Below are 55,919 nucleotides of genomic sequence, written 5' to 3'. Positions count from 1 at the left end.
TAGGCGATGTTCCACAGGCCGGGTTCGGCACATTCGAGGCTGTTGCCGGCGGGGTCACGGAAATAGATGGAGCGGGCGCCGTTCGGCCAATGAAAATCCGCTTCGATGGTGATGCCGGCTTCTACGAGCTTTTGCACCCAGAAATCAAGCTCTGGGCCGGGAACGCGAAAGCAGACATGGCCGGGGCCCCGCGCGCCGTGCACCGGCACGGGGAAGGCATGGAGCGGCGGCGGCTCGATCGTCTCGTGCGGATTGAAGATCAGGAGAACGCCGGGGCCGCAGCGGAAGAAGACGTGGCGGTTTGCCTGCCGCGTTATCTTCTGCAGTCCGAGCAGCTCGCCGTAGAAGGCTTCCGCCGCGTCGAGGTCGTCCGCATAGAGCGCGGTTTCGAGAATACCTTCGAGCGCGGCGGCCATGGGCAAATCCCTCTCAGGCGATGGCCTGCTTCTGCATCTCGACGAGTTCGGCAATGCCGTTGCGGGCGAGCAGCATCAACGAGGCAAACTCCTCCTCGGTAAACGGCTTGCCCTCGGCGGTGCCCTGGATCTCGACGATGCCGCCCGAACCGGTCATGACGAAGTTCGCGTCGGTTTCGGCTGCGGAATCTTCGAGGTAATCGAGGTCAATCACCGACTGGGCGGCGAAGATGCCGCAGGAGATGGCCGCAACGTGATCCTTCAGCACCTTGTCGGTCTTGATCATGCTGCGGGCTTCCATCCACTTCAGGCAGTCGTGCAGGGCCACCCAGGCGCCGGTGATGGAGGCGGTGCGGGTGCCGCCATCGGCCTGAATGACGTCGCAGTCGATGGTGATCTGGCGTTCGCCGAGCGCTTCGAGGTCGACGATGGCGCGCAGCGACCGGCCGATAAGGCGTTGGATCTCCTGCGTGCGGCCGCCCTGCTTGCCGGCAGCGGCTTCGCGCCGCATGCGGTCGCCGGTCGCGCGGGGCAGCATGCCGTATTCGGCGGTCACCCAGCCCTTGCCGCTGTTGCGCAGCCACGGCGGCGTCTTGTCCTCGAGGCTTGCGGTGACCAGAACATGCGTGTCGCCGAACTTGACGAGACAGGACCCTTCGGCATGCTTGGAAACGTTGCGCTCGAAAGAAACCTTGCGCATCTGATCGGTTTTTCTGCCGGACGGCCGCATTGCGAACTCCTCATTGGTATGGTGGGAGTGCTTTAGACCGTTTCGCCGGGCGAGGGAATGCCGGTGCGGCAACTGGTTGGAAAATCCGTTTTGCGCTGCCCTTGGAAATCACTATATTCCGGTGGAGTAACAGGGTTGCAGACAGACGATGGTTTTGAGATCTCCGGGTCCTGACGTTCAGGCGGCACTGGACGAGCGTTCAGGGGAAGTCTTCCGCCGCATCGTGGAAAGCTATCTGGAAAGCGGCGAGCCGCTGGGGTCGCGAAATCTTTCCCGCATCCTGCCCATGTCCCTCTCGCCGGCCTCCGTGCGCAATGTGATGAGCGATCTGGAAGAGCTCGGTCTCATCTATTCCCCCCATATCAGCGCCGGACGGCTGCCCACGCAGCTTGGTCTTCGCTTTTTCGTCGATGCCTTCATGCAGGTCGGCAACATCTCGGCGGAGGATCGCGCCTCCATCGAGCGGCATGTGCGCCCGCATGGCCAGAAGCACGGCGCGGTCGAGACCATGATGAGCGAGGCGAGCCAGGCGCTGTCAGGCATGTCGCGCGGTGCGGGCCTCGTTATCACCACGAAGAACGACGCCGTCCTCAAGCATGTCGAGTTCATCCGCCTGGAGCCGACCAAGGCGCTGGTCGTGCTTGTCGGCGATCATGACCAGGTGGAAAACCGCATCATCGAACTTCCGGCGGGTGTCACGAGTTCGCAGCTCACCGAGGCCGCCAATTTCCTCAACGCGCATCTGGCCGGCAACACGCTGCTGGAAGCGCGTTCGCAGCTCGAGCGGCTGCGCGGCGAGATCAGCCTCGAGCTCGATCGGTTGTCGCAGGATCTCGTCGAGCGCGGCCTCGCCGTCTGGTCGGGCGACTTCGAGGAAAGCAAGGCGACGCGGCTCATCGTGCGCGGCCGGGCCAATCTTCTGGAAGGGCTGGCCGGGGCTGATGATATCGATCGCCTGCGCCTGCTGTTCGACGACCTCGAGCGCAAGGACAGCCTGATCGAGCTGCTGAACCTCGCCGAGACCGGCCCGGGGGTCCGCATCTTCATCGGCTCGGAGAACAAGCTGTTCTCGCTTTCGGGCTCCTCGCTGATCGTTGCGCCCTATCGCGACGGCGACGACAAGATCGTCGGCGCGGTGGGCGTTATCGGTCCGACACGGCTGAATTATTCCCGTATTGTGCCCATGGTGGACTATACGGCCCAACTGATGTCGCGGCTTTCGCGCTGAGAGCCGGTATTCACCCCTTCAGCCCTTGATTTTTCGGGTCTAAACCTCGATATCGGGCCCAAACCCCAACAGTTGCAATTCGGAGTACGTCATGACCGACGAGAGCAAGAAACACGGACCTGACGAAGCGGTGGACAGCAATCTCGCCGCGGATGCAGCCGCAGAGGACGCGATCATCGAGGAGGAGGCCGTCGCCACGCCCGATCCGCTGGACGTTCTGCGCGCAGAAAATGCCGATCTTCGTGACAAATACCTGCGGCTCGCCGCCGAGATGGACAATCTGCGCCGTCGCACCGAACGCGATGTGAAGGATGCCAAGTCCTATTCCGTCGCCGGTTTCGCCCGCGACATGCTGGCAGTCTCCGACAATCTGCGCCGTGCGCTCGACGCCATACCGGCCGATGCGCTGGAGAACGATGCGAGCCTGAAGGCACTGGCCGAGGGCGTGGAGATGACCGAGCGTTCCATGCTCGGCGCTCTTGAGCGCCACGGCGTGCGCAAGCTCGATCCGATGGGCGAGAAGTTCGACCCGAACTTCCACCAGGCAATGTTCGAAGTTCCCAACCCCGATGTCGCCAACAATACGGTCGTTCAGGTCGTGCAGGCCGGCTTCACGATTGGCGAGCGCGTGTTGCGCCCGGCCATGGTCGGCGTGTCCAAGGGTGGCCCGAAGGCGCCGTCCGGCGAGGCGAATGCCGCGGACGCCTGATCGTCCGATAGGTTCGACAGGACAAACAAAAACCGGCGGCCGCGAGGCCGCCGGTTTTTTCATGCAGAGATGAGCGGCCTCAGGCCGCGGACGCCTGTTCCTCGCTGAGGCAGGCATAAATGGCGCTTTCGTTGTCGGACGCACGCAACTTGGCGACCATCGCGGGATCGCGCAGCACTCGCGCGATGCGTGACAGGGCCTTGAGGTGATCTGCCCCGGCACCTTCCGGCGCCAGAAGCAGGAAGACGAGGTCGACCGGCTGGTCGTCGAGCGCCTCGAAGTCCACGGGGGTCTCGAGCCTCGCAAAGAGACCGATGATCTGGGTAAGCGCCCTCAGCTTGCCGTGCGGGATGGCGATGCCATTGCCCACGCCGGTCGAACCGAGCCGTTCACGCTGAAGGATGACGTCGAAGATCTCGCGTTCCGGAATCCCGGTGATCTTGGCCGCTTTTGCCGCCAGCTCCTGAAGCAGCTGCTTCTTGGAGTTGGCCTTCATCGCCGGAATAATCGCACTCTGCTGCAGTAGACCTGCCAATGCCATGCTTTTGTCCTCGTGCGCTGCGTGAAGGGGTTGAAGAGACGTGGTGCCGGTCACCGGCACCACGTTCCCCTCACTCAGCCTTTGATATTGGCTGCGTCGATCCAGCCAATATTTCCGTCGTTGCGTCGGTAGACGATATTGAGCTGCTCCGAGCCGGCGCTGCGGAAGAGAAGAACCGGATCGTCCGTCATGTCGAGCGCCATGACGGCACTTGCGACAGACATCGTCCTGAGTTTCTTCGTGCTTTCCGCAACGATGGTCGGTGCGTAGTCCTCGGGAAGCTCGTCGTCTTCGTCGGGGACCGAATCCATCACCGTGTAGGCTACTTCTGCAAAGGCATCGTGACCGTTGCCATTATGGTGTGCCTTGAGCTTGCGCTTGTACCGGCGCAGGCGCTTCTCGATCCGTTCCGAGGCCGACTGGAAGGCGGCCAGAGGATCGTTTGCTTCGCCATTTGCCTGCAAGGCCATCCCCGTATCGAGGTGGATCTTGCAGTCCGCGCTGTACCGCGATCCCGCTTTTTCTACGGTGACCTGGCTCGAATATCCTCCGTCGAAATACTTGGTTACGGCGTCTCCCATCTGCTCTTCAATTCGCTGACGGAAGCTGTCGCCGATTTCCATATGTTTACCGGATACACGCACACTCATGGAGGTTTCCTCTCTTTCGTGATTTGCGTGCAACAGTCTATTCCAACCTCATCCACGTTCCAAGCTTTTCACGCATGTGATGTCGTGGGCATCGCCTGATAAAGGAAAACGGGGATATATCTGGAATTCCGGCCTGTCTTCCCATTGGAATTGGGGCGCGCATTAGCCCGTCTGGCCAGTGAAGTCAATCGGCGGATTCAGCGATCGTTAACTTCCGGCCGCCTCAAGGCGGTTTGTGCAGGCCTGTTTTACGAGGCCGCCGCCTTGGCCAAGGCCCGCTTTTCCCGGCGCCGCTGCACGGAAGACGGGATGTTCATCGCCTCGCGGTACTTGGCGACCGTGCGGCGCGCGAGATCCACACCACCCTTGCGCAGGGCATCGACAATATCGTCGTCGGACAGCACCGCGGCGGGGTCCTCCTGTGTGATCATGGCGCGAATGCGGTGGCGTACGCTTTCGGCGGAATGGGAATCGCCGCCCTCGGCCGAGCCGATCGAGACGGTGAAAAAATATTTCAGCTCGAAGAGGCCGCGCGGCGTCAGCATATATTTGTTGGAGGTGACGCGGCTCACCGTCGATTCGTGCATCTTGATCGCATCGGCGACCGTCTTGAGGTTCAGCGGGCGCAGATGATCGACACCATGCATGAGAAAGGCGTCCTGCTGGCGCACGATCTCGGTGGCCACCTTCATGATGGTGCGGGCACGCTGGTCGAGACTGCGGGTCAGCCAGTTGGCCGTCTGGAGGCATTCGTTCAGGAAGCCGTGATCTTCGCTGTCGCGACGCGTGCGGCTGGAGACGTTGGCGTAATAGTCCCGGTTAACGAGCACGCGTGGCAGCGTGTCGGCGTTGAGTTCGATGTGCCAGGAGCCGTCAGGCGCCGCGCGCACGATGATGTCGGGCACCACGGCCTCCGAGGCGCCCGTCTCGTAGCGCGTGCCGGGCTTGGGATCGAGCTTGCGGATTTCAGCCAGCATGTCGAGGAGGTCTTCCTCGCCCACGCCGCATAGCTTCTTGAGCGTGGCGAAGTCGCGCCGCGCGAGCAGCTCCAGATTACCCACGAGTGCGGCCATGGCCGGGTCGAACCGGTCGAGCGCCTTCAGCTGGAGAGCGAGGCATTCGCTGAGCGAGCGGGCAAACACGCCGTGCGGCTCCAGCTGCTGCAGGCTGGAGAGCACGCGCTCCACCTCGGCCACTGGCTTGGCGAGCTTCAGCGCGGTTTCGGCGATATTGCCCTGAAGATAGCCGGCATCGTCCAGCTGGTCGACGAGATGCTGTGCGATCAGCCGATCGATGGGGCTCGACAGCGTGAAGGGGATTTGTTCGTTCAGAACGTCCCGCAGTGTCTTGCGCGCGGCCACGAAGTCATCGAGGTCATAGCCTTCGCCCGCCTCGCTGCCGGGCATCGACTTCCATTGACCGATCAGCTCCGGCGCATCCGCGGTCCGTGGTCCGGCATCGTCCGGAAACACGTTGTCGAGGCCGCCGTCGAAGGTTTCGGACGCATCGCCCGCGCTGCCCATCGTTGCGTTGTCGTAGAGATCCGGCTCACCGACATCCTCATTGCCCATGCTTTCGGCAGGGCCGCGGTCGTCATTGACGAGAATATGGTCACCTGCGCCGCCACCGCCATCGTCGGCCGGTGCGATTTCGAGCAGCGGATTCTTCTCGACTTCCTGCTCGATGAACTGGTTCAGTTCGAAATGCGTCATCTGCAGCAGCTGAATCGACTGCATCAGCTGCGGTGTCATGACCAGCGACTGGCTTTGGCGCAGGAAAAGGCTGGCTGCGAGTGCCATTCGGACGCGTTACTCCCCGGAAAAACAGTTCTCGTCCGCCACGGTGGACGTGGCAAAATCCAACTGGCCCAAAAATTGCTTTTTTAGGGGGTTTGGTCAAGTCGCAGCGGCGAACTTGGTGAAGATCGCCGTTTCGGCCTCAGAGACTGAAGTTATCGCCGAGATAGAGACGGCGGACATCCGGATTGTTGACGATGTCGTTCGCCCGGCCGTGGGTCAGCACTTCGCCCGCATGAATGATATAGGCGCGGTCGATCAGGCCGAGCGTCTCGCGGACATTGTGATCGGTGATGAGAACGCCGATGCCGCGTGACGTGAGATGGCGCACCAGCGCCTGGATGTCGGAAACCGAAATGGGGTCGACACCGGCAAAGGGCTCGTCGAGCAGCATGAAGGTCGGATCGGTGGCAAGCGCGCGGGCGATTTCCAGACGACGGCGCTCGCCGCCCGAAAGCGCCACGGCCGGCGACTTGCGCAGATGGGAAATCGAGAATTCCGCGAGCAGACTGTCGAGCTTGGCCTCGCGCCGCGCCTTGTCCTTGTCGTGCACTTCCAGAACGGCGCGGATGTTTTCTTCCACCGTCAGGCCGCGGAAGATCGACGCTTCCTGCGGCAGGTAGCCGACGCCGAGCCGCGCGCGGCGGTACATCGGCATGGTGGTCACCTCGTGGCCGTTGATCTCGATCGACCCTTCGTCGACCGGCACTAGACCGGTGATCATGTAGAAACAGGTGGTCTTGCCCGCGCCGTTCGGCCCCAAAAGCCCGACCGCCTCGCCCCGTCGCACCACGAGCGACACGCCGTTGACGACGCGCCTGTCGCGGTAGGTCTTGGTCAGCCCGCGCGCGATGAGGGTGCCCTCATAGCGTGCCAGATCCGCTGCGTGCGGAGCGTGATCCTGCGCAGCTTTTTTCGGAGCGCGCGTCAGACGGGAGAGCAGGGAAGAGGCCACTGGGTAAAACGCTATATCAGTTCGTTTGCTTGCGGGACTTGGGATCCAGCTGGATCATGACGCGGCCGCCGCAGGCATCGAGGGTGGCCTCGCCGGTGCGCATGGCCACGTTGAGCTGGCAGCCGACGAAGACGTTTTCGCCTTCGGACAGAACGACCTTCTTGCCCTTCAGCTGCATGGTCTCGTTGACCATGTTGAAGGTGCCGGTGTCGCCGGTCGCTTCCTGCTTGTCAGACTTGAGATAGACCTTGTCGAAGACGTCGATCTTCTCGATGTCGGCATTGCCACTGGCAACCGAGCCTTCGCCCGACTTGTAATAGACCACCATCCGGCCGGCCTGCATCGTGGTGGTGCCCTGTACGACCTTCACATTGCCGGTGAACTCGGCCTTGCGCTCCTGGTCGCGGATCTCGAGCTTATCGCTCTGGATCTGGATAGGCTCGTCGTTGGAGAGCTGCATGCCCGTCATCTTGCTCGTCTGCTGGGCGACCACGGGGGCGGCTGCAAACGCGAAGCCCGCGACAAGAACCAAAAGGCTGGTGGCCCGGACAGGGGCGGAGAGAGTGGCGAACATGGGGCTCTTACTGTTCTTTGTTGCGGATGGCGGCCGGGTCGACATCGACGACGACCTTGCCCTCGAAGACGACGACCTTGCCTTTATCCGTCATTCGCAGCGACTGCGCAACAATGGATGCGCCGCTGGATTTGATCGAGACGGGCTTGTCCGTCGACATCGTGCCGCCGTTGATATCGAGCTGGGCGGACTGGAAGGCTGCATCGAGGCCTGTATTGAGATGGATGGTGAAGGGCGCGACCATGTCGAGCATGTTGCGGCCGCGGTCGTAGATGCCGTTCTGGGCGACGACCTCGGCGACCGTGGATTCGTTCATCGGCATTTTCGCGAGGATGTCGTGAAGCTCGATGACGTCGGGCTGCTTCATGTCCTGCAGCGCGCGTTCGGCCTTCATGGAATAGCTTATGCCGTCCTTGTTGCGGCCGGCGATAGCCGGATTGCGCATCACGATCTTGCCATCTTCGATAGACGCACTCTCCATCTGGAGATCGGAAGGCAGATAGGTGCGCACGATGGAAACGACGGCGAAAACGGCGCCGATGAGGAGAGCGGCGACAGGCAGGGCGATCTTCAGCATGCGCACGCGCGAGGAATGCCGTGTCGCGAGGCGGTAGGCCTCCACTGAATTGCCTGTGCTTTGCGCACCCGTCGGTGTGTCTGCCGCGCTGTTCAGCATCCTGCCTGCTTGAATTTGAGTATCGGCAAATCGGGTCGCCTTGGTAACGGCTCCCATATGGCGATTATTCCTGAACAAACAATGGATGCCAAGAAAGTTCGGCGACGAATTGCCATTTGCACGGCCAATGCCATATCGATAGGGCCTTCGGCAAGTCACCTGCGGGTTGGCTTCCATAGGGAATGAGGACAGGGAATGGATTACTCCGCCATCGCCGATCGCCGGCAGCTGCGTCGCAAACTCACCTTCTGGCGCGTCGTCGCCATCCTGATCGCGCTTGCCGCCATCCTCGCGACGGTCGCCTGGCGCTGGCCGGGCGCCGGAGCAGGCGACCATATCGCGCGCGTCGAGATTTCCGGCATCATCCAGGACGACAAGGACCTGCTGGAGCGCCTCGATCGCATCGCAAGCAACGACCGCGCGAAAGCCCTGGTAGTGACGATTTCCTCGCCGGGTGGCACGACCTATGGCGGCGAAGTCATCTTCAAGGCGTTGCGCAAGGTGGCGGAAAAGAAGCCGGTCGTCTCGGATGTGCGCACGCTTGCCGCCTCCGCCGGCTATATGATCGCGACCGCCGGCGATACGATCATCGCCGGCGAAAGCTCTATCACCGGCTCCATCGGCGTTATCTTCCAGTATCCGCAGTTGAAGGATCTTATGGACAAGATTGGTGTCTCCCTGGAGGAGATCAAGTCGGCGCCGCTGAAGGCCGAGCCGTCACCGTTCCATCCGGCCAGCGAAGAGGCAAAGACCATGATCCGCGCCATGGTGATGGACAGCTATGACTGGTTCGTCGATCTGGTCGCCGAGCGCCGCAAGCTTCCGCGTGCCGAGGTCCTGCGCCTTGCCGATGGCAGCATCTTCACCGGCCGGCAGGCGCTCGCCGCCAAGCTGGTGGATACGCTGGGCGGGCCGGAGGCGATCCGCGCCTATCTCACAGAGCGCAAGGTCTCGGCCGATCTTCCCGTCATCGACTATGCGCCGGCCAGCCGCACGGGCTTCCCGTTCCTCGGGTCGGGCGCGCTCGATTTCGTCCGTTCGCTTCTCGGCATGCCGCTCGACCTGCAGCCGACAATCGAAAAACTGGGTGGCCAGAAGTTGTTTCTTGACGGTCTTGTCTCCGTTTGGCAGGTTGACCATGATTGAAAAACAAGAGTTTTTGAGGGGGATACAGTGATCAAGTCCGAACTGGTTCAGATTGTCGCCGCTCGCAATCCACACCTCTACCATCGCGACGTCGAGAACATCGTCAATGCCGTGCTCGACGAGATCACCGATGCGCTTGCCGCCGGTAACCGGGTCGAGTTGCGCGGCTTCGGGGCCTTTTCGGTCAAGAACCGCCCGTCTCGTTCCGGTCGCAACCCGCGAACCGGCGATGCGGTCTTCGTCGAGGAGAAGTGGGTTCCCTTCTTCAAGACCGGCAAGGAACTGCGCGAACGCCTCAATCCCGGTCAGGCCGACCAGGACGATTGAGGCGATTCGCCAAAGGTTTCGCGGGGTTACGCGATGCCGCAGAATGGAAGCTGGGTGCTAGCCGCGCCTCGCGCCGGAAAGGTGACGTCATGGTCAAGAGAGTTGTCAACGTCCTCGTGCTGATCCCGATCGGCATTTTGCTGATCGTGCTGTCGGTCGCCAATCGCCAGCCCGTGACCCTGGCGCTCAACCCCTTCCGGCCGGAAGACAGCGTGCTATCCGTCACCGCGCCCTTTTTCGTCTACCTGTTTCTCGCAACGATCCTCGGCCTTGTGCTGGGTGCCCTGATCACCTGGTTCACGCAGGGCAAGTACCGCAAGCGTGCCCGCATCGAGGCCAACGAGGCGGTGAAGTGGCACAGCGAGGCCGAAAAGCACCGCACCCGTGCGGAAGCGATCGCCTCGCAGGCCGTTTTGCCGTCGCCCGGAAAGTGATCTAAACCGCCCTGCCGTTCAGCCTCGCCTCGAGATCGGCAAAGAAGCGCATCGCCAGCTTTCTGGCCGAGGAACCGATGAGGCGCGAGCCGAACTGCGCGAGCTTTCCGCCGACCTGGGTGTGGATGTCATAGGCGAGAATCGTTCCGGCGCCATCTTCCATCAACCGCACATCTGCGCTGCCCCTGGCGAGGCCGGCAATGTTGCCTTTGCCTTCGCCCGCAATCGTATAGCTCTCGGGCGGATTGAGGTTCGAGAGGGTGACTTCGCCGCTGAAGGTGGCCGAAACGACGCCGATCTTGAACTTCACGGTCAGGTCGAGCTCCGTCGGCGAGTGCCGGATGATCTCCTGACAGCCAGGAATGCAGGCCTTCAGCGTGTCGGGATCGTTGAGAGCGACCCAGACGGCATCGCGCGGGGCGGCTATGCGTTCCTCACCGGTCAGGTCCATCTGCGATTCTCCCTTGTGTGGTCTCAAGTTATCGTCATCGGAAAGCGCTTTGCCAAGTGGGGGAGGGATGGTATGGGAGCCGCTTGTTTTCCGGCGTTGCCGGCCAGTTTCCAACCGACGACGGACGATCCATCGTGAAGGACAGACACCGCCGGCCGAAAAGCGGCCCTGCCGCATCCGCCAAGCCGCACGGACCTGCGCGGGCGCAGACGCAGAAGGCCCCCGCCGTAAAGACAATCGCTGCGAAGCCCGCCGCGAAGAAGGAGCCGCGCCCGGCGCCGGATGCGCCCGCGCGCCCGCTGATGCGTCGTGACGGGGCAAAGCCTGCCGAGCGCGTACCGGTCATTCTCGAAACGGCCGGTTCGGATCAGTATCGCCTCATCGACAGCGGCGCCGGCGAGAAGCTGGAGCAGTACGGTCCCTATCGCATCGTGCGTCCCGAAGCCCAGGCACTATGGCAGCGAAGCCTGCCTGATGGCCTCTGGGAAAAGGCGGACGCCCTCTTCACCGGTGATACCGACGAGGACGGCATGGGACGCTGGAAGTTCCCCAAGGAGGCTCTCGGCGAAACCTGGCCGATGCAGCTCCTCGGTGTCGATTTCCATGGCCGATTCACCGCCTTCCGTCACGTCGGCGTCTTCCCCGAACAGCTTGCCCACTGGAGCTGGATGAAGGAGAAGGTCGAGACGGCCGGCCGCCCGGTCAAGGTGCTGAACCTTTTCGGCTATACCGGCGTCGCGTCGCTGGTGGCCGCCGCTGCCGGGGCCGAAGTCACCCATGTCGATGCCTCCAAGAAGGCGATCGGCTGGGCACGCGAAAACCAGGCGCTCGGCCGCATGGACAAGCTGCCGATCCGCTGGATCTGCGAAGACGCGATGAAGTTCATCCAGCGCGAGGAACGCCGCGGCAGCAAATACGACATCATTCTCACCGACCCGCCGAAATTCGGTCGCGGCCCCAACGGCGAGGTCTGGCACCTCTTCGATCATCTGCCGCTGATGCTCGATGTCTGCCGCGAAATCCTGTCACCCAAGGCCATCGGCCTGGTGCTGACGGCCTATTCGATCCGCGCCAGCTTCTATTCCATCCACGAGTTGATGCGCGAGACGATGCGCGGCGCCAGCGGTACGGTGGAATCGGGCGAACTCGTCATTCGCGAGAGCGGTACGGACGGCAAGCAAGCCGGCCGCGCGCTCTCCACCTCCCTCTTCAGCCGATGGATCAGCCCATGAGCCACGATCACCAGGGAACGCGCCGCGTCGGGCAGGTCAAGGAGGTCACGAGCCTCGCCAACCCGATCGTCAAGGACATCAAGGCGCTGTCCGACAAGAAGCACCGCGACGAGACGAAAAGCTTCATGGCCGAAGGCCTCAAGCTCGTCATCGACGCGCTGGAGCTCGGCTTCGAGATCCGCACGCTGGTCTATGCCAAGAACGTCAAGGACAAGCCGCAGGTCGTGCAATGCGCGACGAAGACGGTGGCGCGCGGCGGGCTGGTGCTGGAGGTGAGCGAGAAGGTGCTCGCCTCGATCACGCGGCGCGACAATCCGCAGATGGTCGTCGGCATCTTCACTCAGCGCTGGACGAACCTGCGCGACCTCAAGCCCGGGAACGGCGAGACCTATGTCGCGCTCGACCGCGTGCGCGACCCCGGCAATCTCGGCACGATCATCCGCACGGCCGATGCGGCGGGCGCGAGCGGCGTCATCCTCGTGGGTGAAAGCACCGATCCGTTCTCGATGGAAACCGTGCGCGCCACGATGGGCTCGGTCTTTGCCGTGCCGCTGGTCAGGACCAGCGTTGCGGACTTTCTCGCCTGGAAGAAGGGCGCGGGCGTGAGCGTCGTCGCGACCCATCTTGCCGGCGCCGTCGATTATCGCACCATCGACTACAAGACGAAGCCCGTCGTGCTCCTGATGGGCAACGAGCAGTCCGGTCTGCCGGATACGCTGGCGAGCGAGGCGGATGCGCTTGCCCGCATTCCGCAGGCGGGTCTTGCGGATTCGCTCAACCTTGCCATCGCCACCGGCGTCATGCTCTTCGAGGCGCGCCGCCATCTGCTGACGCTGGACGACCGCGCATGACCAATCGCATTCCCTTCATGTCCCGGCCGGTACCGGTCATCATCGTCATCCTGCTGGCGCTGCTGCTCGATCAGGCGGTGAAATTCGCCGTCGAGATGTGGCTTCCCTTCCAGGAGGCGGTGCATGTCATGCCGATGCTGGCGCTCTACCGCACCTACAATTACGGCGTCGCCTTCTCGATGCTGTCGGGTCTGGAGGGCTGGCTGATCGTGACGCTGCGCCTCTTTGTCGTGGCCTTCGTCGCCTGGCTGTGGCGGCAGACTCCGAAGGAGCGCGGGTTTGCCCATGCCGGTTACGCCTTCATCATCGCAGGCGCGTTCGGCAATCTCATCGACCGGGCGCTTTTCGGCTACGTGATCGACTATATCCTCTTCTACACGGAGACGTGGTCCTTTGCGGTGTTCAATCTCGCCGACAGTTTCATCACCATCGGCGCGGGCCTGGTGATCCTAGACGAGCTGCTCCTGCTGCGCCGCAAGGATCGCTAAACTTTTAGCGACTTGCTGAAGCCGATTTGAACGGTCCGCGTGATAAGCGGATCCCATGAGCGAACCCGTAAAGCTACAGAGCCGGCTTCAGGCCGAATTTGCCGAGGCACCGTCCCGGTCGGCTCGTGGCCGACTGGATGGAGAGGCGACGCTCGACGACGTAGCATCCGCCACCCCGGCACCCGCGTCGGGTAACCATGCGACGATCCGCAACGTCATTGCCGCCGTCGGCCTGCTTTGCGCCGCGCTGGTTCTGATAACCGGGATCGCATCGGGCTTCTATGTCGCAGCCGCCGGGCTCGGCCTTGCGGGCATCGCCGGTGCTGTCTTCCTGTTCCTATCCCGCCGACCGGCCGCCGGCATCGAGACGGTGCACGATCGCGGCTGGGAGCGCAGCGAGACCTCCGAAATCCTCTCGGCGATCCATGATGTGCTGGGCGATATCATCGTCACCCGCACACTTGATGGCCGTATCCTGCGGGCCAATGCCATTCTGGGCGAACTGACGGGCGTCGCCGATGTCGAAGGCTGTAAACTGGAAGCGCTCGGCCTTTCCTTCCGCTCGCAGGCAAGCGCGCATCGCTACGATGTCGACATGCAGGGCCCGGCGGGCATGCGCATCTATTCCTGGCATGATGTCACGGTGCGCGATCCCGCGTCCGGCGAGCTGGTGGTGCAGTCCATCGCTCGCGATGTGACGGAGGAGCGCCGCGCCGAAGTCGAGCGCGAGAAGGCCCGTCAGCGCGCGGAGGCGGCAAGTGACGCCAAGTCACGCCTGCTCGCCACCGTCAGCCACGAAATCCGCACGCCGCTTTCAGGCATCCTCGGCATGTCGCATCTGCTGGGACAGACCCGGCTCACGGCCGAGCAGAAGAATTACCTCGCCGGTATGCGCCAGTCCGGGCACGCCCTGGTGCAGCTCGTCGACGATCTGCTCGACTTCTCCAGCATCGAGGCCGGGCGCTTCCAGCTGCGGCCCTCCGAAGAGCCGGTGCGTCCGATGCTGGAAAGCGTCGTGGAGATGCTGTCGCCGCGCGCCCATGAAAAGGGCATCGAGATCGGTTCGTTCGTCTCCGCAGATGTGCCGGGCCTGCTTCTCTATGACGCTTCGCGCCTGCGGCAGGTGCTCTACAATGTCGTCGGCAATGCGGTGAAATTCACCCATAGGGGCGGTGTCCTGCTGGAAACGGCGCTCGACGGCGATGCCATCGTTATCCGGGTGACGGATACGGGGCCCGGCATGCGGCCGGACGAGCAGGCCCGCATCTTCGAGGAGTTCGAACAGACGGGCAGCGCTGCCCAACGCAGCGGCGGCACCGGGCTGGGGCTTGCGATTTCCGCACGCATCCTTTCCGAGGCCGGCGGCGCTCTGACACTCGAAAGCACGCCCGGCCGCGGAAGCATCTTCACCATTCGCATGCCGGTCGAGGCGCGGTCGCGCCCCTCCCGCGGCGCGCGCAAGAGCGTGCTGCGTGGCAGCCTCGTCTTTCTGTTGGCGCCGGCAGGCCCGGCATCGGCGGCGCTGGTGCACACCATCGGCGCGCTCGGCGGCGCCTGCTACCTCGCCACGTCCGTCGAGGAGGCCCAGGACGCCGCGGGCCGCCTGGCCGAGCGTGGCGAAAGCCTCACCGATATCATCGTGGACAACCGCCTGGCCGGGGCCTTTCGCCGCGAGCTGGCCGACTTGGCCTATTTCCGCGAGAGCGCCGCGCGCCGGATCTATCTCGTCAATCCCGAAGATCGCGGCAGCCGCGCCATCGGCAAGGCCGAAGGCTATGATTCCTGGCTGATCCGGCCGTTGCGTGAGCGCTCGCTCGTCGAGGTGCTGCGCGGGCGGATGAAGGGCATCGAGGTGCGCGATGCCATCAACGACAACCGCCCGATCCTGAAGGACCCGCCGCCGGTGGCGCCAGATCCGCGTCCGGCGGCATTTTCCGGCATCCGCATCCTTCTGGCAGAGGACGATCCGGTCAACGCCATGCTGGTGCGTTCTGTCCTGGAGCGCGCCGGCCATACGGTGCGCCACGTGCCGGATTATCCGGCTCTTGTCTCCGCGCTCGGCGGGGCGACGGATGCGGGGCCGTTTGCGCCTGACCTGATCGTCACCGATCTCGGCATGCCGGGTGGAGAGGCGCAGGAGATGATCGCGCGGATCGTGCGCTGCGATTACGGCAATGCCCGCCTTCCCGTGATGGTGCTGACGGCGGACAACCGCACGGGCCTCGCTGAGGAACTCCTTGCCATCGGCGCCGATGCGGTACTGGCCAAGCCCGCCGATCCCGCGCGTCTTCTGGGAGAAATCGCCCGGATCGCGCGGCGGGCACGGGCCTGACGGGCGACGCCGGCGGCTTTGCCCTATCCAAGCCAGCTTTACGTCATTATCCTGTTGCAGAATCGTGATTAAAGTCGCGAAGCTTGTTAACGGGTAGACTTCCATGACGCTCGACCTCGCCCAGACCATCGCTCCCGCGGAGATCGCTCAGAAGCCCGCCCCGGCAACGGAACGGCCGGCGTCTGACGTGCTGGGCCGCATCGGCAATCTCGAAACCCGTCTGGCGCGCTCCGTCTCCGAGATCGATGCCGCGCAGGCCGTGCGCTACCGGGTCTTCGTCGAAGAGATGAGCGCCCAGCTTTCGCCCGATGCCGTGCGCCGCAAGCGCGATATCGACGCCTGGGATATGGTGTGCGATCACCTGCTCGTGCTCGATACTTCGATCGAGGGTGACGCCGAGGAACAGATCGTCGGCACCTATCGCCTGCTCCGGCAGGATGTGGCGGCGGTTTCCGGCGGCTTCTACTCGCAGTCAGAATTCGATGTCGATGCGCTGATTGCCCGCCATCCCGACAAGCGCTTCATGGAGCTCGGCCGCTCCTGCGTGCTGCCGGCCTATCGCACCAAGCGCACGGTCGAGCTGCTCTGGCAGGGTGCCTGGGCCTATTCGCTGAAGCATGGCGTGGACGTGATGTTCGGCTGCGCCTCCTTCCACGGCACGGTGCCGGAAGAGCACGCGCTGGCGCTCTCCTTCCTGCACCACAATGTGCAGGCCAAGGACGACTGGAGCGTTTCGGCCCGGCCGGAGCTTTTCCGCGTCATGGATCTGATGCCGGCGGAAGGCATCGATGCGCGCAAGGCGCTGGTGGCCATGCCGCCGCTTGTGAAGGGCTATCTGAGGCTCGGCGCCACGATCGGCAGCGGCGCGGTGGTGGACCACGCCTTCAACACGACGGACGTGCTGATCGTTCTACCGATCGGCCAGATTTCGGGCCGCTATCTCAACTATTATGGCGCAGACGCCGGGCGTTTCGCGAGCTGAGAATGAGACAGTAGGCAACACAGGCCGCAGGGGTGTTTTCTTCCCCTGCTGCCTGCTGCCTGCTGCCTACTGCCTTAACCGCCCGAATTATACGCGGCCAGCGTCGCCATGTTGACGATGTCCGAATCCTTCGCACCCATCGAGACGATCTGCACCGACTTGTCGAGGCCGACCAGAAGCGGGCCGATGACGGTCGAGCCGCCGAGTTCCTGCAGCATCTTGGTCGAGATCGATGCCGAGTGGAACGCCGGCATTACCAGCACGTTGCCGGGGCCTGAGAGACGGCAGAACGGATACTGCTCCATGATGCGCGGATTGAGCGCGACATCGGCCGCCATTTCACCGTCATATTCGAAATCGACGCGCCGGCGGTCGAGGATCTTCACCGCCTCGCGCACCCGCTCGGATCGTTCGCCCGACGGATGGCCGAAGGTGGAGTAGGCGAGCATCGCCACGCGCGGCTCGTAGCCGAGGCGGCGGGCAAGGCCGGCAGCCTCTTCTGCTATATCGGCCAGTTCCTCGGATGAGGGCATGTCGTGCACGGCCGTATCGGCCACCAGCACGGCGCGGCCGCGGCAAAGCGCCAGCGAGGCGCCGATGACGCGGTGGCCGGGCTTGGGGTCGATGCAGCGGCGCACGTCTTCCAGCGCGGTGGAGTAGTTGCGGGTCAGGCCCGTCACCATCGCATCTGCATCGCCGAGTGCCACCATGCAGGCCGCGAAATGGTTGCGGTCGTTGTGGATCATGCGCTGTGCATCGCGGTAGAGGAAACCCTTCCGCTGGATGCGGGCATAGAGATAGTCGATATAGGCATCGTTGCGCGTCGAGATGCGGGCATTGAGCAGCTGGATGCCGGGCCGGTCGAGGTCGATGCCGGCGCGCTCAGCGATCTCCCGCATCCGGTCGTCGCGGCCAACGAGAATGGCGGTACCGAGCTGCTGGTTGGCATAGGACACGGCGGCGCGCATCATCTGCTCTTCCTCGCCCTCGGCGAAGACGACACGTTTCGGCTGGCGGCGCACGCGGGCGTAGATCTGCTGCAGCGTCGAGGCGATCGGGTCGCGCCGCGCCTTCAGGTCACGCGCATAGGCGTCGAGGTCGGGAATGTCCTTGCGCGCCACGCCTGTTTCCATCGCCGCCTTGGCCACAGCGACGGGAATGGCGGAGATAAGGCGCGGATCGAAGGGCACGGGAATGATGTATTGTGCCCCGAAACGCGGACGCACGCCCTGATAGGCGGCGGCCACGTCATCGGGCACGTCTTCCTTCGCGAGGTTGGCAAGCGCCTCGGCGGCGGCAATCTTCATGGCATCGTTGATTGTTGAGGCCCGCACGTCGAGTGCGCCGCGGAAGATGTAGGGGAAGCCCAGCACGTTATTGACCTGGTTCGGATAATCCGAGCGCCCCGTCGCCACGATCGCGTCGTCGCGGATGCGCGCGACTTCCTCGGGCGTGATTTCCGGGTCGGGATTGGCCATGGCGAAGATGATCGGGCGCGGGGCCATGGAGCGGATCATTTCTTCGGAAAACGCCCCCTTGGCCGAGAGGCCGAACACCACGTCGGCGCCGGCCATCGCCTCGGCCAGCGAGCGGCGGTCGGTCTTGACCGCATGGGCGGATTTCCACTGGTTCATGCCCTCTTCGCGGCCCTGGTAGATCACGCCCTTGGTGTCGCAGAGGATAACGTTGTCAGGCGAAAAGCCCATCGCCTTGATGAGTTCGATACAGGCGATGGCGGCCGCACCCGCGCCGTTGCAGACGAGCTTCGTCGTCTTGAAGTCGCGGCCGGTCAGCGCCAGCGCATTGATGAGGCCGGCGGCGGCGATGATGGCGGTGCCGTGCTGGTCGTCGTGGAAGACCGGAATGTCCATCAGTTCGCGTAGGCGGCTTTCGATGATGAAACAGTCCGGGGCCTTGATGTCCTCGAGGTTGATGCCGCCGAAGGAGGGGCCGAGATAGCGCACGCAGTTGATGAACTCGTCGACATTCTCCGTATCGACCTCAAGGTCAATGGAATCGACATCCGCGAAGCGCTTGAAGAGCACCGACTTGCCTTCCATGACCGGCTTGGAGGCGAGGGCACCGAGATTGCCAAGGCCGAGAATGGCCGTGCCGTTCGAGATGACGGCGACCATGTTGCCGCGTGTGGTGTAGTCGTAGGCGGTCGAGGGGTCTTCGGCGATGGCCTTCACGGGTACGGCCACGCCGGGCGAATAGGCGAGCGACAGGTCGCGCTGCGTCGCCATCGGCTTGGTGGGCGTGATCTCCAGCTTGCCGGGGCGGCCGGATGAGTGGAAGTCCAGCGCTTCCTTGTCCGTGACGCTGGCCTTCTGGCGATCGGATTTGTCGGTTCCCGGCATGCTCTCCCCCTTCATACTCCTGTGGGCGATAGGCCCACAACTCCACGCAGGTGTTGTTTTCTATAGCGGCACATGGCTAGGGTGACACCTCTTTTTTGGGAAGAACTGACTCTCCGTGAACGACCAGATCGCACGACCGAACGATATCCTGTCGACGGCCGAACTCGCCTCCGACGAAAGCCGCGCATCGGCCACGCCGATGATGGAGCAGTTTATCGAGATCAAGGCTGCCAACCCCGACAGCATGCTGTTCTACCGCATGGGGGATTTCTACGAGCTGTTCTTTCAGGATGCCGTGGACGCCTCCCGCGCGCTCGGCATCACGCTGACGAAGCGCGGCCAGCATATGGGCCTCGACATCCCCATGTGCGGCGTGCCGGTTCATGCGGCGGACGATTATCTGCAACGGCTTATCGCGCTCGGTTTCCGCGTTGCCGTCTGCGAACAGGTCGAGGACCCGGCGGAAGCCAAGAAGCGCGGCTCGAAATCCGTGGTGCGCCGCGATGTCGTGCGCCTCGTCACGCCGGGCACGCTGACCGAGGAAAAGCTGCTCTCACCCTCGGATGCCAATTACCTGATGGCCGTCGCGCGCATCCGTGGCGGAGCGGAACCCTCCATGGCGCTGGCCTGGATCGATATCTCGACCGGCATCTTCCGCCTGTCGGAGACCGCGCAGGGCCAGCTTCTAGCCGATATCCTGCGCATCGATCCGCGCGAACTGATCGTGCCGGACACGCTGTTCCACGATCCCGAGTTCCGCCCGGTGCTCGACGTTCTCGGTCGCCTGGCCGTGCCGCAGCCGGCCGTGCTGTTCGACAGTGCCACGGCGGAAGGCCGCATGGCGCGCTATTTCGGCGTCTCCACGCTCGACGGTTTCGGGACGTTTTCGCGCGCCGAAATGGCCGCAGCCTCTGCCGCCGTCGCCTATGTGGAAAAGACCCAGATCGCGGAGCGCCCGCCGCTCGGCCGGCCTGAGCGCGAAAGCTCGGCCTCGACGCTCTTCATCGATCCGGCGACCCGCGCCAATCTTGAACTGGTCCGCACGCTGTCGGGCGAGCGCAGCGGCACGCTTCTGAAGGCGATCGACCGCACCGCCACCAGCGGCGGCGCGCGACTTCTGGCCGAACGCCTGATGTCGCCGCTGACCGACCCCGAGACGATCAACGCCCGGCTCGATTCGATTGCGACGCTCGCCGACCGGCCCTCTTTCTGTGAGGACCTGCGCCGTGCCCTCAAGCAGCTGCCGGACATGCCGCGCGCGCTTTCGCGCATTGCGCTCGGCCGTGGCGGTCCGCGCGATCTGGGCGCGATCCTGCAGGGGCTTTCCACCTCCGCCGAGATCGCCCGTCTCATGGCGTCGGAAGCGCTGGAGGGCGAGCTTGCCGCCGCGCGCGACGCGATCGCCACGCTGCCGCTCGATCTGTCGCACCGCCTCGCATTCATGCTGGCCGACGAGCTGCCGCTTTTGAAGCGCGACGGCGGTTTCATCCGCGAGGCGGCGGATGCCGAACTCGACGAGATGCGGGCGCTGCGCGACCAGTCCCGCCGTGTCATTGCCGGCCTCCAGCTAGAATATGCCGAGGAGACCGGCGTCAAGTCGCTGAAGATCAAGCACAACAACGTGCTGGGTTATTTCATCGAGGTGTCGGCCGGAAACGCCTCGGCGCTGACGGATAGCGACGCGGCGAAGGCTCGCTTCATTCACCGCCAGACCATGGCCGGTGCGATGCGCTTCACTACGACGGCGCTGTCGGAACTCGAAACCAAGATCGCCAATGCTGCCGACCGCGCGCTCGCCATCGAGCTTGCCGCCTTCGACGGCCTCGTCGAGGCGGTGGTGGCCGAAGCGGAAGCGATCAAGGCGGCAGCGCGCGCGCTTGCCGTCGTGGACGTGTCCGTCGGACTGGCGGCCCTGGCGGAGGAGCAGGCCTATTGCCGGCCGGTGGTGGATGGCTCGACCATGTTCGCCATCGTCGGCGGGCGGCATCCGGTCGTGGAACAGGCGCTGCGCCGCCAGCACGGCACCGCCTTCGTCGCCAATTCCTGCGACCTCTCGCCTCAGGACGGCAAGGGCCATGGCGCGATCTGGTTGCTGACCGGCCCCAACATGGGCGGTAAGTCGACCTTCCTGCGCCAGAATGCCCTGATTGCCATCCTCGCCCAGATGGGCTCCTACGTGCCGGCCGAAAGCGCCCATATCGGTGTCGTCGACCGGCTGTTCTCGCGTGTCGGCGCGTCCGATGACCTCGCGCGCGGTCGCTCCACCTTCATGGTCGAGATGGTGGAAACGGCGGCGATCCTCAACCAGGCGACGGATCGCTCGCTTGTCATCCTCGATGAAATCGGCCGCGGCACTGCGACCTTCGACGGCCTGTCCATCGCCTGGGCTGCCGTCGAGCACCTGCATGAAGCCAACCGCTGCCGCGGCCTGTTCGCCACGCATTTCCACGAGCTGACGGTGCTGTCGGAGAAGCTCGCACGCCTTTCCAACGCCACAATGCGCGTCAAGGAGTGGGACGGCGACGTGATCTTCCTTCATGAGGTCGGCCCGGGTGCAGCGGATCGCTCCTACGGTATTCAGGTGGCGCGCCTTGCCGGCCTTCCAGCCTCCGTGGTGGCGCGTGCGAAGGACGTGCTCGCAAAGCTCGAGGATGCGGACCGCAAGAATCCGGCAAGCCAGCTGATCGACGATCTGCCGCTGTTCCAGGTCGCGGTGCGCCGCGAGGAGGTGCAACGCAGTTCCGCTCCGTCGAAGGTCGAGGAACTGGTGAAGGAGCTCAACCCGGATGACATGACGCCACGCGCGGCGCTGGAAGCGCTTTATGCGTTGAAGAAAGAACTTGGCAACCGGTAACGGCTAGGGTGATTGTCCTCGCGTGCCGAAAGGGTCTATAGGCATGCGCACCGAACGGGCGATGGACGACAAGCGGGACGCAAGCCGGAATCCGATGGAAAAGAAGCTTCTGGCACCGGCCGAATCCGGCCTTCTCGACGTGCCTGCACTGCGCGCAAGATGCGAATTCATTGCCAGCACCAATGCCGACTATCGCGACCGCATGCGCAGCGCGCTTCTGGCCGAGTTCAAGAAGGCCAATAGCGAGGGCAGGGCACGGGCGCGCGAGCTGCTGTTTGCGGACGGTAGCGGCCTGCAATGCGCCGCACGCATCTCCTGGCTTCAGGATCAGCTGATCGCGGTCCTTCACGATTTCACGCTCAACCATGTCTTCAGCGCCGGCCAGGCGCCGCCTGCCGCGCGCATCACGGTCACGGCTGTCGGCGGTTACGGGCGCGGTACGCTGGCGCCGGGCTCCGATATCGACCTGCTTTTCCTGCTGCCGGCAAAGCCTGCCGCCTGGAGCGAGCCGGCCATCGAGTTCATGCTCTATATCCTGTGGGATCTGGGCTTCAAGGTTGGCCATGCAACCCGCAATCTCGAGGAATGCATCCAGCTTTCCAAGGGTGACATGACGATCCGCACGGCGATCCTCGAGGCTCGCTTCATCTGCGGCTCGGTCGCTCTTTTCGAGGAGCTGGGCGTGCGTTTCGACCGCGAGATCGTGCGCGGAACCGGCCCGGAATTCATCGCCGCCAAGCTTGCCGAGCGCGACGAGCGTCACCGCAAGGCCGGTGACACGCGCTACCTCGTCGAGCCGAACGTCAAGGAAGGCAAGGGCGGGCTGCGCGACCTGCACACGCTGTTCTGGATCGCCAAATATTTCTACCACATCCGCGACCCGGCCGAACTGGTGAAGCTCGGCGTGCTCTCGCGGCAGGAATACAAGCTCTTCCAGAAGGCGGACGACTTCCTCTGGGCCGTGCGGTGCCACATGCACTTCCTGACCGGCAAGGCGGAAGAGCGGCTGTCCTTCGACATCCAGCGCGAGATCGCCGAGTGCCTCGGCTACCAGCCGCATCCGGGCCTTTCGGCCGTCGAGCGCTTCATGAAGCACTACTTCCTCGTCGCAAAGGACGTGGGCGACCTCACGCGCATCTTCTGCGCGACGCTGGAGGATCAGCAGGCCAAGGAAGCGCCGGGCCTGACCGCGGTGATCACCCGCTTCACCCACCGCACGCGCAAGATCGCCGGCACGCTGGATTTCGTCGAGGACCGCGGCCGCATCACCATTGCCAGTACCGATGTCTTCAAGCGCGATCCGGTCAACATCATCAGGCTCTTTCACATCGCCGATATCAACGGGCTGGAATTCCACCCGGATGCGCTGAAGCAGGTCACGCGCTCGCTGAAACTCGTCAATGCCGCACTGCGCGAGGACGAGGAGGCGAACCGCCTCTTCCTATCCATCCTGACCTCGCCGCGCGATCCCGCGCTCAGCCTGCGCCGCATGAACGAGGCGGGCGTGCTTGGCCGGTTCATCCCGGAATTCGGCAAGATCGTCGCGATGATGCAGTTCAACATGTACCATCACTATACGGTCGACGAACACCTGATCCGCGCCGTCGGCGTGCTGGCAAGCATCGACCAGGGCCGCGAGAAGGAGGCCCATCCGCTCAGCTACCAGGTGATGCCGGCCATCGAGGACCGCATCGCGCTCTATGTCGCGGTTCTGCTGCACGACATCGCCAAGGGCCGCCCCGAGGATCATTCGGTGGCCGGGGCGAAGGTCGCCCGCAAACTCTGCCCGCGTTTCGGCCTCTCCCCGAAGCAGACGGAACTGGTCGTCTGGCTCATCGAGGAACATCTGACCATGTCGATGGTCGCGCAGACCCGCGACCTCAACGATCGCAAGACCATCGTCGACTTCGCCGACAAGGTGCAGTCGCTGGAGCGCCTGAAGATGCTGCTCGTGCTGACGGTCTGCGATATCCGCGCGGTCGGCCCCGGCGTGTGGAACGGCTGGAAGGGCCAGCTGCTGCGCACCCTCTACTACGAGACCGAGCTTCTGATTTCCGGCGGCTTTTCCGAACTGTCGCGCAAGGAGCGGGCGCAGGCGGCGCGCGAGGTCCTGCTCAAGGCATTGCCGGCCGACTGGAGCCAGAAGGATCGCAAGACCTATGCGAACCTCAACTATGATCCCTATCTGCTGACGGTCTCGCTGGAGGATCAGGTTCGGCATGCGGCTTTCATCCGCGAGACCGACAAGGCCCGCCAGACGCTGGCGACCACGGTGCGAACCCACTCGTTTCATGCCATCACTGAAATCACGGTGTTATCGCCCGACCATCCGCGGCTTCTGACCGTGATTGCCGGTGCCTGTGCGGCGGCCGGCGCCAACATCGTCGATGCGCAGATCTTCACCACGTCCGATGGGCGCGCCCTCGACACGATCCTCGTCAACCGCGAGTTCCCCAACGATTCCGACGAGATGCGCCGCGCCGGCACGATCGGAAAGATGATCGAGGACGTGCTGTCCGGCCGCAAGCGCCTGCCGGAAGTCATTGCCACGCGCGCCAAGAGCCGAAAGCGCAGCCGCACCTTCACCGTCTCGCCCGCCGTCACCATCTCGAACACGCTCTCAAACAAGTTCACCGTCATCGAGATCGAGTGCCTCGACCGTCCCGGCCTGCTGTCGGAAGTCACGGCTGTGCTGTCAGACCTCTCGCTCGACATCGCCTCGGCGCATATCACGACCTTCGGCGAGAAGGTCATCGATACCTTCTACGTCACCGATCTGGTCGGCCAGAAGATCACAACGGACAACCGGCAGGCCAATATCATCGCGCGGCTGAAGGCCGTCATGGCGGATGAGGCGGATGAGCTGCGCGACCGCATGCCGTCAGGCATGATCGCGCCGGTTCCCGTGACGCCGAAAAAGGTCAGGGCAGAACAATGAGTCTCGTCAAGAAATTCGCGACGGTGGGCGGCGCGACGCTCGGCAGCCGCGTGCTCGGCTTCGCGCGTGAGACGCTGATGGCGGCCGCTCTCGGCACGGGCCCCATGGCGGATGCCTTCTATGCCGCCTTCCGCTTCCCCAATCTCTTCCGTCGCCTCTTTGCCGAGGGCGCCTTCAACGCCGCCTTCGTGCCGCTTTTCGCCAAGGAGATCGAGGAGGGGGGTGTCGATGGTGCGAAGCGCTTCTCCGAAGAGGTCTTCGGCGTCCTTTTTACGGTTCTTCTGCTCCTGACCATCGCGATGGAGCTGCTGATGCCGCTCATCGTCGCCTGGATCATCGCGCCGGGGTTTGTGGGCGACGCGGAGAAGTTCGACGTGACGGTAAAGCTTGCCGTCGTCATGTTCCCCTATCTCATGTGCATGTCGCTGACAGCCATGCTGTCGGGCATGCTGAATTCGCTACATCACTATTTCGCGGCCGCCGTTGCGCCTGTTTTCCTCAATGTCGTGCTGATCGGCGCGCTGGGCTATGCGCTCTGGCAGGGTGCCTCGCCGCTCGATACGGCGTGGTATCTCTCCTGGGGCGTGCTGGTCGCGGGCCTGTTGCAGATGGCGGTGCTTTACGCCGGTGTGCGCCATGCCGGCATCCGGATCGGCTTTCGCCGGCCGCGCATGACGCCGAACGTCAAGCGCCTGCTGTGGCTGGCCTTTCCGGCGGCCGTGACGGGCGGCATCACCCAGATCAACCAGCTCATCGGCCAGATGATCGCCTCCACCAAGGACGGCGCGATCGCCGCTTTGCAATATGCCGATCGCGTCTACCAGCTTCCGCTCGGCGTCGTCGGCATTGCCGTGGGTGTGGTCCTGCTGCCCGAGCTTGCGCGCGCGCTCAAGGGCGGGCACCAGATCGAGGCGGCGAATATCCAGAACCGCTCCATGGAGTTCGTGCTCTTCCTCACCCTGCCGGCGGCGGGCGCGCTCTGGGTCATTTCCGACGAGATCGTTCGGGTTCTCTACGAGCGCGGCGCCTTCAGTCCGGACACGACCTCGATCGTTGCCGGGACACTCGCGATCTATGGCCTCGGCCTGCCGGGCTTCGTGATGATCAAGGCGCTCAATCCCGGTTTCTTCGCCCGCGAGGATACCAAGACACCCATGCGCATCACCATGCTGTCGGTGGTGGTGAACTGCATCCTGGCTGTCTCGCTCTTTCCGCTCTTTCACGAGCGGGGCATTGCCACCGCCGAGGCCGTCTCCGGCTGGCTGACCGCGATGCTTCTCTTCGTGACGTTGGTGCGGCGCGGGCACTGGCCGCTGGAGCGGGCTCTTGCCTGGCGTGTCGCGCGCCTCATCATCGCGACCGTCGTCATGGCCGTGTCGCTGGAATATGCCTCCGGTTTCCTCGCAGATCGGCTCGCGCCCTCCTCGCCGCTCCTTGAGCAGCTGGCAGCACTCGGCCTTCTGATCGGCTTTGCCATGGTCGTGTACTTCTCGGTCGCCTTCCTCATCGGCGGCGCCGATCTCGGCATGATCCGGCGCAACATGAAGCGCAAGGCGAAAACCGTGCCGGGCGACGGGTCGGCCGAATAGCTTGCCTAGCGCGCGGCCAGCCGCGCGCGCTTTGTGAGCCGTGCGAGCCCTCCGCCGCAATGATGCCAGCGCCGCTTTGGCCCCACATCGACATGCACGATGCCGTTGCAGTAGGTGCCGATCCCGCCGATGGCGGGTGCTGAGCGTGCGGCCGCGAGGATGCGATTTATCGAAACGCCGGGAATGCGAATGTCCGCCGCCAGGCATTTGCGATGATAGGAGCCTCGCCGGCCGTTCGAGCGGTGGCCGGAGGTGACGAGCGGCCTGCGGCCCACTGCGCGGGCGATATGCGACAGCACGCCCCTGAGCTTTCCGGGGAAGCATCGGTGCCGCACGCGCGGCGTCTGGATACTGTATGTTTTCGCCACCGCACCATTGTCAGTTCTGGCGGCATGTTTTTGGCTACGGCCTGCCGTTGTCTCCGTCGCGAAAAGCGATGTCATCGCGACGACGCAGGCAAGCAAAATGGAACCGTTCCTTTGCACGGTGCCCTCCCGTTTTGCGCCCCTTCGTCACAAAACGGCCGATCGGGATCGGCCTTCCCTCAAATCCCCGCAGCTAGGAACAACCGCAAAGTGTCTTTTATAAGGACTCCCTGATGAGAGGTGCTGCCGCAAGAAACGTCCCACTTGATCGGCGTCCCTGCGCCGTGCATAAGCGCGGCGTATTTCTTTGCAGGTCCGCCCGCAAAACCGGGCCGGAAACTGCGCGTGCAACAGGACCAGGCCCTCCACCCGCCTGAAGGAAACCGTCATGAGCGCATTCAAGCCCCTCGTCTTCTCCGGCGTGCAGCCGACCGGCAACCTCCATCTCGGCAATTATCTCGGCGCGATCCGCAAGTTCGTGGCGCTTCAGGACGATAACGATTGCATCTATTGCGTCGTAGACCTGCACGCCATCACCGCGCAGCTGGTGCACGAGGACATGCGCGGCCAGATCCGCTCGATTGCCGCTGCCTTCATTGCCGCCGGCATTGATCCGAAGAAGCACATCGTCTTCAACCAGTCCGCCGTGCCGCAGCATGCCGAGCTCGCCTGGATCTTCAACTGTGTGGCGCGCATCGGCTGGATGGAGCGCATGACCCAGTTCAAGGACAAGACCGGTGGCAAGAATGCTGAACAGGTCTCGCTCGGCCTGCTCGCCTATCCGAGCCTGATGGCCGCCGACATTCTCGTCTACCGCGCGACGCATGTTCCCGTCGGCGACGACCAGAAGCAGCACCTGGAGCTGACGCGCGACATCGCGCAGAAGTTCAACATCGACTTCGGCAACCACATCCGCAAGGCCGGCACCGGCGTCGATATCGTGGTCGGCGAGGAGCCGGTGCATGCCTATTTCCCGATGGTCGAGCCGCTGATCGGCGGTCCGGCACCGCGTGTCATGAGCCTGCGCGACGGCACGAAGAAGATGTCGAAGTCGGATGCCTCCGACCTGTCGCGCATCAACCTGACGGACGATGCCGACACGATCTCCAAGAAGATTCGTAAGGCCAAGACCGATCCCGACGCCTTGCCGAGTGAGGTCGAAGGCCTGAAGGGTCGCCCCGAAGCGGACAACCTCGTCGGCATCTACGCCGCGCTTGCCGACAAGACCAAGGCCGAGGTGCTGGCCGAATTCGGCGGCCAGCAGTTCTCGGCCTTCAAGCCGGCGCTGGTCGATCTCGCCGTGACCGTTCTTTCGCCGATCACGGACGAGATGCGCCGCCTGATGGACGATACGAGCCATATCGACGCCATCCTGCGCGATGGCGGCGAAAGGGCGCGGGCACGGGCCGAAAAAACCATGAAGGAAGTTCGCGACATCATCGGTTTTGTGCAGTAAGGTCGACCCCGAAACGTCTTAGAGAGAAGGGGGCCGCATGGTTTCTCGACGACTTTCCCGCCTGGAAGGCCACCGCCGCAAATTTCTGGCCGTCATCGATGACACGCCGGAATGCCAGCGCGCCGTGCATTATGCGGGAATGCGTGCGAAGAATTCCAACGGCGCCGTTGTGCTGCTCTATGTGATCGCCAATGGCGATTTCCAGCAATGGCTGGGTGTCGAGGAGATCATGCGGGCGGAGGCGCGCGAAGAGGCCGAGGCTGTGCTGGCCAAGGCCGGCCAGGCGCTGCGCGAGGCCATCGGCATCGAGCCGGAAACCGTGATTCGCGAGGGCGTGGCGAGCGAGGCGATCAACGGCCTGATCGAGGAAGACCGCGATATCGCCATCCTCGTTCTTGCCGCCGGCTCGTCCAAGGAAGGGCCGGGGCCGCTCGTGACATCGCTCGCCAGCCGCGCGCAGGCGTTTCCGATCCCCGTCACCGTGATCCCCGATCAGCTGAGCGACGAGGAACTGGATGCGCTGAGTTGAGGTCTCGACCTTGAAGATAACGGCCGAAAGGTTTATCTTCTTTTGAACGTTTCTAAAGAATATGGCCGCGAGCCTGTCAGGCCGCACGGAGAGTAAGATGTTCATCCAGACCGAAACGACGCCGAACCCGTCGACCCTGAAGTTCCTGCCGGGCAAGGTGGTGCTGGAGAGCGGCACGGCCGAGTTTCGCGACGAGACCGAAGCGCGCGCTGCGTCTCCGCTTGCCGCCCGCCTCTTCGGCATTCCCGGCGTCACGGGCGTTTTCCTCGGCTATGATTTCATTACCGTCACCAAGGACGGCGCCGACTGGCAGCATATGAAGCCAGCCATCCTCGGCAACATCATGGAACACTTCATGTCCGGTCAGCCGGTGCTGGCCAGTGGCGCTTTCGGCGGCAACGGCGATGATGAGGGCGAGTTCTTCGAGGCGGGCGACGAGACCATCGTCGCCACCATCAAGGAACTGCTTGACACGCGCGTGCGCCCGGCCGTCGCCCAGGACGGCGGTGACATCACCTTCAAGGGTTTCCGCGACGGTGTCGTCTATCTCAACATGAAGGGCGCCTGCTCGGGTTGCCCGTCCTCGACGGCGACGCTCAAGCACGGCGTGCAGAACCTTCTTCGCCATTTCGTACCGGAAGTGCAGGAAGTTGAAGCCGTCGCATAAGGCCCGCCGCGCATATCGCCGGTGCCCGGCATGATCGTTCTCGCGATCGACACGGCGGGAACGGGCTGCTTTGCCGCACTCTATGACTCCGATAAGGATATCGTCCTCGGCGCCGCCGGGGCAGATATCGGCCGCGGCCATGCCGAGCGGCTGATGGAATTCGTCGATGCCGCGTTTGAGGAGGCCGGCATGGACCTCCCGGATATCGACCGGGTTGCCGTCACCATCGGCCCCGGCTCCTTCACGGGCATCCGCGTCGGTGTTGCCGCCGCGCGCGGCCTGGCGTTGGCGCTTGGCGTGCCGGCCGTCGGGGTCTCGACGCTTGCCGCCCTTGCTGCCGACCGGCCCGGGCCGTCGCTCATTGCCATCGATGCCAAGCGCGACGAGGTTTATTGGCAGCGTTTCGCAGCCGATGGCAGCGCGGCAACGCCCCCGGCTATTGCCTCGGTCGAGGCGGCGCGTGCCGTCGTACTGGCGGATGGCGAAGCGCTTGGCGGTTCGGCCGCAGCGTTGCTGCGCGCGGATGCCGGAGCAGAGACGGACAGCGTTTCCATCGCGACCGTTGCACGGCTCGGCGCCGGCCTCGATCCCGCGGTCAACCAGCCGAAGCCACTTTACCTGCGCGGGCCCGACGCCAAGCCACAGGCGGGCTTTGCGATCCGGAGGGCGTGATGTCTCTCAGCGACTATTTCACCCGCAAGCCGGTGTTCGAGGTCTTTCCGCTCGAAAAGGATGATGTAGGCCTGGCCGCGGCCCTGCACAGGCTGCGCTTTGCCCAGCCGTGGAACGATGGCGAGCTTCACTCGCTGTTGTCGCAGGATACCGTCTTCGGCTTTCTCGCCCTGAAGGCCGGCGTGGCGGAGCGCGCCGCCGGCGGTTTCGTGCTTGCGCGCGCCACGGCCGGCGAGGCGGAAATCCTGACCATCGGCGTCGACCAGCGCTTCGGGCGCGGCGGTCTCGGATGGCGCCTGATGCTGGCAGCGCTGCGCGAGGCGAAGATGCGCGGTGCAGAGGATATTTTCCTTGAGGTGGATGCCGCCAATCATGCGGCCTGCGGCCTTTATACAAAGCTCGGCTTCGCCAAGGTCGGCGAGCGCAAGGCCTATTATGCCTCGGCCGATGGCGCCCGCTCCACGGCGCTTGTCATGCGGCGCGATCTTCGCTAGTCCCCTTTCGGGAGGCCGGAAGAACGAGGGCAGGTCGTATGACGTATGTCGAGAAATCGCTGGAAGAGCTGTGTGTCGAGCGCGGCATGCGCATGACAGAGCAGCGCCGCGTTATCGCGCGCGTATTGGAGGGCTCGGCCGACCATCCCGACGTGGAGGAGCTCTATCGCCGCTCCTCGGCCATCGATTCGCGCATTTCCATCTCCACCGTCTATCGCACCGTCAAATTGTTCGAGGATGCCGGCATCATCGAACGCCATGATTTCCGCGACGGACGGTCGCGTTACGAAACCGTGCCGGACGAGCATCACGATCACCTGATCGACCTGAAGCACGGCCACGTCATCGAGTTTCACTCCCCGGAAATCGAGGCCCTGCAGGAGCGCATCGCCCGCGAGCACGGCTTCAAGCTGGTCGATCACCGGCTGGAGCTTTACGGCATCCCGCTCAAGGAGGGTGAGTGAGGCCCGTCGCCGCTCCCGCCCTGACATCGGTCCGGTGAGCGCTTGATTACCCGGCTGCGCATCGCCCTGGGCGTCTTTGTCCTTCTTGCGGTCACGCTCCTGCTGCTGCCGCTCCAACTCCTTGGCCTGCGCTTCAACTGGAAGATCCGCCGCGTTCTGCCGCGTTTCTGGCACCGCGTCGCCTGCCGGGTGCTCGGTATCAGGGTGCGTGTGCATGGTACGCTGGAGACGAAGCGTCCGCTGCTCCTGGCCGCCAATCACGCTTCGTGGAAGGACATTCTGGTGCTCGGTTCGGTAGCCGATGTCGTCTATATCGCCAAGTCCGACGTGCGCGACTGGCCGGTCTTCGGCATTCTCGCCCGCCTCCAGGCGACGATCTTCGTGGAGCGCGAGCAGCGCCAGAAGACCGGCGAACAGGTCAACGAAATCGCCGAGCGCCTGACAGCCGGCGAGATCGTCGTGCTTTTTCCCGAGGGAACGACCTCCGACGGCAATCGCCTGCTGGAGGTAAAATCCTCGCTCTTCGGTGCCGCCGCCTCCGCCGTGCCGCACGCGCCCGACGGTATCGTTCACATCCAGCCCGTTTCCATCGCCTATACCGGTCTGCACGGCATGGCGATGGGCCGCTACCACCGCCCGATCGCCGCCTGGCCGGGCGATATCGAACTCCTGCCGCACCTCATGGGCATCCTGCGCGCCGGGGCCGTGGACGTCGATGTCGATTTCGGCGAGCGCGTGGATTACGAGCGCACGAGCAATCGCAAGGAGGTAAGCCGCACGGTCGAGGCACGCATCCGCGCCATGCTCGGCGCACGCCTGCGCGGGCGGTAGCCTGCGGTTGCAACGGCGAAAACAAAGAAATGCTTCATTCTCCGGGCTTTTTCCACTATGGAAACGGCCATGAGCGAACAGTCCCTTTCCGCCCCCGATGTCCCCGTGGCCACGCCGAACACCCGCAAGGTGTTCGTCAAGACCTATGGCTGCCAGATGAACGTCTATGACAGCGACCGCATGACGGATGCCCTGTCGAAGGACGGCTATCAGGCGACGGACGTGCTGGAAGAGGCCGATCTGGTCCTGCTCAACACCTGTCACATCCGCGAGAAGGCAGCCGAGAAGGTCTATTCTGAGCTCGGCCGCCTGCGCGAGATGAAGAAGGCCCGCGCCAAAGACGGCCGCGAAATGGTCATCGGCGTTACCGGCTGTGTCGCCCAGGCCGAGGGCAAGGAGATCCTGCGACGCGCGCCTGCCGTCGACCTTGTCGTCGGCCCGCAGACCTATCACCGCCTGCCCGACGCGCTGCGCCGCGCCAAGGGCGGTGAGCGCGTCGTCGAGACGGACTACGCCATCGAGGACAAGTTCGAGCACCTGCCCGCGCCGGAAAAGGCCAGGACCCGTGCGCGCGGCGTTACCGCCTTCCTCACCGTGCAGGAAGGCTGCGACAAGTTCTGCACCTTCTGTGTGGTGCCCTACACGCGCGGCTCGGAGGTCTCGCGGCCCGTAGCGCAGATCGTCACGGAGGCCGAGCGTCTCGTTGATGGCGGCGTGCGTGAGATCACGCTGCTCGGCCAGAACGTCAATGCCTGGCACGGTCTCGGCCCCGATGGCAACGAGTGGGGGTTGGGCGACCTGCTTTATCGCCTCTCCGCCATCGAAGGACTGGCGCGCCTGCGTTATACCACCAGCCATCCGCGCGACATGGACGACCGCCTGATCGAGGCGCATCGCGATCTGCCCAAGCTGATGCCCTATCTGCATCTGCCAGTGCAGTCCGGCTCCGACCGCATCCTGAAAGCCATGAACCGGCGCCACACGGCCGCAGAATATGTCGCCCTGATCGAGCGCATCCGTGCCGTCCAGCCGGACCTTGCGATATCAGGCGATTTCATCGTCGGCTTCCCGGGCGAGACGGATGAGGACTTCGAAGACACGATGCGCCTCATCGAAACCGTCGGTTATGCACAGGCATTTTCGTTCAAATATTCCATCCGCCCCGGCACGCCGGGCGCGGAGATGGACGGCCATGTGGCAGAGGACGTGAAGGCCGAACGCCTTGAAAGATTGCAGGCTTTGCTGTTTCGCCAGCAGCGCGAATTCGCCAGGACCTGCATCGGCAAGGAGATCGACCTGCTTCTGGAGAAGCCCGGCCGCATGCCCGGCCAGCTCGTTGGCCGGTCGCCCTGGCTCCAGCCTGTGAATATTGATGCAAAAGGTTCTGAAATCGGTGACATTATCCGGGTACGAATCATCGATGCCGGGCCCAACAGCCTCTTCGCCGAAGCGATCGGTTGACGGGTTTCATACAAGGAGCTTGACCGCTTGAACGGACACGAACTGATGACGTCCTCGCCGCGCCAGTCGAAGACCGAGACCGACGCAAATCAATTCGTGCTCACTTTCGAGAACAATCGATACGCAAGCGAGCTTTTCGGCCAGTTCGATCAGCATCTGAAGCTCATCGAGCAGCGCCTGCATATCGATGCGCGGGCGCGGGGCAATTCCGTCGTCATCTCCGGCGATGTCGTGGCCACCAGCCAGGCCCGCCGGGCACTGGATTATCTCTATGACCGGCTCCAGAAGGGCGGCTCCATCGAGCTTTCCGATGTCGAGGGCGCCATCCGCATGGCGATTGCAGCCGACGACCAGCTGTCGCTGCCGACCATGGAGCGCAAGGCCAAGCTGAGCATGTCGCAGATCTCCACCCGCAAGAAGACCATCGCCGCCCGCACGCCGACGCAGGACACCTATATCCGCGCGCTGGAGCGCTCCGAGCTGGTCTTCGGCGTCGGCCCGGCCGGTACAGGCAAGACCTATCTCGCCGTCGCCTATGCCGCGCAGCTTCTCGAGCGTGGCGCCGTCGACCGCATCATCCTGTCGCGTCCGGCCGTGGAAGCCGGCGAACGCCTCGGCTTCCTGCCTGGCGACATGAAGGAAAAGGTCGATCCCTATCTCCGCCCGCTCTATGACGCGCTCTACGACATGATGCCGGGCGACAAGGTCGAACGCGCCATTGCCGCCAATGTCATCGAAATTGCGCCGCTCGCCTTCATGCGCGGCCGCACGCTGGCCAATGCCGCCGTCATCCTCGACGAGGCACAGAACACGACATCGATGCAGATGAAGATGTTCCTGACGCGTCTGGGCGAAAACGGCCGCATGATCGTCACCGGCGACCCGAGCCAGGTCGACCTGCCGCGCGGTGTCAAGTCGGGCCTCGTGGAGGCCCTGCAGATCCTCAAAGGCGTCGAAGGCGTTTCCGTCGTGCGCTTCAAGGATGTCGACGTGGTGCGCCATCCTATGGTCGCGCGCATCGTGCGGGCCTATGAGGCGACGACCGCCGTGCAGGACGAAAGCGAGCAGACCGACCGCTAAGCGGTCGACAAGTCCAATGAGCGAACTTGATATCCAAATTTCCATAGAGGAGGGCCTATGGCCCTCCGAGGCGCATCTGCTCGACATGAGCAAGCGGGTGCTCGGTGCTGCCGCCGATTTTCTGCGCGACAATGAAAAGCAGCCCTTTCCGAAAACAGGTGCACCGGAAGTCTCCCTCGTTTTCACCAATGACGCGGAGATCCGCGGCATCAATGCGCAATGGCGCAGCCAGGACAAGCCGACCAACGTCCTGTCCTTCCCAGCCTTCCCGCTGACGCCCGGCAAAATGCCGGGGCCGATGCTCGGCGATATCATTTTTGCAGAGGAAACATTGACCCGCGAGGCTGCCGAACTCGGCAAGTCTTTCGACGACCATCTCACGCATCTGATGGTGCATGGATTTCTGCATCTCTTCGGCTATGATCATATGGACGACGAAGAGGCGGAAAAAATGGAAGGGCTTGAGACTCGCATTCTTGCCGGGCTTGGCCTATCTGACCCATACGGGGACGATCCCGATTAACCAGTTTGGACCAATGAGCGACTTCAGAAACCAGTCCGTAGCGACGGAAAAGCACGAGGCGGATGCCTCAAGTCAGGACGAGGCGGGCAGTAGTACCAGCGCGCCGAAGCAGGAAAACGGGAGCCGGACATCTCTCTGGTCCCGTGCAACGCGGCTTTGGCGCATGACAGGGGCCTCCAGCCTCCGCAAGGACCTCGCAGAGGCCTTGATGACGGAAGAGAGCGGCGGCTCGCCGGCCTTCCTGCCCGAAGAACGGGCGATGCTGCACAACATTCTCCGGTTCCGCGAGGTGCGGGTCGAGGACGTCATGGTCCCGCGCGCCGATATCGAGGCCGTCGACCAGGACATCACGATCGCCGAGCTGATGGTAATCTTCGAGGATTCCGGCCGCTCGCGCATGCCGGTCTACCATGAAAGCCTCGATGATCCGCGTGGCATGGTCCATATCCGCGACCTGCTCGCCTATGTTACCAAGCAGGCCCGCAACAAGCGCCGAAGCGGCGCCAAGGCCGTGGCCGCAAACGGCGAAAAGCCTGTTCGCACGCCGAAAGCCGAATTCGACCTCGGCCGTGTCGATCTTTCCAAGACCGTCGCGGAAGCTGGCATCATCAGGCAGGTCCTCTTCGTGCCGCCGTCGATGCTGGCCGCCGACCTGATGGCGCGCATGCAGGCCGACCGTACGCAGATGGCGCTCGTCATCGATGAATATGGCGGCACGGACGGTCTCGCCTCGCTGGAGGACATCGTCGAAATGGTTGTCGGCGATATCGAAGACGAGCACGACGACGAAGAGGCCATGATCCAGCGCGCCGGCGACGACGTGTTCATCGCGGATGCCCGCGTCGAACTCGAGGAGCTGGCCGAAGCGATCGGTCCGGATTTCGATATTCGCGCCCAGCTGGAGGATGCCGATACGCTTGGCGGCCTTATCTTTGCATCGCTTGGACGCATTCCGGTGCGCGGCGAGGTGGTGCAGGCGGTGCCAGGCTTCGAATTCCACGTTCTGGATGCCGACCCGCGTCGCGTAAAGCGCGTGCGTGTCACCCGCAAGCGTGCCAGCGCGGTGCGCCGTCGGGAACGTCGACCCGAGGGCGAGGCGGGGGCGGTGACGCCGGAGCGTGCGACGGTTTCGGAGCCGCATGCCGACAGCACCGGCACAGACTGAGCCGTCCTCAAACAATCTTCAAAATGATCTGCGCCTTGTCCTGCCGTGACGCGGGACAAGGCGCCGGTTTTTTGGAAGACTGGCGCGGCTGATTCGGGGAAAGCGACAAGAAGGGGACGGCATGGAGCGGCTTGCGGGCACGGTCATGCTCCTGTCTGGAAAAAGACGGGCGCTTGTTGCATTTCTTGCCGGCCTGCTCGGCGTCCTGGCACTGCCGCCCTTCGGCTTCCTGGCGGCGCTGTTCGTTTCATTCACCCTGCTGGTCTGGCTTCTCGACGGTGCGACCGCCGCGCCCGAGGCCGGCTTTATTCGGCGACTGGCACCCGCCTTCCGCATCGGCTGGCTGTTCGGCTTCGGCTATTTCGTCGGCGGGCTCTGGTGGCTCGGCAATGCCTTGCTGGTGGAAGCGGATGCCTTCGCCTGGGCCGTGCCGCTCGCAGTGCTCGGGCTTCCGGCCTTCCTTGCCTTCTATTACGGCTTCGCTGCAGCGCTTGCCCGGCTGTTCTGGTCCGATGGCATGGGCCGGATCGCCGCGCTCGCCTTTGCGTTCGGCGTGGGAGAATGGCTGCGTGGCACGCTGTTCACCGGCTTTCCGTGGAATGCCGTCGGCTATGGCATGATGCCGGTCCCGCTGCTGATGCAATCCGCAGGCTTCGTCGGTATCGCCGGCATGAACGTGCTCGCCGTCTTCGTCTTCGCAGCTCCCGCGCTGCTCGGCACGCGGCAGGGAAGGGTGGCCGGCCTCGGCCTCGCCGTGATCCTCTTTGCAGCCCATGTCGGCTGTGGCGTCTATGCGCTGCATGTCGTGCCGTTGCCGGAAAACCAGGCGACGGTCATCCGTCTTGTCCAGCCGGTCATCGACCAGGCCATGAAGCTCGACGATTCCGCCCGCGCGGACATCTTCGAAAAACATCTGGCGCTGAGCGCTGCCAAGCCTGCCGAAGGGGACAAGCGGCCGGATATCGTCGTCTGGCCGGAAACGTCCATACCCTTCATTCTGACGGACAATCCCGATGCGCTGGTGCGGATCGCGCAGGTTCTGGATGACGACCAGGTCTTGATCGCCGGGGCGGTGCGCACCGAAAGCGCGGGGTCCGGCAAGGCGCCGCGCTACTACAACTCGATCTACGCGATCGACGGCAAGGGGCAGATCATCGGCGCGGCCGACAAGGTTCATCTTGTGCCCTTCGGCGAATACATGCCCTTTGCCGATGTCTTCGAAAGCCTCGGCGTCTCCCCTGTGGCCATGCCAGGCGGGTTTTCGGCGGCACGCGAGCATCCGCTGTTGAACGCGCTCGGCAAGGGTCTCTATCCGCTGATCTGCTACGAGGCGATCTTCCCTTCCGAGATCGGTCCCGCATCCGACGCGGCGGCCGCTCTGCTGAACGTCACGAACGATGCCTGGTTCGGCAACACGCCCGGACCCTACCAGCATTTTCAGCAGGCGCGTCTTCGCGCCGTGGAGCGCGGCATGCCGTTGATTCGCGCCGCCAACAACGGTATTTCCGCAATCGTCGACGCCAGGGGCGAGGTGATCTCGGGCCTGTCTTATGACATTGCCGGTTTTGTGGATGCAACCCTTACGGGTAGAATTGCGCAGGGCGAATGGTCGAAGTGGCGGGATTGGCTCTTTCCCGTTCTTCTCGGCCTTTTCTTTCTTGTGGCCAGCATTTCGCGCGTTGGTTTTAGAAACAGATTGAATTGACCAAAAACCCCTAAAATAGCATAGTGCCCGCCACCGGTCGTTCTCCTGTAATGTCGGACTCTCCGGAGGTCGCGCATACAACGTGACGTTAAGTATTCAGTAAGGGTGCCGGTCGGGGTGGGGCCATTTCCGCGTTAGGACCAAAGTGATGATGGAAAACAAGAAGAAGCCGAATCCGATCGACATCCATGTCGGCAGCAGAATTCGGCTTCGCAGGACCATGCTCGGTATGAGCCAGGAGAAGCTGGGCGAAAGCCTCGGCATCACCTTCCAGCAGATTCAGAAATACGAGAAGGGCACGAACCGAGTCGGCGCGAGCCGGTTGCAGAATATTTCGAGCATTCTCAATGTGCCCGTCGCATTCTTTTTCGAGGACGCACCCGGTGACACCGCTGACTCCCAGAGCGGTTTCGCCGACGCTTCCAGCTCCAACTATGTGGTGGATTTCCTGTCGTCCTCCGAGGGCCTGCAGCTGAACCGCGCCTTCGTGAAGATCACCGATCCCAAGGTGCGTCGCAAGCTCGTAGACCTCGTGAAGGCACTGGCAGCCGAAGCCGAAATCGAGTGATCGCTCTCAGCTTCACGGTCTGAAAAGGCGGTCCTTCGGGGCCGTTTTTTTTGTGCGTGCGCCGTTGGCCTATCTGGGCGCGTCGGAGAAGGAAATTTCGATATAAAGATATTCTTATGTCCTTCTGTTCTTGTTTTTGGGCGATGAAATGAATAACAACGTCGAAGTCTGTTTTCTTTGAGGGGACTTCCCGCATGCGCAGCAATTATCTCTTCACCAGCGAGTCCGTCGCCGAGGGGCATCCGGACAAGGTTTGCGACCGCATCTCCGACGAGATCGTCGATCTGGTCTATCGCGAGGCGGTGAAGTCGAAAATCGATCCTTGGTCGGTTCGCATCGCATGCGAGACGCTCGCAACCACCAACCGCGTTATCATCGCCGGTGAAGTGCGCCTGCCGCCAAGCCTTCTGAAGAAGGACAAGAACGGCCACGACGTCATCAACCCGTCGAAGTTCAAGTCCGCTGCGCGCAAGGCGATCCGTGACATCGGCTACGAGCAGGATGGCTTCCACTGGAAGACGGCGAAGATCGACGTTCTGCTGCATTCCCAGTCCGCGGATATCGCCCAGGGCGTCGATAACGCCGCCGACAGGCAGGGCGACGAGGGTGCCGGCGACCAGGGCATCATGTTCGGTTACGCCTGCCGTGAAACGGCGGAGCTGATGCCTGCGCCGCTCTACTATTCGCACCGCATCCTTCAGCTGCTCGCCGAGGCCCGCAAGAAGGGCGTGGGCGATGCCGGCAAGCTTGGACCGGATGCCAAGAGCCAGGTGACCGTGCGTTACGTCGACGGCAAGCCCGCCGACGTCGCCTCGATCGTCCTGTCCACCCAGCATCTCGATGAAAGCTGGGACTCCAAGAAGGTGCGCCAGGTCGTCGAGCCTTATATTCGCGAGGCCCTCCACGACATCAAGATCGCCGACGACTGCGTCTGGTACATCAACCCGACGGGCAAGTTCGTCATCGGTGGCCCGGATGGTGACGCCGGCCTGACCGGCCGCAAGATCATTGTGGACACCTATGGCGGGGCAGCCCCGCATGGCGGCGGCGCCTTCTCCGGCAAGGACACAACCAAGGTCGACCGTTCGGCTGCCTATGCCGCGCGCTACCTCGCCAAGAACGTGGTGGCCGCCGGCTTGGCCGACCGCTGCACGATCCAGATTTCCTATGCCATCGGCGTCGCACAGCCGCTGTCGATCTATGTCGACCTGCATGGCACGGGCAAGGTGAGCGAAGACGAGGTGGAAGCCGCGATCCGCAAGGTCATGGACCTGTCGCCGTCGGGTATCCGCCGCCACCTCGACCTCAACAAGCCGATCTATGCCAAGACGTCCGCCTATGGTCATTTCGGCCGCAAGGCCGGCCGGGACGGCTCTTTCTCCTGGGAGCGCCTCGACCTCGCCAAGGCCCTCAAGGAAGCCCTGAAGAACTGAGATCGCCATGACCGATGCAGAGCGCCGCAGCCGCGCGACCGAGGCCTTCTTCGGTCGTCGAAAGGGAAAACCGCTGAGGGAGCGGCAGGCGCATCATCTTGACACTCTGCTTCCGGCACTGAAGGTCGACCTTTCGGAACCCGCGCCGGTCGATATCGCGTCGCTCTACGATTTCAAGCCGGCGCGCGTGCGGCTCGAAATCGGTTTCGGCGGCGGCGAGCATCTCATTCATCGGGCGCAGGAAACCCCGGAGACGGCGTTCATCGGCGTCGAGCCCTTCGTCAATTCCATGGCGAAGCTCATCGGCAGCATCGAGGATACGGGCGCGAAGAACATCCGGCTCTACGATGACGATGCGACGGAACTTCTGGATTGGTTGCCGGCGGCCTCGATCGATCAGATCGATCTTCTCTATCCCGACCCATGGCCGAAGAAAAAGCACTGGAAGCGGCGCTTCGTGTCCAGGGTCAATCTGGATCGCTTTGCCCGCGTGCTGAAACCGGGCGGGCACTTCTGCTTCGCGTCCGACATCGACACCTATGTCAACTGGACGCTGATGCACTGCGGGGCGCATCCCGCTTTCGTATGGACCGCGGAGAACGCGGCCGACTGGCTGACGCCCTATGCAGGCTGGCCGGGAACGCGCTACGAGGCCAAGGCCAAGCGCGAAGGACGCAAGTCCGCCTACCTCACCTTCCGCCGTCTCTGACGGAAGGCTCCGGCTTCAGGATCAGTGGAGGCTCACGGTGCGCAGGTCGTCCTCGGCAGCCTTGTAGAAGGTGCTGGAACGATTGTCGGTCAGCAGGATCGGCGTGCCGTCGGCGCCGAACAGGGCCCACAGGTCGAGGCTGGGGTCGATTTCGGGCGCTTCGGGAAAGACGCGCGAAACTTCATCCGCCTTCATCTTCCTGATGTAGCCGACTTCGCCCTCGCCCAGATGTGCGAGATCTGCCTTCGAAACGGTGGGGGTAACGGTCTTCAGTCCCATCTTTGCCTCCATGGCAATGCCGGCAAGTGCCGGCCGCTGGGCGCCCGCGTCCATAAGGGAGCTCGGTGCGTCAGCGATCAGGTTACGCTCGAGACGGTCCGGCGGGGTGTTCCCGCAGGAACGGCTCATGATCTAGTCTGATACGGAAATGTTAATTTTCTTTACCATTCGCTGCGGTTCCGGCCGGATGAGATCGACCGAGAGAAGGCCGTTCTTCAACTCGGCACCCTCCACGCGCATGCCGTCGGCAAGGACGAATGTGCGTTGGAACTGGCGAGCGGCAATACCGCGGTAAAGATAATCCCGTTCGTTGCTGTCGGTCTGGCGGCCGCGGATGACAAGCTGGTTTTCCTCTGTCGTGACATCAAGCTCCTCCTCGGAGAAGCCCGCCACGGCCAGCGTGATGCGCAGGCGCTCCGGCGCACCCGTCGTGTCGTTCGGACGCAGCCGTTCGATATTGTAGGGGGGATAGCCATCGTTGCCCTTGGCGATACGCTCGAGGGTCTTTTCCATGGCGTCGAAGCCCAGCAGCAGCGGGCTTGCGAAAGGGGTCATGCGAGACATACATCCAGTCCTTGCTTTCAAGCGACCAAGACGGGACCCGATACCGGCACCCCGACGGAACCAATATGGTGACTGCGCGCCTGCCGCGCAAGACGCTTGCGAAGCGCGATTTCGCAAATATAGTCGCCGCTTCGTCCGCGCGGTGCTGGCGAAAATCATGAAGAGACAAGGACGAAACGGCATGTCTGAGCCAAGGAAAATCATCATCGATACGGATCCTGGCCAGGACGATGCCGCCGCGATCATGCTGGGGCTGGGCAGCCCGGAGCTCGAAATCCTCGGCATCACGACCGTGGCCGGAAATGTGCCGCTGTCGCGGACGTCTACAAATGCCCGAATCATTCTGGAGTTCTGCGGACGTACCGACATCAAGGTCTTCGCCGGCGCCGACAGGCCGATTGCCCGTCCGCTGGTGACCGCCGAGCATGTTCACGGCAAGACCGGCCTCGACGGCCCGGAACTGCACGAGCCGCAGATGCCGCTCCAGCCCCAGCATGCCGTCGACTTCATCATCGAGACGCTGAAGCGCGAGGCGGCGGGCACCGTCACGCTCTGCACCCTCGGCCCGCTCACGAACATCGCCCTGGCGCTGGAAAAGGCGCCCGAGATCGCCGGCCGCGTGCGCGAACTGGTCATGATGGGGGGTGGCTTCTTCGAGGGGGGCAACATCACGCCGGCGGCCGAATTCAACGTCTATGTCGATCCGGAGGCGGCGGCCGCCGTCTTCAAGTCCGGTATTCCGATCGTCATGATGCCGCTCGACGTCACACACAAGGTGCTGACGCTGAAGAGCCGTGTCGAAAAGCTCCGCGCCATCGGCAACCGCCCGGCGAAGGCTCTGGTAGAGATGCTCGAATTCTTCGAACGGTTCGATGTGGAGAAATACGGCTCCGACGGCGGGCCGCTGCACGATCCGACCGTCATCGCCTATCTCCTTAAACCGGACCTGTTCTCCGGTCGCGATTGCAATGTCGAGGTTGAAACCGCCTCGCCGCTCACCGCCGGAATGACGGTGGTCGACTGGTGGCAGGTCACCGGACGCAGGCACAATGCCCGGGTCATGAAGGATATCGATGCCGACGGGTTCTTCGCGCTGCTTGCCGAGCGCATCGGTCGCCTCTGATGCGGGGTCCGCGCGTTGCCAGCCCCGCGGTGGAGGCCCGTTTTCACAAGGAGATGGTGGGCCTCTATGACCGCTTCGCCGATCTCGGCTTTCGCCCCGTCCTGCTGCGCCGGTTCGTGCTGCTTAACGGCGGCGTGGCGGCGGCAAAAGAACTCGTCTTCAAGCCCGGCACGACCGGCCTGGAACGGCTGCTCGACGCGGGCAAGGCAGAGCTTTCCATGGAGGCGCTGATGCTGCGGCCGGAATATCAGCCGCTCTTCTCCGAGCTTGAACGCAAGGAAGCCACGCAACGGCTTGCCAACGCCACGCGGTCGCGTTCACGCGGGCGGCTGCAGGCGCAACCAACCCAGCCGAAGTAGCCCGGGCAGCCTCGTTACGGGCATGCCTTCGACTACAACGAAAAAGGCCGGCGTTTCCGCCGGCCTTTTGCCTGGATCGAAGGGTCGGCTCAGAACTCTTCCCAATCATCGTGGGCCAGCGCCGTGTTGCCCGCAACCTGCGGGACCGTACGGTTCGCCGCGCGGGCCGGCTGGTAGGACGCGCGCTGCGGCTGGACCTGCGGGCGGGAGGCCTGCTGTACCGGCTGCATGCCTGCCGCTGCCATCGAGCCGGAGCGGAAGCGGGCGACAAGCGACTTCAGCGTCTGGGCTTCGTCGTTCAGCGCCATGCTGGCAGCCGTGGTTTCCTCCACCATCGCGGCGTTCTGCTGCGTAACCTGGTCCATCTGGTTGACGGCGGAGTTGATTTCCTTGAGCCCCACGGCCTGTTCGGACGCGGAAGAGGAAATCTGGCGGATGAGGTCGTTGATCTGGTTCACCTGGTGGGCGATGTTTTCCAGCGCGTCGCCCGCACGGCCGACGAGGCTGACGCCGTCGCGCACCTGGGACTCCGACGTGTTGATCAGCGTCTTGATCTCCTTGGCGGCATTGGCCGAGCGTTGGGCGAGTTCGCGCACTTCCTGCGCCACGACCGCAAAGCCCTTGCCGGCTTCACCGGCGCGCGCCGCTTCCACGCCGGCATTGAGCGCCAGCAAATTTGTCTGGAAGGCGATGTCGTCGATGACGCCGATGATGTTGGAGATTTCTCGAGACGAACTCTCGATGCCATGCATCGCGTCGATCGCCTTCTGCACGACTTCGCCTGACCGGCTGGCGTCCTGGTTCGCGGTTTCGACGGACTTGGCCGCGATGCGGGCATTCTCCGCGCTGGAGTTGACCTGTGACGTCAGCTCGTCGAGAGCGGCCGCGGTCTCCTCGAGGCTTGCGGCCTGTTGCTCGGTACGGTGCGACAGGTCGGCCGCACCCTTGGAGATCTCGCTCGTACCGCCACCGATATTGCCGACGGAGGCGTTGACCGTCTGGATTGTCTCTTCAAGGCTGGCAATGGCGGAGTTGAAGTCGGTCTTCAGCTTGCCGTACTCGCCCGGGAAATCGCCGGAGAGACGGAACGCCAGGTTGCCTTCCGAGAGCTGGGCGAGGCCGTCGCCGAGACGCGCGACGATGTCGCGCTGCAAGGCGCTCGATTCCGCGCGCTCGGTTTCCGAACGGTTGCGTTCGGTTTCCGTCAGCTCGCGCTGGCGGCTGGCTTCGGCTTCGAGCGTGCGTGTGTTGGCGAGTTGGTGGCGGAACCCTTCCAGCGCCTTGGCGACGGCGCCGGTTTCATCGGACCGGTCCTGCCCGGCGACCGGCTGCGTATAGGTGCCGCCGCTCAGGGCATCGACGTCGCGGACGAGGCCGGCGAGCGGCTTCTGCACGAACGCGCGCACCGCAAGATAGAGCCCGGTCAGCACGGCAGCCAGAACGATGAGACCACCGATGATCATCATGAAGGTCTGATCCTGCACCGGCGCATTGATCGCTGCGCGCGGAACATCGACGAGCACGATCCAGGAGGTGTTGATGTCCGGCAGCGCGAAGGGGTAGACGACGCGGTCGAAGGCCGCGAGTTCGTCGAAGGTCATGTTCTCGACAAGGCCCGGCTTGCCCGTGGAGAGCGCGGACTTGACGATATCTTCGCCGATGCCTTCATAGGGTTTCATGACGAGGTCGGCGTTCGGCGCGACGAGCCAGTTGCCGGTCTGCGACAGCAGCAGCACACGCCCTTGGCCGAACGGCGTCAGCTTGCTCAGCTTGTCGGACAGGGTCTTCAGGGAGACGTCGACGCCGGTGACGCCGATACGCTTGCCACCGGAGACGACGGGAAAGGCGATGGAGGCCATGGTGAAGCCTTCGCCGGTCGAGCTTTCCTTGTAGGGCTGGGTCATCGCGCCCTTGCCCGAATTCGCCGCCAACGAATACCATTCGGCCTTGTAGTCGGATTCGAAGGTGGAAAGCCCGATGGAGCCGTCCTTGCGTTTCGTCCAGTAAGGGTTGAACGAACCATCTTTGAACGTGCCGGTTTCCAGAGATTCGCTCATCTCGCGCGACTTGCCGTCGAAGGCATTGGGCTCTTCCGCAAACCAGCTGCCGAGCGCGAAGTCGTTCTTCTCCGCATTGGCCTTGATGATATCAACCACTTCCTTGCGGTCGAAGTGACCGTTGGTGTGGCCCTGCTCGATCACGCCGGCCATCGAGCGCGCGGCGCTTGCAAGCTGCCCGATATCGGTCGCGATGTCCGACGCGATGGCTTTCGCTTCCGTATTCGCCTCGGAGTAGACGAGGCCGGCGACGCGATCTTGGCTCTGCTGGATGAGCACGGTGTTGGAGGCGAGCAGCACCAGGGCGATGATGCCGCCGGTCACTGCGATGAGCTTCGTCGCAAGCGACTTGGCCTGAAGCTTGAACATGAAATCCTCACGATAGGAAGCGTCCGCGACGGGTGTCGCGGAAAAGCACGTTCGATTGTCGGGATGAGCTCCATCATGGAGTGCGAGGCGCGCGACCTGCGTCCTGGACCACCCGGATCGCGTTTCGCGAGGCCGGGGGCGTGAGGATTTCAATACTCTGTAGAATATTAATAAAGAGCCAAATTTCGATCCTCATTGTCAGCAGGATCGCTGAATTACCGGGCGTTGCGGGCAAAACGACATCCGGTGTCCCCGTTGCGAAATCCTGCCCGCAACGGGGGTTGGGCGATGGCGTCAGACCTCCGCGTCGACGGCGTTTGCGAAGGGAATGGAAGGTTGGGCGCCGGGCTTCAGGCAGGCGAGTGACCCTGCGACGGCTGCGCGACGCAACGCGTCCTTGAAAGCGAGTCCGGCATCGAGCGAGGCGGCAAGGTAGCCGCAGAACGTGTCGCCCGCGCCCACCGTATCGACCGGCTCGATCTTGAGGCCGGCGGCCCGGTAGATCTCGTTCTTGCGGATGGCGACGACACCATCGGCGCCGAGTGTGACGATGATGGTCTGGCCGTTCTCGCCGTGGATGCGACGCATGACCGCTTCGCGCTCCTCACCGGAGAGTTCGCCCTTGCCGGCAAAGAGATCGAATTCGGTTTCGTTGGCGACAAGGATGTCGGCCGTACCGCCGAGCCTCTTGGCTTCGGCATTGAACGGCGCGATGTTGATGATCGAGACGACACCCTTCTGCCTGGCGGCGGCCAGCGCGGCCTCGATCGCTGTGGTCGGGATTTCGAATTGCAGCATCAGGTAATCGCCACGCGACATGGCGGTGACGGCGCGCCTGGCGTCCTCGTCACTGACAGTGCCGTTGGCGCCGGGAACGACGACGATCATGTTCTCGCCGTCGGGCGCGACGAGGATGTGGGCGGTGCCCGTCGCCTCGGCGGGATAGCGTACCGCGTTGAGGTCCACGGCAGCATCCGCCAGAAGCGCCAGCGCCTGGCTGCCCAGGCGGTCGTCGCCCACGGCGCCGGCCATGCGCACCATGGCCCCGGCACGGCGTGCGGCGAGCGCCTGGTTGGCCCCCTTGCCGCCGGCAGCGGTGGTGAAGCTGGTGCCCATCACCGTTTCGCCAGGTCTCGGCAGGCGTTCCGGCGTGGCGATGAGGTCCATGTTGATGGAGCCGAAGACGGTGATCATGAAAATAGCCCTTTGTCGTTTCCGCCGGACACTGCCTGAGGCAGTCAGTCCTCGTCAACCACCCTCAGCCGCGGCGGCGCCGTTCGGCCTTCTGCAACCGTATCAGCGCTCTCCGAAAGTGCGGTGACAGTTTCGAATTCCAGCTCGCCGATCCGCGCGCCGCGCCGTGTAAGCTTCTCAGTCGACGTCAAAATCAGGTCCACATCCTTCTGGGCGGAGGTGAAATGACCGTGCAGCTTGCGCACCCGGTCGTCGAGCCGCGTCAAATCGTCCATGAGACGCCCAACCTCGCCCTGGATGACATGGGCCTGCTCGCGCATGCGCTGGTCTTTCAGAAGGGCCTGCAGCACCTGCACCGACAGCATCAGTAGTGATGGCGAGACGATCACAATGCGTGCGCGGTGCGCCCGCTGCACGACGGCCTCGAAATTCTCGTGGATGCTGGCGAAGATCGATTCGGACGGCACGAACAGGAAGGCCGTGTCCTGCGTCTCGCCGGCAATCAGGTACTTTTCGGAGATATCGCGGATATGGATTTCCATGTCGCGGCGGAATTGCTGGGCAGCGACCTTCGCGGCTTCCGGCGAGCGCGCGTCCGACATGGCGTTCCAGGCCTCCAGCGGGAACTTCGCATCCACGACAAGCGGCGGCTGACCGTTCGGCATGCGGATCGTGCAGTCCGGACGCACCCCGCTGCCAAGCTGTGCCTGGAATTGATAGGCGCCGGACGGCAGCGCATCGGCAATGATGGTCTCCATGCGCGACTGGCCGAAGGCGCCGCGCGTCTGCTTGTTGGACAGAATGGCCTGAAGCCCCACCACATCCTTGGCAAGCGACTGGATGTTGGTCTGGGCGTTGTCGATAACCGCAAGCCGCTCCTGGAGGCGGCGCAGGTTCTCGTGTGTCGCCCGCGTCTGTTCGGAGATCGACTGACCGAGCCGTTGCGTCAGCCCGTCGAGCCGCGTGTTGATGGCCTGGTTCGTCTCGGATTGCTTCGCGCCGAAGACTTCGGCCATCGCCGCCACACGCCCCTGCATCTCCGTCTGCGCCTTCAGGAGTTCGGCGAAGCGCAGCTCCGCAATGCTTGCCGCCTCGCGCTGGCGCGCCTGGCTCCGGCGGGCCGAAAGCAGGCCGAAAATCAGGATCAGCGCGGCGAGCAGCAGGGCCAGCGCGGGCCCGGTTCCGCCGAGCCGGTCGAGTGTGGAGGTGAGAAGCGTATCAAGGGCAGGATCGATCATGGCGCGACCATACCATGGATGATGGCAAAAACCAGATCATACCGTGAACAAAGCCATTTTCCGGCCGCGCAAGCCGATTGAAAGCCCGAAAAAAGCAGGTTAAGGAGGCGCATGACCATCAAGCCGCTGATTATCCTTCCCGATCCGATCCTTCGCCAGGTCTCGCAGCCCATCGAGACCGTGGATGGCGAGGTCAAGAAGCTCGCCGACGACATGCTGGAAACCATGTACGACGCGCCGGGCATCGGCCTTGCCGCCATCCAGATCGGCGTTGCGCGCCGTATGCTCGTGCTCGACGTGTCGAAGGATGGCGATGAGAAGCAGCCGCTTGTCTTCATCAACCCGGAAATCGTCTCCGCCACGGATGCGCGCTCGGTTTACGAGGAAGGCTGCCTTTCTATCCCGGACTACTACGCGGAAGTCGAGCGTCCGGCGGCGATCAAGGTCAAGCATCTCGACCGCGATGGCAAGGAGAAGCTGACGGAGGCCGACGGCCTGCTGGCCACCTGCCTCCAGCACGAGATCGATCATCTGAACGGAGTGCTGTTCATCGACCATATTTCCAAGCTGAAGCGTGAAATGGTGATCCGCAAATTCACCAAGGCCGCCAAGCTGCGCGGCAGCAAGGCGCTCTGAGCGCGATTGCTGCGGCTTCGTTTTCACGCGGTTGCGGACGCGAGACCGCCTTGCGGTTTCACCGCAACCGCTTTCACGGAGGCTGACCGATGGCCCTTCGCATTATCTTCATGGGCACGCCGGACTTCTCCGTCCCGACCTTGACGGCACTGGCCGAGGCGGGCCACGAAATCGTCGCCGTCTATTCGCAGCCACCCCGCCCGGCCGGCCGCCGCGGCCTGGAGCTGGTCAAATCCCCCGTGCACCAGGCGGCCGAGCGGCTCGGCATTCCCGTCCACACACCCGTCAACTTCCGTGAGGAATCTGAGCGCGAGGCGTTCCGCGCCCTGAAGGCGGATGTCGCCGTCGTCGTAGCCTACGGCCTGCTTCTGCCGGAAGCGATTCTCACCGGCACACGCCTTGGCTGCTACAACGGCCATGCCTCTCTTCTGCCGCGCTGGCGGGGGGCAGCCCCCATCCAGCGGGCGATCATGGCGGGCGACGCCGAGACCGGCATGATGATCATGAAGATGGACAAGGGCCTCGATACCGGCCCTGTCGCACTCACCGGCCGCGTGACGATCGGCGAGGCCATGACCGCCGGCGAGCTGCACGATGCGTTGATGCAGGCCGGCGGCGCACTGATGGTCGAGGCCATGGGAAAGCTGGAGGCTGGCGATCTGCCGCTGACGCCGCAGGCGGAGGAGGGCGTGCTCTACGCCGCCAAGATCGACAAGGCCGAGACCCGTATCGATTTTTCCCGACCCGCCTGGGACGTGCACAACCATATCCGCGGCCTGTCACCGTTTCCCGGCGCATGGTTCGAACTTCCGATCGCCGGCAAGCCGGAGCGGGTGAAGGTTCTGGCGAGTGTGCTTGCGGATGAAACCAGTGTGCACCCCGCCGGCACGGTTCTCGACGATGCGCTGACCATCGCCTGCGGCAACGGCGCCGTCCGGCTGATGCGCTTGCAGAAGGCCGGCGGCAAGCCGCTCGATGCGGCCGATTTCCTGCGCGGCACACCGGTCGCACCCGGTCAGGTCCTGGCCTGATGCCGCGCTACAAGCTCGTGATCGAATATGATGGCACGCCCTATGTGGGCTGGCAGCGGCAGGACAATGGTCCCTCCGTGCAAGGCGCCATCGAGGCGGCGATCCTGTCGCTGACCGGCGAGACCGTCTCGATCCGCGGTGCGGGGCGCACGGATTCGGGCGTGCATGCGACAGGGCAGGTCGCCCATGCGGACCTGACGCGCGACTGGAAGGAACACACGCTCCGCAACGCCCTCAACGCCCATCTTGGCATGGCCGGCGAGCGCGTCGCGATTCTCGATGCAGCACAGGTGCCCGACGATTTCGATGCGCGCTTCTCCGCGAAGAAGCGGCACTATCTCTACCGCATCATCTCGCGCAAGGCGCCGCTGGCGCTGGAGGCGAACCGCGCCTGGTTTGTCGCCAAAGACCTCGATCACGAGGCCATGCATGCGGCTGGCCAGATGCTCGTAGGCAGGCACGACTTCACGACGTTCCGCGCGGCCCAGTGCCAGGCAAACAGCCCGGTGCGCACCATCGACCGGCTGGAGGTAACGCGCAGCGGCAATCTCATCGAGATGCGCGTCTCCGCGCAAAGCTTCCTGCACAACCAGATCCGTTCCTTTGCCGGGACGCTGAAGCTGGCGGGCGAGGGCAAGTGGACGGCGGATGATGTGCGTGCGGCGCTGGAGTCCCGCGACCGCAAGGCCTGCGGCCCCGTGGCGCCGCCGGACGGCCTTTACTTCATGGCCGTCGATTACTGAGCTAGACCGGCATCGTGCCGAGAAGGCGCTGAAGCTCCTGGCCGACGATCATCGGCGGCAGCACGAAGATCGCCGTGATGGCCGCTGCCAGAAGCGTCTGCTTGCCGACGCACATCCAGACGAGCCGATACTGCAGCACGACACTGGCTCCGAAGACCACGTAGAGAAGCAGGCCGGCAAACGGCGCGCTGGTGGGCAGCACGAGTGTCAGCGCAAAGGGCACGGCGGCAGCATAGGCAAAGGGGATCGCAACCCAGTTGCTCGCGGTCACCAGCGTTGCGAGATAGTTGCCATAGCCCAGCGGGCGGGCAAGCACTGCCAGCAATACGAGCGGCAGCATCCAGCCGACGACATCGATAACGGCGAGTTTCACCAGGAAATTGAGACCGGCGGGCGTATCGGCGGGCATGGCGGCGAGATAGTAGAGCCGCCACGACGCCCAGATCACCGCAAAGGCCGGCAGGCACCACACGATCGCCCAGAACGACCGCGTGAAGCCGCGCATCGTCAGGTCCAGCCAGCCGAAGCCTTCCTGCTTCTGGCGAAGCAGCAGAACGACGCCGGTAAGATAGTGGAGAACCTCGTCAAGCCCGGGCATTGTCGAACCAACGTTCGATGAAGGTCTCGTAGATCACCGTCAGCGTCTCGAGATCGGCGACGGCCACGCGTTCGTCCACCATATGCATGGTCTGGCCGACAAGGCCGAACTCCACGACCGGGCAATAGTCCTTGATGAAGCGGGCATCGGAGGTGCCGCCGGTCGTCGAAAGCTTCGGCGCCCGGCCGGTTACCGCTTCTACCGCGCCCGATAGCGAGGCGATCAGCTGGTTGTTGCGCGTAAGGAAGACATGGCTGGGGCGTTCGGCCCAGGCGATATCGTAGCGCACGGGGTCGCGCCCGGGACGCAGCCGCTCATCGGCGGCCGCGGCATCGAGCCGGCGCACGATCTCATTCATCACGGTCTCGGCCGTCCAGACGTCGTTGAAGCGGATGTTGAAGCTGGCGGTTGCCTTGCCCGGCACGACATTGGTGGCGCGGTTGCCGATGTCGATGGTCGTGACTTCGAGGTTCGACGGCTGGAAGTTCTCCGTGCCGGCGTCGAAGGGCGGATGCATCAGGGCGTCCGTCAGCGCGACGATGCCGCGCACGGCATTGTCGGCGAGGTGCGGATAGGCGGCATGCCCCTGCACGCCGTGCACCGTCACGGTGCCGGAGACGGAGCCGCGCCGGCCGATCTTGATCATGTCGCCGAGCTGGTCGGGATTGGTCGGCTCGCCCACGAGGCAGGCATCCCAGCGCTCGCCGCGGGCGGCTGCCCATTCGAGCAGCTTGATCGTGCCGTTGACGGCCGGACCTTCCTCGTCGCCGGTGATGAGGAAGGAGACGGAACCCTTCGGCGGACCGTGCTTCTCGATATGGCGCGCGACGGCGGCGACGAAGCAGGCAATGCCGCCCTTCATGTCCACGGCGCCGCGGCCGAACATCTCGCCGCCTGCGATCTCCGCGCCGAACGGATCATGCGTCCAGGCAGCCTCGTCGCCGACAGGGACGACATCGGTATGGCCCGCAAACATCAGGTGCGGACCGCCGGTGCCGATGCGGGCATAGAGGTTCTCGATATCGGGCATTCCTGGCTCGCTGGCCACCATGCGCTCCACCGTGAAACCGAGCGGCTCCAGCATGGCGGCAAGGGCCGTCAGCGCGCCGCCCTCGGCGGGCGTCACGGACGGGCAGCGGATCAGGGTGGCGAGATTGGCAATCGGGTCGACAGAGGTCATGGGCATGCGATCACGGCACGAAACAGAGGGAATCGAGATGTAGCCCATCGTTCGCAAGCTGTCACGCGTGGCTGGAGCGCGTGCTGCTCAGTCCTTCGGATGGTCAGGGATGTTCCCATATTCGTTCGGCCCGCGGGTGCCGGGCCAGGTAAGAAACACGAAGAGCGCGAAGAAGGAAAGCGCGGGAACGAAGAGGCAGAGGATGAGCGGGGCCGGCAGGTTCATGTCGTGCAATCGCTTGATCGAAAGCATCAGCGAGGAGATGGTCGAGAGGACCGCGGCCAGGATAAACACGAGAGCCCACAGGATGAAGGACGGATGATCCTTGGACACGGTGAGGACGCGCGTGAAGGCAGCCGACATCACCATAAGCCAGAAGGCCCAGCCGAGCGCATGGGGCGCGCGGCTGAGGCGACCCGACCAGCCGAAGAAGAGCCAGGCGAGACGCGGTCTCTGCTCTTCAACGGCTGTCACGGCTCAATCCCGGAGCAGTTCGTTGATGCCGGTCTTCGAACGGGTCTGGGCATCCACGCGCTTGACGATGACGGCGCAATAGAGGCTCGGCGCAGGCAGGCCGTTCGGCATGGTCTTGTCGGATGGCATGGAGCCGGCGACGACGACCGAATAGGGCGGCACTTCGCCATAGGTCACTTCACCGGTGGCGCGATCAACGATCTTGGTCGACTTGCCGATGAAGACGCCCATGCCGAGTACCGAGCCTTCACGCACGATACAGCCTTCAACGACTTCCGAGCGGGCGCCGATGAAGCAATTGTCCTCGATGATGGTCGGGCCGGCCTGCATCGGTTCCAGTACGCCGCCGATGCCGACGCCGCCGGACAGGTGCACATGCTTGCCGATCTGCGCGCAGGAGCCGACCGTCGCCCAAGTGTCGACCATCGTGCCTTCGCCGACATAGGCGCCGAGATTGACGAAGGAGGGCATCAGGATCGCGTTGGGCGCAATATAGGCCGAACGGCGCACGACGCAGTTCGGCACGGCGCGGAAGCCGGCCTTCTCGAATTCGTTGACGCTCCAGCCGTCGAATTTGGAGGGCACCTTGTCCCACCAGGACGAATCGCCCGGGCCGCCCTTGACGATTTCCATCGGGTTGAGGCGGAAGGAGAGCAGCACGGCTTTCTTGAGCCACTGGTTCACCGTCCAGTTGCCGTCGGCGCCGCGTTCGGCGACACGCACCTTGCCCGCATCGAGCAGGTTGAGCGCTGTTTCCACAGCGTCGCGGATTTCGCCGCGCGTGCTGGTGCTGACACCGTCGCGTTCCTCGAAGGCGCGTTCGATGGTTGCGGAAAGGGTGGCGAGATCGGACGTGCTCATCGGAATTCCTTAAACTTCGACGCTTATTTTCGCTTGTCGGGAGGCCGGAAGGTCGATTTCATCAATCAGCGAAATGCTCTAGAGCAAGTGCCGGAAAAGATGAAGCCCTTTTCCGGCAGATACTGTCGCACGGACGCAATGGTGATTCCGCGCGGCGGCAAGACAGGAAAGAGTGATGGCAAGACTGAAGAAAAAGAATCTGCGCCGCAAGGATGGCGTGTGGGATCCGTTGGCCGACAGCGCGCAGGACAAGCATCGCGCCGCCGTCGTGCCCCAGACGCCGCAATCGGCTCATCCGGCCTATCGGCTTGCCTATGTCGACGACGATTTCCTTTGCCGCGAGGAACTGCGGCCCGTGCGCCTCCAGCTGGAACTCCTGAAGGTGGAGATGATGCTGGCCGAGCACGGCATCAAGTCGACCATCGTCATGTTCGGCGGTGCGCGCATTCCTGCCCCCGGCCAGGATGCCTGGGCGGCCCGCAACGAGACGCAGCGCGCCAATCTGGAGGCGGCCTCGGTCTACTACGAGGAAGCGCGCAAGTTCGCGCGCATGTGCTCTGAGAAATCGGCGGAACTCGGCTTCAAGGAATATGTCGTCGTCACCGGCGGCGGGCCGGGCGTGATGGAAGCAGGCAACCGCGGCGCCGCCGATGTCGGTGCGCCGTCCATCGGCCTCAACATCGTGCTGCCGCACGAGCAGGCGCCGAACCCCTATGTCACGCCGGAACTCAGCTTCAACTTCCACTATTTCGCGATCCGCAAGATGCATTTCCTGCTGCGCGCCAAGGCCGTCACGGTGTTCCCGGGCGGCTTCGGCACGCTTGACGAGCTGTTCGAGACGGTCACGCTGATGCAGACCGGGCGCATGGCGCTGGTTCCGCTCATCCTGTTCGGCAAGGAATTCTGGCACAAGATCATCGATTTCGATGCGCTGGCCGCCTTCGGCACCATTGCGCCCGGCGATGTCGAGCTCCTGGAATTCGTCGAGACGGCCGAAGAGGCCTGGGACATCATCGTGAAGTTCTACGAGAAGCTCGAAGCCGAGCAGGCTGTGGCCGAAGCCTGACACGAGGCAAGCTGTACACTGCCGCCAATAAAAGACGCCCCGGCATGGCCGGGGCGTTTCAGTTGGACGTGCTGGCAGGGAATGCTCTATTTTTTGTGGTGCTTCATGACCATTTCGTCGGCAGTGATGAAGCCGTCGCCGTTGCGGTCGCGCTGCTTGAAGAGAGCGGCGGCGGCCGTTTCCATCTCGGCCTTCGTCAGGACACCGTTCTTGTCGGTGTCGGCGCGCTCGAACATACGTGCACCCATCCGGTCGATACGCGCGTCACGCATCGCCTGACGCGCGGCGTCCTTGGCTTCGCCATCGGTCGCCTTGACCGCACGAAACGCCTTGCGGGCATCCCGGAACGCTTCACGCTTGGCGTCGACTTCCGCCTTGGTCACTTCGCCGTTCTTGTCCGTATCGAACCGCTCGAAGTTTGCCGTGGCATAGGCGAGCATCTCGGCCTGCGAGATCTTGCCGTCCTTGTCGGTATCGACGCGCTCCAGCATGCGCTGCGCACGCTCTTCGCTCTTCTTGCCGTGCCACTTGCCCTTGCCGCCGGCGCGGACATCCGCCACGTCGATGGCGCCATCCTTGTTGGTGTCGCGGCGTTGGAAGATCGTCTCGGCGGCAGCCATAACTTCGGCTTCCGAAAGCGTGCCATTTTTATCGGTATCGGCGCGGTCGAACATTTTGCCGGCACCGGGCAGCATGTAGGGGCCACCGGCGCGCAGTGTCTCGCGGGCCTTGTCCTTGTCGGTATCGGCGGCGGCGCGGATCGCCTTGCGGGCATCCTTGAACGCGGCGTGGCGAGCCTTGATCTCATCCTTCGTCACCTGCCCGTCGCCATTGGCGTCGAAGGCCTTGAAGGCGTTGGCGGCATTGGCCTTGAATTCGGCAAGCGTCACCTTGCCGTCCTTGTCGGTGTCGAGCCGCTCGATCATCGCGATATGACGGGCATGATGCTTGTCGTGCTTGCCTTCGTGCTTTGCGGCGAAGGCAGGGGCGGCGATGCCCGAGAAGATAAGGCTGGCGGCAACGGCGCCGAGAAGGAGTTCCTTTTTAGCCATGGTCGTTCCTTTCATCCATTGTCGTCCCTTGGGAGCGCAGGATAGAGGGAAAGCCGAACGTGGCCAGTTACAAATTGGTAATTGAACCCTTTGGCGGGAAAGGGTTTTTTCCGTGTCGGGAATGTGGCCGCTCTCGTCAGAGAAGCGCGTTGAGGAAGGCCGTAAGGTCGGACGTCGCATAATCGATATGCTTGTCCTCTTCCGAGCGCTTCTCCCAGGCATCCACGAATTCGTGGTTGTCGTTTTGCGGAATGAGCAACACCGTCTTCATGCCGAGCGTCTTCGGCACGAGAAGATTGCGCGGCAGGTCTTCGAACATCACGGCCTGCTGCGTCTCGATCCGGTGCAGCGCCATGAACTTGTCATAGGTCGCGCCCGCGGGCTTGGGCATGTATTCGGCCGCCACGATGTCGAAGACATCGTCGAAATGGTCGAGGATGCCGAGTGCCTTCGCGGCCATCTCGGCATGCTTTACGCTGCCATTGGTGAAGATGAACTTGCGGCCCGGCAGTGCCCGGATCGCCTCGCCGAGCGACAGGTCGGGCGACAGCACGCCGTAGTCGATGGCATGCGCCTTTTCCAGGAAATCCAGGGGGTCGATATTGTGATGGAGCATCAGCCCCTTCAGCGTCGTGCCGTGGTCGTAATAATACTGCTTTTGCAGGGCGCGCGCATCTTCGCGCGACAGACCGAGCAGCGCCGAGACATAGGCCG

At 63.6% G+C, this 55,919-nt stretch carries 56 protein-coding genes (2 of these 56 cut by a window edge); 34 read left to right on the top strand and 22 right to left on the bottom strand.

The genetic code is table 11. The features are described from left to right. A protein-coding gene (locus MNR02_RS16060; RefSeq protein WP_241947486.1) for a VOC family protein crosses the window boundary here: on the bottom strand, window positions 1–416 show its 5' portion. The gene continues 1 nt to the left of window position 1, outside the view; 416 of the gene's 417 nt are visible here — the first part of the coding sequence; the start codon lies at window positions 414–416; the stop codon is cut by the window's left edge — 2 of its three bases fall inside, at window positions 1–2. 13 nt (window positions 417–429) lie between these two features. Beyond that, entirely contained in the window at window positions 430–1,146 is a 717-nt protein-coding gene (gene rph, locus MNR02_RS16055; protein WP_241599732.1) for a ribonuclease PH, read from the bottom strand. Between the two features lie 148 nt (window positions 1,147–1,294). Here rph and hrcA point away from each other — a divergent pair, with 148 nt between their 5' ends. Both hrcA and grpE read left to right on the top strand, forming a co-directional pair. Continuing rightward, window positions 1,295–2,374, top strand: coding sequence for a heat-inducible transcriptional repressor HrcA (gene hrcA, locus MNR02_RS16050; protein ID WP_241947485.1), 1,080 nt, complete (start codon window positions 1,295–1,297; stop codon window positions 2,372–2,374). A gap of 91 nt (window positions 2,375–2,465) precedes the next feature. Next, window positions 2,466–3,083 carry a nucleotide exchange factor GrpE gene (grpE, locus tag MNR02_RS16045; RefSeq protein WP_241947484.1) on the top strand — a complete coding sequence of 206 codons (618 nt, stop codon included), beginning with the start codon at window positions 2,466–2,468 and terminating at the stop codon, window positions 3,081–3,083. A 79-nt stretch (window positions 3,084–3,162) separates the two neighbouring features. Here the strand turns inward: grpE and ptsN are convergent, their stop codons facing one another. From ptsN to lptC, 6 genes are all read right to left on the bottom strand, one after another. After that, a complete protein-coding gene (gene ptsN, locus MNR02_RS16040) occupies window positions 3,163–3,624 on the bottom strand; it encodes a PTS IIA-like nitrogen regulatory protein PtsN (protein ID WP_241599737.1) in 462 nt (153 codons plus the stop codon). A 74-nt stretch (window positions 3,625–3,698) separates the two neighbouring features. After that, a complete protein-coding gene (hpf, locus tag MNR02_RS16035; RefSeq protein WP_241600683.1) occupies window positions 3,699–4,274 on the bottom strand; it encodes a ribosome hibernation-promoting factor, HPF/YfiA family in 576 nt (191 codons plus the stop codon). A gap of 248 nt (window positions 4,275–4,522) precedes the next feature. After that, on the bottom strand, window positions 4,523–6,073 hold the full coding sequence (rpoN, locus tag MNR02_RS16030; RefSeq protein ID WP_241599739.1) for an RNA polymerase factor sigma-54: 1,551 nt from the start codon (window positions 6,071–6,073) through the stop codon (window positions 4,523–4,525). 139 nt (window positions 6,074–6,212) lie between these two features. Beyond that, a complete protein-coding gene (gene lptB, locus MNR02_RS16025; RefSeq protein WP_241600686.1) occupies window positions 6,213–7,001 on the bottom strand; it encodes an LPS export ABC transporter ATP-binding protein in 789 nt (262 codons plus the stop codon). Between the two features lie 40 nt (window positions 7,002–7,041). Continuing rightward, window positions 7,042–7,599: an LptA/OstA family protein gene (locus MNR02_RS16020; protein ID WP_241599741.1), complete on the bottom strand. Its 558-nt coding sequence runs from the start codon at window positions 7,597–7,599 to the stop codon at window positions 7,042–7,044. 7 nt (window positions 7,600–7,606) lie between these two features. After that, the gene (gene lptC / locus MNR02_RS16015; RefSeq protein ID WP_241947483.1) at window positions 7,607–8,275 is read right to left on the bottom strand and encodes an LPS export ABC transporter periplasmic protein LptC; all 669 of its coding nucleotides are present in this window, start codon (window positions 8,273–8,275) and stop codon (window positions 7,607–7,609) included. 195 nt (window positions 8,276–8,470) lie between these two features. Here lptC and sppA point away from each other — a divergent pair, with 195 nt between their 5' ends. The 3 genes from sppA (at window position 8,471) to MNR02_RS16000 (ending at window position 10,182) form a co-directional block, all read left to right on the top strand. Then, window positions 8,471–9,421, top strand: a complete 951-nt coding sequence (gene sppA / locus MNR02_RS16010) for a signal peptide peptidase SppA (RefSeq protein ID WP_241947482.1) — start codon at window positions 8,471–8,473, stop codon at window positions 9,419–9,421. 27 nt (window positions 9,422–9,448) lie between these two features. Beyond that, on the top strand, window positions 9,449–9,748 hold the full coding sequence (locus MNR02_RS16005) for an integration host factor subunit beta (protein WP_117367685.1): 300 nt from the start codon (window positions 9,449–9,451) through the stop codon (window positions 9,746–9,748). Window positions 9,749–9,837: 89 nt separating this feature from the next. Next, on the top strand, window positions 9,838–10,182 hold the full coding sequence (locus MNR02_RS16000) for a DUF1049 domain-containing protein (protein ID WP_241599747.1): 345 nt from the start codon (window positions 9,838–9,840) through the stop codon (window positions 10,180–10,182). A 1-nt stretch (window position 10,183) separates the two neighbouring features. On the opposite strand, the gene MNR02_RS15995 is transcribed toward MNR02_RS16000, so the two are convergent. Continuing rightward, the gene (locus tag MNR02_RS15995; RefSeq protein ID WP_241947481.1) at window positions 10,184–10,633 is read right to left on the bottom strand and encodes a CoxG family protein; all 450 of its coding nucleotides are present in this window, start codon (window positions 10,631–10,633) and stop codon (window positions 10,184–10,186) included. Between the two features lie 134 nt (window positions 10,634–10,767). On the opposite strand from MNR02_RS15995, the gene MNR02_RS15990 reads away from it, so the two are divergent. The 5 genes from MNR02_RS15990 (at window position 10,768) to MNR02_RS15970 (ending at window position 16,518) form a co-directional block, all read left to right on the top strand. Further along, window positions 10,768–11,865, top strand: coding sequence for a class I SAM-dependent methyltransferase (locus MNR02_RS15990; protein ID WP_312416947.1), 1,098 nt, complete (start codon window positions 10,768–10,770; stop codon window positions 11,863–11,865). Further along, window positions 11,862–12,716 carry an RNA methyltransferase gene (locus MNR02_RS15985; RefSeq protein WP_241947480.1) on the top strand — a complete coding sequence of 285 codons (855 nt, stop codon included), beginning with the start codon at window positions 11,862–11,864 and terminating at the stop codon, window positions 12,714–12,716. Before MNR02_RS15990 ends, MNR02_RS15985 begins: the two co-directional genes overlap by 4 nt. Then, entirely contained in the window at window positions 12,713–13,204 is a 492-nt protein-coding gene (gene lspA / locus MNR02_RS15980) for a signal peptidase II (protein WP_241947479.1), read from the top strand. Before MNR02_RS15985 ends, lspA begins: the two co-directional genes overlap by 4 nt. A gap of 55 nt (window positions 13,205–13,259) precedes the next feature. Further along, window positions 13,260–15,536, top strand: coding sequence for a hybrid sensor histidine kinase/response regulator (locus MNR02_RS15975; protein WP_241947478.1), 2,277 nt, complete (start codon window positions 13,260–13,262; stop codon window positions 15,534–15,536). Between the two features lie 103 nt (window positions 15,537–15,639). Continuing rightward, entirely contained in the window at window positions 15,640–16,518 is an 879-nt protein-coding gene (locus MNR02_RS15970) for a GNAT family N-acetyltransferase (protein ID WP_241599757.1), read from the top strand. A 74-nt stretch (window positions 16,519–16,592) separates the two neighbouring features. On the opposite strand, the gene MNR02_RS15965 is transcribed toward MNR02_RS15970, so the two are convergent. Continuing rightward, entirely contained in the window at window positions 16,593–18,878 is a 2,286-nt protein-coding gene (locus tag MNR02_RS15965) for an NADP-dependent malic enzyme (RefSeq protein ID WP_241947477.1), read from the bottom strand. Window positions 18,879–18,993: 115 nt separating this feature from the next. On the opposite strand from MNR02_RS15965, the gene mutS reads away from it, so the two are divergent. From mutS to murJ, 3 genes are all read left to right on the top strand, one after another. Continuing rightward, the gene (gene mutS / locus MNR02_RS15960; protein WP_241947476.1) at window positions 18,994–21,732 is read left to right on the top strand and encodes a DNA mismatch repair protein MutS; all 2,739 of its coding nucleotides are present in this window, start codon (window positions 18,994–18,996) and stop codon (window positions 21,730–21,732) included. A gap of 94 nt (window positions 21,733–21,826) precedes the next feature. After that, entirely contained in the window at window positions 21,827–24,670 is a 2,844-nt protein-coding gene (locus MNR02_RS15955) for a [protein-PII] uridylyltransferase (protein ID WP_241948896.1), read from the top strand. Then, window positions 24,667–26,259 carry a murein biosynthesis integral membrane protein MurJ gene (gene murJ / locus MNR02_RS15950; protein WP_241947475.1) on the top strand — a complete coding sequence of 531 codons (1,593 nt, stop codon included), beginning with the start codon at window positions 24,667–24,669 and terminating at the stop codon, window positions 26,257–26,259. The genes MNR02_RS15955 and murJ overlap by 4 nt, the downstream gene beginning before the upstream one ends. Window positions 26,260–26,264: 5 nt before the next feature. Here murJ and MNR02_RS15945 read toward each other — a convergent pair whose 3' ends face one another. Next, on the bottom strand, window positions 26,265–26,702 hold the full coding sequence (locus MNR02_RS15945; RefSeq protein WP_371746755.1) for a YcbK family protein: 438 nt from the start codon (window positions 26,700–26,702) through the stop codon (window positions 26,265–26,267). Between the two features lie 310 nt (window positions 26,703–27,012). Here MNR02_RS15945 and trpS point away from each other — a divergent pair, with 310 nt between their 5' ends. The 15 genes from trpS (at window position 27,013) to trmB (ending at window position 40,381) form a co-directional block, all read left to right on the top strand. Beyond that, entirely contained in the window at window positions 27,013–28,080 is a 1,068-nt protein-coding gene (gene trpS / locus MNR02_RS15940; RefSeq protein WP_241947473.1) for a tryptophan--tRNA ligase, read from the top strand. Window positions 28,081–28,117: 37 nt separating this feature from the next. Continuing rightward, on the top strand, window positions 28,118–28,609 hold the full coding sequence (locus MNR02_RS15935) for a universal stress protein (protein WP_241599768.1): 492 nt from the start codon (window positions 28,118–28,120) through the stop codon (window positions 28,607–28,609). A 97-nt stretch (window positions 28,610–28,706) separates the two neighbouring features. After that, entirely contained in the window at window positions 28,707–29,276 is a 570-nt protein-coding gene (locus MNR02_RS15930) for a NifU family protein (protein ID WP_241599770.1), read from the top strand. Between the two features lie 30 nt (window positions 29,277–29,306). Next, window positions 29,307–29,948 (top strand): tRNA (adenosine(37)-N6)-threonylcarbamoyltransferase complex dimerization subunit type 1 TsaB, encoded by a 642-nt coding sequence (tsaB, locus tag MNR02_RS15925; protein ID WP_241947472.1) that lies wholly within the window; start codon window positions 29,307–29,309, stop codon window positions 29,946–29,948. Continuing rightward, window positions 29,948–30,442, top strand: a complete 495-nt coding sequence (locus MNR02_RS15920; RefSeq protein WP_241947471.1) for a GNAT family N-acetyltransferase — start codon at window positions 29,948–29,950, stop codon at window positions 30,440–30,442. The genes tsaB and MNR02_RS15920 overlap by 1 nt, the downstream gene beginning before the upstream one ends. 38 nt (window positions 30,443–30,480) lie before the next feature. Beyond that, complete coding sequence (locus MNR02_RS15915; protein ID WP_134648023.1) at window positions 30,481–30,906, top strand: Fur family transcriptional regulator; 426 nt, start codon at window positions 30,481–30,483, stop codon at window positions 30,904–30,906. Window positions 30,907–30,948: 42 nt separating this feature from the next. Then, complete coding sequence (locus MNR02_RS15910; protein ID WP_241947470.1) at window positions 30,949–31,737, top strand: 1-acyl-sn-glycerol-3-phosphate acyltransferase; 789 nt, start codon at window positions 30,949–30,951, stop codon at window positions 31,735–31,737. A gap of 69 nt (window positions 31,738–31,806) precedes the next feature. Continuing rightward, complete coding sequence (gene miaB / locus MNR02_RS15905; RefSeq protein WP_241947469.1) at window positions 31,807–33,198, top strand: tRNA (N6-isopentenyl adenosine(37)-C2)-methylthiotransferase MiaB; 1,392 nt, start codon at window positions 31,807–31,809, stop codon at window positions 33,196–33,198. Between the two features lie 27 nt (window positions 33,199–33,225). Then, complete coding sequence (locus MNR02_RS15900; protein WP_241947468.1) at window positions 33,226–34,278, top strand: PhoH family protein; 1,053 nt, start codon at window positions 33,226–33,228, stop codon at window positions 34,276–34,278. A gap of 16 nt (window positions 34,279–34,294) precedes the next feature. After that, window positions 34,295–34,801 carry an rRNA maturation RNase YbeY gene (ybeY, locus tag MNR02_RS15895; RefSeq protein ID WP_241947467.1) on the top strand — a complete coding sequence of 169 codons (507 nt, stop codon included), beginning with the start codon at window positions 34,295–34,297 and terminating at the stop codon, window positions 34,799–34,801. A 13-nt stretch (window positions 34,802–34,814) separates the two neighbouring features. Next, window positions 34,815–35,966 (top strand): hemolysin family protein, encoded by a 1,152-nt coding sequence (locus tag MNR02_RS15890; protein ID WP_241947466.1) that lies wholly within the window; start codon window positions 34,815–34,817, stop codon window positions 35,964–35,966. A 121-nt stretch (window positions 35,967–36,087) separates the two neighbouring features. Next, the gene (lnt, locus tag MNR02_RS15885; RefSeq protein WP_241947465.1) at window positions 36,088–37,671 is read left to right on the top strand and encodes an apolipoprotein N-acyltransferase; all 1,584 of its coding nucleotides are present in this window, start codon (window positions 36,088–36,090) and stop codon (window positions 37,669–37,671) included. A 148-nt stretch (window positions 37,672–37,819) separates the two neighbouring features. After that, window positions 37,820–38,239, top strand: a complete 420-nt coding sequence (locus tag MNR02_RS15880; RefSeq protein WP_241599796.1) for a helix-turn-helix domain-containing protein — start codon at window positions 37,820–37,822, stop codon at window positions 38,237–38,239. Window positions 38,240–38,433: 194 nt separating this feature from the next. After that, window positions 38,434–39,672 carry a methionine adenosyltransferase gene (gene metK / locus MNR02_RS15875; RefSeq protein ID WP_241599798.1) on the top strand — a complete coding sequence of 413 codons (1,239 nt, stop codon included), beginning with the start codon at window positions 38,434–38,436 and terminating at the stop codon, window positions 39,670–39,672. Between the two features lie 7 nt (window positions 39,673–39,679). After that, window positions 39,680–40,381: a tRNA (guanosine(46)-N7)-methyltransferase TrmB gene (trmB, locus tag MNR02_RS15870; protein ID WP_241947464.1), complete on the top strand. Its 702-nt coding sequence runs from the start codon at window positions 39,680–39,682 to the stop codon at window positions 40,379–40,381. 21 nt (window positions 40,382–40,402) lie between these two features. Here the strand turns inward: trmB and MNR02_RS15865 are convergent, their stop codons facing one another. Both MNR02_RS15865 and MNR02_RS15860 read right to left on the bottom strand, forming a co-directional pair. Further along, window positions 40,403–40,660 carry a DUF1150 family protein gene (locus MNR02_RS15865; protein WP_241600692.1) on the bottom strand — a complete coding sequence of 86 codons (258 nt, stop codon included), beginning with the start codon at window positions 40,658–40,660 and terminating at the stop codon, window positions 40,403–40,405. 132 nt (window positions 40,661–40,792) lie between these two features. Further along, on the bottom strand, window positions 40,793–41,224 hold the full coding sequence (locus MNR02_RS15860; RefSeq protein ID WP_241947463.1) for an Hsp20 family protein: 432 nt from the start codon (window positions 41,222–41,224) through the stop codon (window positions 40,793–40,795). 181 nt (window positions 41,225–41,405) lie between these two features. Between MNR02_RS15860 and MNR02_RS15855 the strand changes: the two genes are divergently transcribed. After that, a complete protein-coding gene (locus MNR02_RS15855; protein WP_241947462.1) occupies window positions 41,406–42,347 on the top strand; it encodes a nucleoside hydrolase in 942 nt (313 codons plus the stop codon). Beyond that, a complete protein-coding gene (locus MNR02_RS15850; RefSeq protein WP_241947461.1) occupies window positions 42,347–42,706 on the top strand; it encodes a hypothetical protein in 360 nt (119 codons plus the stop codon). Before MNR02_RS15855 ends, MNR02_RS15850 begins: the two co-directional genes overlap by 1 nt. 89 nt (window positions 42,707–42,795) lie before the next feature. Here MNR02_RS15850 and MNR02_RS15845 read toward each other — a convergent pair whose 3' ends face one another. The 3 genes from MNR02_RS15845 to MNR02_RS15835 form a co-directional block, all read right to left on the bottom strand. Then, window positions 42,796–45,132: a methyl-accepting chemotaxis protein gene (locus tag MNR02_RS15845; protein ID WP_241947460.1), complete on the bottom strand. Its 2,337-nt coding sequence runs from the start codon at window positions 45,130–45,132 to the stop codon at window positions 42,796–42,798. A gap of 294 nt (window positions 45,133–45,426) precedes the next feature. Further along, the gene (locus MNR02_RS15840) at window positions 45,427–46,326 is read right to left on the bottom strand and encodes a ribokinase (protein ID WP_241599868.1); all 900 of its coding nucleotides are present in this window, start codon (window positions 46,324–46,326) and stop codon (window positions 45,427–45,429) included. A gap of 44 nt (window positions 46,327–46,370) precedes the next feature. After that, complete coding sequence (locus MNR02_RS15835; protein WP_241599871.1) at window positions 46,371–47,564, bottom strand: DNA recombination protein RmuC; 1,194 nt, start codon at window positions 47,562–47,564, stop codon at window positions 46,371–46,373. A gap of 111 nt (window positions 47,565–47,675) precedes the next feature. On the opposite strand from MNR02_RS15835, the gene def reads away from it, so the two are divergent. From def to truA, 3 genes are all read left to right on the top strand, one after another. Further along, window positions 47,676–48,200, top strand: a complete 525-nt coding sequence (gene def, locus MNR02_RS15830) for a peptide deformylase (protein ID WP_241599873.1) — start codon at window positions 47,676–47,678, stop codon at window positions 48,198–48,200. An 89-nt stretch (window positions 48,201–48,289) separates the two neighbouring features. After that, complete coding sequence (gene fmt / locus MNR02_RS15825) at window positions 48,290–49,231, top strand: methionyl-tRNA formyltransferase (protein ID WP_241947459.1); 942 nt, start codon at window positions 48,290–48,292, stop codon at window positions 49,229–49,231. Beyond that, window positions 49,231–49,974, top strand: coding sequence for a tRNA pseudouridine(38-40) synthase TruA (truA, locus tag MNR02_RS15820; protein ID WP_241599877.1), 744 nt, complete (start codon window positions 49,231–49,233; stop codon window positions 49,972–49,974). Before fmt ends, truA begins: the two co-directional genes overlap by 1 nt. 1 nt (window position 49,975) lies before the next feature. On the opposite strand, the gene MNR02_RS15815 is transcribed toward truA, so the two are convergent. The 4 genes from MNR02_RS15815 to dapD all read right to left on the bottom strand — a co-directional run bounded on the left by MNR02_RS15815 (window position 49,976) and on the right by dapD (window position 53,087). Continuing rightward, window positions 49,976–50,572 (bottom strand): hypothetical protein, encoded by a 597-nt coding sequence (locus MNR02_RS15815; RefSeq protein ID WP_241947458.1) that lies wholly within the window; start codon window positions 50,570–50,572, stop codon window positions 49,976–49,978. Continuing rightward, window positions 50,559–51,752, bottom strand: coding sequence for a succinyl-diaminopimelate desuccinylase (gene dapE / locus MNR02_RS15810; protein WP_241947457.1), 1,194 nt, complete (start codon window positions 51,750–51,752; stop codon window positions 50,559–50,561). The genes MNR02_RS15815 and dapE overlap by 14 nt, the downstream gene beginning before the upstream one ends. Window positions 51,753–51,839: 87 nt before the next feature. Next, window positions 51,840–52,226, bottom strand: coding sequence for a DUF805 domain-containing protein (locus tag MNR02_RS15805; protein WP_241947456.1), 387 nt, complete (start codon window positions 52,224–52,226; stop codon window positions 51,840–51,842). Between the two features lie 3 nt (window positions 52,227–52,229). Then, window positions 52,230–53,087: a 2,3,4,5-tetrahydropyridine-2,6-dicarboxylate N-succinyltransferase gene (dapD, locus tag MNR02_RS15800; protein WP_241947455.1), complete on the bottom strand. Its 858-nt coding sequence runs from the start codon at window positions 53,085–53,087 to the stop codon at window positions 52,230–52,232. A 175-nt stretch (window positions 53,088–53,262) separates the two neighbouring features. Between dapD and MNR02_RS15795 the strand changes: the two genes are divergently transcribed. Further along, the gene (locus tag MNR02_RS15795) at window positions 53,263–54,153 is read left to right on the top strand and encodes an LOG family protein (protein WP_241947454.1); all 891 of its coding nucleotides are present in this window, start codon (window positions 53,263–53,265) and stop codon (window positions 54,151–54,153) included. Between the two features lie 86 nt (window positions 54,154–54,239). Here the strand turns inward: MNR02_RS15795 and MNR02_RS15790 are convergent, their stop codons facing one another. After that, window positions 54,240–55,205: an EF-hand domain-containing protein gene (locus MNR02_RS15790; protein WP_241947453.1), complete on the bottom strand. Its 966-nt coding sequence runs from the start codon at window positions 55,203–55,205 to the stop codon at window positions 54,240–54,242. Window positions 55,206–55,341: 136 nt separating this feature from the next. Beyond that, window positions 55,342–55,919, bottom strand: the 3' portion of a protein-coding gene (locus MNR02_RS15785; protein ID WP_241947452.1) for a pyrimidine 5'-nucleotidase. The gene runs 118 nt beyond the window's last position; 578 of the gene's 696 nt are visible here — the last part of the coding sequence; its start codon lies off the right edge, out of view; its stop codon occupies window positions 55,342–55,344.

It is taken from the genome of Shinella sp. H4-D48 (assembly GCF_022637395.1).
Classification (GTDB): domain Bacteria; phylum Pseudomonadota; class Alphaproteobacteria; order Rhizobiales; family Rhizobiaceae; genus Shinella; species Shinella sedimenti.
The sequence above is the reverse complement of the archived record's forward strand: the minus strand, read 5'-3'. Positions and strand labels throughout refer to the sequence as shown.

Bases quoted from the DNA above. Each gene is read 5' to 3' on its own strand.
- rph (WP_241599732.1), bottom strand. From the start codon at position 1,146: ATGCGGCCGTCCGGCAGAAAAACCGATCAGATGCGCAAGGTTTCTTTC.
- hrcA (WP_241947485.1), top strand. From the start codon at position 1,295: ATGGTTTTGAGATCTCCGGGTCCTGACGTTCAGGCGGCACTGGACGAG.
- grpE (WP_241947484.1), top strand. From the start codon at position 2,466: ATGACCGACGAGAGCAAGAAACACGGACCTGACGAAGCGGTGGACAGC.
- ptsN (WP_241599737.1), bottom strand. From the start codon at position 3,624: ATGGCATTGGCAGGTCTACTGCAGCAGAGTGCGATTATTCCGGCGATG.
- hpf (WP_241600683.1), bottom strand. From the start codon at position 4,274: ATGAGTGTGCGTGTATCCGGTAAACATATGGAAATCGGCGACAGCTTC.
- rpoN (WP_241599739.1), bottom strand. From the start codon at position 6,073: ATGGCACTCGCAGCCAGCCTTTTCCTGCGCCAAAGCCAGTCGCTGGTC.
- MNR02_RS16020 (WP_241599741.1), bottom strand. From the start codon at position 7,599: ATGTTCGCCACTCTCTCCGCCCCTGTCCGGGCCACCAGCCTTTTGGTT.
- lptC (WP_241947483.1), bottom strand. From the start codon at position 8,275: ATGCTGAACAGCGCGGCAGACACACCGACGGGTGCGCAAAGCACAGGC.
- sppA (WP_241947482.1), top strand. From the start codon at position 8,471: ATGGATTACTCCGCCATCGCCGATCGCCGGCAGCTGCGTCGCAAACTC.
- MNR02_RS16000 (WP_241599747.1), top strand. From the start codon at position 9,838: ATGGTCAAGAGAGTTGTCAACGTCCTCGTGCTGATCCCGATCGGCATT.
- MNR02_RS15995 (WP_241947481.1), bottom strand. From the start codon at position 10,633: ATGGACCTGACCGGTGAGGAACGCATAGCCGCCCCGCGCGATGCCGTC.
- MNR02_RS15985 (WP_241947480.1), top strand. From the start codon at position 11,862: ATGAGCCACGATCACCAGGGAACGCGCCGCGTCGGGCAGGTCAAGGAG.
- lspA (WP_241947479.1), top strand. From the start codon at position 12,713: ATGACCAATCGCATTCCCTTCATGTCCCGGCCGGTACCGGTCATCATC.
- MNR02_RS15975 (WP_241947478.1), top strand. From the start codon at position 13,260: ATGAGCGAACCCGTAAAGCTACAGAGCCGGCTTCAGGCCGAATTTGCC.
- MNR02_RS15970 (WP_241599757.1), top strand. From the start codon at position 15,640: ATGACGCTCGACCTCGCCCAGACCATCGCTCCCGCGGAGATCGCTCAG.
- MNR02_RS15965 (WP_241947477.1), bottom strand. From the start codon at position 18,878: ATGCCGGGAACCGACAAATCCGATCGCCAGAAGGCCAGCGTCACGGAC.
- MNR02_RS15955 (WP_241948896.1), top strand. From the start codon at position 21,827: ATGGAAAAGAAGCTTCTGGCACCGGCCGAATCCGGCCTTCTCGACGTG.
- murJ (WP_241947475.1), top strand. From the start codon at position 24,667: ATGAGTCTCGTCAAGAAATTCGCGACGGTGGGCGGCGCGACGCTCGGC.
- MNR02_RS15945 (WP_371746755.1), bottom strand. From the start codon at position 26,702: ATGACATCGCTTTTCGCGACGGAGACAACGGCAGGCCGTAGCCAAAAA.
- trpS (WP_241947473.1), top strand. From the start codon at position 27,013: ATGAGCGCATTCAAGCCCCTCGTCTTCTCCGGCGTGCAGCCGACCGGC.
- MNR02_RS15935 (WP_241599768.1), top strand. From the start codon at position 28,118: ATGGTTTCTCGACGACTTTCCCGCCTGGAAGGCCACCGCCGCAAATTT.
- MNR02_RS15930 (WP_241599770.1), top strand. From the start codon at position 28,707: ATGTTCATCCAGACCGAAACGACGCCGAACCCGTCGACCCTGAAGTTC.
- tsaB (WP_241947472.1), top strand. From the start codon at position 29,307: ATGATCGTTCTCGCGATCGACACGGCGGGAACGGGCTGCTTTGCCGCA.
- MNR02_RS15920 (WP_241947471.1), top strand. From the start codon at position 29,948: ATGTCTCTCAGCGACTATTTCACCCGCAAGCCGGTGTTCGAGGTCTTT.
- MNR02_RS15915 (WP_134648023.1), top strand. From the start codon at position 30,481: ATGACGTATGTCGAGAAATCGCTGGAAGAGCTGTGTGTCGAGCGCGGC.
- miaB (WP_241947469.1), top strand. From the start codon at position 31,807: ATGAGCGAACAGTCCCTTTCCGCCCCCGATGTCCCCGTGGCCACGCCG.
- ybeY (WP_241947467.1), top strand. From the start codon at position 34,295: ATGAGCGAACTTGATATCCAAATTTCCATAGAGGAGGGCCTATGGCCC.
- MNR02_RS15890 (WP_241947466.1), top strand. From the start codon at position 34,815: ATGAGCGACTTCAGAAACCAGTCCGTAGCGACGGAAAAGCACGAGGCG.
- lnt (WP_241947465.1), top strand. From the start codon at position 36,088: ATGGAGCGGCTTGCGGGCACGGTCATGCTCCTGTCTGGAAAAAGACGG.
- MNR02_RS15880 (WP_241599796.1), top strand. From the start codon at position 37,820: ATGATGGAAAACAAGAAGAAGCCGAATCCGATCGACATCCATGTCGGC.
- metK (WP_241599798.1), top strand. From the start codon at position 38,434: ATGCGCAGCAATTATCTCTTCACCAGCGAGTCCGTCGCCGAGGGGCAT.
- trmB (WP_241947464.1), top strand. From the start codon at position 39,680: ATGACCGATGCAGAGCGCCGCAGCCGCGCGACCGAGGCCTTCTTCGGT.
- MNR02_RS15865 (WP_241600692.1), bottom strand. From the start codon at position 40,660: ATGGGACTGAAGACCGTTACCCCCACCGTTTCGAAGGCAGATCTCGCA.
- MNR02_RS15860 (WP_241947463.1), bottom strand. From the start codon at position 41,224: ATGTCTCGCATGACCCCTTTCGCAAGCCCGCTGCTGCTGGGCTTCGAC.
- MNR02_RS15855 (WP_241947462.1), top strand. From the start codon at position 41,406: ATGTCTGAGCCAAGGAAAATCATCATCGATACGGATCCTGGCCAGGAC.
- MNR02_RS15850 (WP_241947461.1), top strand. From the start codon at position 42,347: ATGCGGGGTCCGCGCGTTGCCAGCCCCGCGGTGGAGGCCCGTTTTCAC.
- MNR02_RS15845 (WP_241947460.1), bottom strand. From the start codon at position 45,132: ATGTTCAAGCTTCAGGCCAAGTCGCTTGCGACGAAGCTCATCGCAGTG.
- MNR02_RS15840 (WP_241599868.1), bottom strand. From the start codon at position 46,326: ATGATCACCGTCTTCGGCTCCATCAACATGGACCTCATCGCCACGCCG.
- MNR02_RS15835 (WP_241599871.1), bottom strand. From the start codon at position 47,564: ATGATCGATCCTGCCCTTGATACGCTTCTCACCTCCACACTCGACCGG.
- def (WP_241599873.1), top strand. From the start codon at position 47,676: ATGACCATCAAGCCGCTGATTATCCTTCCCGATCCGATCCTTCGCCAG.
- fmt (WP_241947459.1), top strand. From the start codon at position 48,290: ATGGCCCTTCGCATTATCTTCATGGGCACGCCGGACTTCTCCGTCCCG.
- truA (WP_241599877.1), top strand. From the start codon at position 49,231: ATGCCGCGCTACAAGCTCGTGATCGAATATGATGGCACGCCCTATGTG.
- MNR02_RS15815 (WP_241947458.1), bottom strand. From the start codon at position 50,572: ATGCCCGGGCTTGACGAGGTTCTCCACTATCTTACCGGCGTCGTTCTG.
- dapE (WP_241947457.1), bottom strand. From the start codon at position 51,752: ATGACCTCTGTCGACCCGATTGCCAATCTCGCCACCCTGATCCGCTGC.
- dapD (WP_241947455.1), bottom strand. From the start codon at position 53,087: ATGAGCACGTCCGATCTCGCCACCCTTTCCGCAACCATCGAACGCGCC.
- MNR02_RS15795 (WP_241947454.1), top strand. From the start codon at position 53,263: ATGGCAAGACTGAAGAAAAAGAATCTGCGCCGCAAGGATGGCGTGTGG.
- MNR02_RS15790 (WP_241947453.1), bottom strand. From the start codon at position 55,205: ATGGCTAAAAAGGAACTCCTTCTCGGCGCCGTTGCCGCCAGCCTTATC.